This window comes from Terrabacter sp. 2RAF25 (assembly GCF_052115265.1).
Taxonomy (GTDB): Bacteria; Actinomycetota; Actinomycetes; order Actinomycetales; family Dermatophilaceae; genus Terrabacter.
On sequence record NZ_JBFRGJ010000005.1, the window covers coordinates 114,110 to 171,780 of the forward strand.

54 protein-coding genes (2 of these 54 running past the window's edge) are annotated in these 57,671 nt (G+C 71.1%); 21 read left to right on the top strand and 33 right to left on the bottom strand.

Annotated features, from left to right (window positions below):
* The 3 genes from AB4091_RS14250 to AB4091_RS14260 form a co-directional block, all read right to left on the bottom strand.
* A protein-coding gene (locus AB4091_RS14250) for an AAA family ATPase (RefSeq protein ID WP_442292570.1) crosses the window boundary here: on the bottom strand, window positions 1-86 show its start. 889 nt of this gene lie to the left of the window's left edge; the window shows 86 of its 975 coding nt (coding positions 1-86); it begins with the start codon at window positions 84-86; its stop codon lies beyond the left edge, outside the window.
* A 433-nt stretch (window positions 87-519) separates the two neighbouring features.
* A complete protein-coding gene (locus AB4091_RS14255) occupies window positions 520-2,034 on the bottom strand; it encodes an amino acid permease (RefSeq protein WP_442292407.1) in 1,515 nt (504 codons plus the stop codon).
* Between the two features lie 112 nt (window positions 2,035-2,146).
* Window positions 2,147-4,282 carry a DNA gyrase/topoisomerase IV subunit B gene (locus AB4091_RS14260; RefSeq protein ID WP_442292408.1) on the bottom strand — a complete coding sequence of 712 codons (2,136 nt, stop codon included), beginning with the start codon at window positions 4,280-4,282 and terminating at the stop codon, window positions 2,147-2,149.
* A 385-nt stretch (window positions 4,283-4,667) separates the two neighbouring features.
* On the opposite strand from AB4091_RS14260, the gene AB4091_RS14265 reads away from it, so the two are divergent.
* Window positions 4,668-4,892 carry a DUF7455 domain-containing protein gene (locus tag AB4091_RS14265; protein ID WP_442292409.1) on the top strand — a complete coding sequence of 75 codons (225 nt, stop codon included), beginning with the start codon at window positions 4,668-4,670 and terminating at the stop codon, window positions 4,890-4,892.
* 68 nt (window positions 4,893-4,960) lie between these two features.
* Window positions 4,961-5,449, top strand: a complete 489-nt coding sequence (locus AB4091_RS14270) for a DUF456 domain-containing protein (RefSeq protein ID WP_442292410.1) — start codon at window positions 4,961-4,963, stop codon at window positions 5,447-5,449.
* Between the two features lie 121 nt (window positions 5,450-5,570).
* On the opposite strand, the gene AB4091_RS14275 is transcribed toward AB4091_RS14270, so the two are convergent.
* From AB4091_RS14275 to AB4091_RS14300, 6 genes are all read right to left on the bottom strand, one after another.
* Window positions 5,571-5,969 carry a DUF3040 domain-containing protein gene (locus AB4091_RS14275; RefSeq protein WP_442292411.1) on the bottom strand — a complete coding sequence of 133 codons (399 nt, stop codon included), beginning with the start codon at window positions 5,967-5,969 and terminating at the stop codon, window positions 5,571-5,573.
* A 74-nt stretch (window positions 5,970-6,043) separates the two neighbouring features.
* Window positions 6,044-7,303: a DNA polymerase IV gene (gene dinB / locus AB4091_RS14280; protein ID WP_442292412.1), complete on the bottom strand. Its 1,260-nt coding sequence runs from the start codon at window positions 7,301-7,303 to the stop codon at window positions 6,044-6,046.
* A 45-nt stretch (window positions 7,304-7,348) separates the two neighbouring features.
* Window positions 7,349-8,113: a class I SAM-dependent methyltransferase gene (locus AB4091_RS14285; protein ID WP_442292413.1), complete on the bottom strand. Its 765-nt coding sequence runs from the start codon at window positions 8,111-8,113 to the stop codon at window positions 7,349-7,351.
* Between the two features lie 75 nt (window positions 8,114-8,188).
* The gene (locus tag AB4091_RS14290; protein WP_442292414.1) at window positions 8,189-12,298 is read right to left on the bottom strand and encodes a DNA polymerase III subunit alpha; all 4,110 of its coding nucleotides are present in this window, start codon (window positions 12,296-12,298) and stop codon (window positions 8,189-8,191) included.
* 5 nt (window positions 12,299-12,303) lie between these two features.
* A complete protein-coding gene (locus tag AB4091_RS14295) occupies window positions 12,304-12,771 on the bottom strand; it encodes an SAV_6107 family HEPN domain-containing protein (RefSeq protein WP_442292415.1) in 468 nt (155 codons plus the stop codon).
* Between the two features lie 34 nt (window positions 12,772-12,805).
* Window positions 12,806-13,255, bottom strand: coding sequence for a DUF6504 family protein (locus AB4091_RS14300; RefSeq protein ID WP_442292416.1), 450 nt, complete (start codon window positions 13,253-13,255; stop codon window positions 12,806-12,808).
* A gap of 510 nt (window positions 13,256-13,765) precedes the next feature.
* Here AB4091_RS14300 and AB4091_RS14305 point away from each other — a divergent pair.
* Both AB4091_RS14305 and AB4091_RS14310 read left to right on the top strand, forming a co-directional pair.
* The gene (locus AB4091_RS14305; protein ID WP_442292417.1) at window positions 13,766-14,506 is read left to right on the top strand and encodes a DUF4126 domain-containing protein; all 741 of its coding nucleotides are present in this window, start codon (window positions 13,766-13,768) and stop codon (window positions 14,504-14,506) included.
* A 151-nt stretch (window positions 14,507-14,657) separates the two neighbouring features.
* Window positions 14,658-15,167: a hypothetical protein gene (locus AB4091_RS14310; RefSeq protein WP_442292418.1), complete on the top strand. Its 510-nt coding sequence runs from the start codon at window positions 14,658-14,660 to the stop codon at window positions 15,165-15,167.
* A gap of 212 nt (window positions 15,168-15,379) precedes the next feature.
* On the opposite strand, the gene AB4091_RS14315 is transcribed toward AB4091_RS14310, so the two are convergent.
* Window positions 15,380-16,288, bottom strand: coding sequence for a methylenetetrahydrofolate reductase (locus AB4091_RS14315; RefSeq protein ID WP_442292419.1), 909 nt, complete (start codon window positions 16,286-16,288; stop codon window positions 15,380-15,382).
* 106 nt (window positions 16,289-16,394) lie between these two features.
* Between AB4091_RS14315 and AB4091_RS14320 the strand changes: the two genes are divergently transcribed.
* The gene (locus tag AB4091_RS14320) at window positions 16,395-17,489 is read left to right on the top strand and encodes a polyprenyl synthetase family protein (RefSeq protein ID WP_442292420.1); all 1,095 of its coding nucleotides are present in this window, start codon (window positions 16,395-16,397) and stop codon (window positions 17,487-17,489) included.
* A gap of 91 nt (window positions 17,490-17,580) precedes the next feature.
* Here the strand turns inward: AB4091_RS14320 and AB4091_RS14325 are convergent, their stop codons facing one another.
* Window positions 17,581-17,982, bottom strand: a complete 402-nt coding sequence (locus tag AB4091_RS14325) for an Rv2175c family DNA-binding protein (protein ID WP_442292421.1) — start codon at window positions 17,980-17,982, stop codon at window positions 17,581-17,583.
* Window positions 17,983-18,249: 267 nt separating this feature from the next.
* Between AB4091_RS14325 and AB4091_RS14330 the strand changes: the two genes are divergently transcribed.
* The 3 genes from AB4091_RS14330 to AB4091_RS14340 all read left to right on the top strand — a co-directional run bounded on the left by AB4091_RS14330 (window position 18,250) and on the right by AB4091_RS14340 (window position 22,283).
* Window positions 18,250-19,218, top strand: a complete 969-nt coding sequence (locus AB4091_RS14330) for a LysM peptidoglycan-binding domain-containing protein (RefSeq protein WP_442292422.1) — start codon at window positions 18,250-18,252, stop codon at window positions 19,216-19,218.
* A gap of 153 nt (window positions 19,219-19,371) precedes the next feature.
* Window positions 19,372-21,375: a Stk1 family PASTA domain-containing Ser/Thr kinase gene (pknB, locus tag AB4091_RS14335; protein WP_442292423.1), complete on the top strand. Its 2,004-nt coding sequence runs from the start codon at window positions 19,372-19,374 to the stop codon at window positions 21,373-21,375.
* Between the two features lie 8 nt (window positions 21,376-21,383).
* Window positions 21,384-22,283 (top strand): DMT family transporter, encoded by a 900-nt coding sequence (locus AB4091_RS14340; RefSeq protein ID WP_442292424.1) that lies wholly within the window; start codon window positions 21,384-21,386, stop codon window positions 22,281-22,283.
* A gap of 112 nt (window positions 22,284-22,395) precedes the next feature.
* On the opposite strand, the gene AB4091_RS14345 is transcribed toward AB4091_RS14340, so the two are convergent.
* From AB4091_RS14345 to AB4091_RS14365, 5 genes are all read right to left on the bottom strand, one after another.
* Window positions 22,396-23,460, bottom strand: coding sequence for a threonine aldolase family protein (locus AB4091_RS14345; RefSeq protein WP_442292425.1), 1,065 nt, complete (start codon window positions 23,458-23,460; stop codon window positions 22,396-22,398).
* 7 nt (window positions 23,461-23,467) lie between these two features.
* Entirely contained in the window at window positions 23,468-24,850 is a 1,383-nt protein-coding gene (locus AB4091_RS14350; RefSeq protein WP_442292571.1) for a class II 3-deoxy-7-phosphoheptulonate synthase, read from the bottom strand.
* 110 nt (window positions 24,851-24,960) lie between these two features.
* Window positions 24,961-25,659: a response regulator gene (locus AB4091_RS14355; protein ID WP_442292572.1), complete on the bottom strand. Its 699-nt coding sequence runs from the start codon at window positions 25,657-25,659 to the stop codon at window positions 24,961-24,963.
* Between the two features lie 17 nt (window positions 25,660-25,676).
* Entirely contained in the window at window positions 25,677-26,975 is a 1,299-nt protein-coding gene (gene macS, locus AB4091_RS14360; protein WP_442292426.1) for a MacS family sensor histidine kinase, read from the bottom strand.
* Window positions 26,976-26,979: 4 nt separating this feature from the next.
* Complete coding sequence (locus AB4091_RS14365; protein WP_442292427.1) at window positions 26,980-27,876, bottom strand: lysophospholipid acyltransferase family protein; 897 nt, start codon at window positions 27,874-27,876, stop codon at window positions 26,980-26,982.
* Window positions 27,877-28,061: 185 nt separating this feature from the next.
* On the opposite strand from AB4091_RS14365, the gene AB4091_RS14370 reads away from it, so the two are divergent.
* On the top strand, window positions 28,062-28,718 hold the full coding sequence (locus tag AB4091_RS14370) for a hypothetical protein (RefSeq protein WP_442292428.1): 657 nt from the start codon (window positions 28,062-28,064) through the stop codon (window positions 28,716-28,718).
* On the opposite strand, the gene AB4091_RS14375 is transcribed toward AB4091_RS14370, so the two are convergent.
* Genes AB4091_RS14375 through AB4091_RS14390 form a run of 4 tightly spaced genes read right to left on the bottom strand, consistent with a single transcriptional unit; the run spans window position 28,715 to window position 31,362 of the window.
* The gene (locus AB4091_RS14375; protein ID WP_442292429.1) at window positions 28,715-29,425 is read right to left on the bottom strand and encodes an endonuclease/exonuclease/phosphatase family protein; all 711 of its coding nucleotides are present in this window, start codon (window positions 29,423-29,425) and stop codon (window positions 28,715-28,717) included. The genes AB4091_RS14370 and AB4091_RS14375 overlap by 4 nt on opposite strands.
* 39 nt (window positions 29,426-29,464) lie before the next feature.
* Window positions 29,465-30,433, bottom strand: coding sequence for an ROK family glucokinase (locus tag AB4091_RS14380; RefSeq protein ID WP_442292430.1), 969 nt, complete (start codon window positions 30,431-30,433; stop codon window positions 29,465-29,467).
* Complete coding sequence (locus AB4091_RS14385; RefSeq protein ID WP_442292431.1) at window positions 30,430-30,912, bottom strand: hypothetical protein; 483 nt, start codon at window positions 30,910-30,912, stop codon at window positions 30,430-30,432. Before AB4091_RS14385 ends, AB4091_RS14380 begins: the two co-directional genes overlap by 4 nt.
* A 6-nt stretch (window positions 30,913-30,918) precedes the next feature.
* On the bottom strand, window positions 30,919-31,362 hold the full coding sequence (locus tag AB4091_RS14390) for an SRPBCC family protein (RefSeq protein WP_442292432.1): 444 nt from the start codon (window positions 31,360-31,362) through the stop codon (window positions 30,919-30,921).
* A 208-nt stretch (window positions 31,363-31,570) separates the two neighbouring features.
* Here AB4091_RS14390 and AB4091_RS14395 point away from each other — a divergent pair, with 208 nt between their 5' ends.
* Window positions 31,571-33,361, top strand: a complete 1,791-nt coding sequence (locus AB4091_RS14395) for an AMP-dependent synthetase/ligase (protein ID WP_442292433.1) — start codon at window positions 31,571-31,573, stop codon at window positions 33,359-33,361.
* A gap of 35 nt (window positions 33,362-33,396) precedes the next feature.
* On the opposite strand, the gene AB4091_RS14400 is transcribed toward AB4091_RS14395, so the two are convergent.
* Window positions 33,397-34,824: a hypothetical protein gene (locus tag AB4091_RS14400; RefSeq protein WP_442292434.1), complete on the bottom strand. Its 1,428-nt coding sequence runs from the start codon at window positions 34,822-34,824 to the stop codon at window positions 33,397-33,399.
* Between the two features lie 49 nt (window positions 34,825-34,873).
* The gene (locus AB4091_RS14405) at window positions 34,874-35,230 is read right to left on the bottom strand and encodes a hypothetical protein (protein WP_442292435.1); all 357 of its coding nucleotides are present in this window, start codon (window positions 35,228-35,230) and stop codon (window positions 34,874-34,876) included.
* 190 nt (window positions 35,231-35,420) lie between these two features.
* Between AB4091_RS14405 and AB4091_RS14410 the strand changes: the two genes are divergently transcribed.
* Window positions 35,421-37,232 carry a DEDD exonuclease domain-containing protein gene (locus tag AB4091_RS14410; RefSeq protein WP_442292436.1) on the top strand — a complete coding sequence of 604 codons (1,812 nt, stop codon included), beginning with the start codon at window positions 35,421-35,423 and terminating at the stop codon, window positions 37,230-37,232.
* Window positions 37,233-37,282: 50 nt separating this feature from the next.
* The gene (locus AB4091_RS14415; protein WP_442292437.1) at window positions 37,283-37,567 is read left to right on the top strand and encodes an Lrp/AsnC family transcriptional regulator; all 285 of its coding nucleotides are present in this window, start codon (window positions 37,283-37,285) and stop codon (window positions 37,565-37,567) included.
* Between the two features lie 350 nt (window positions 37,568-37,917).
* On the opposite strand, the gene trpD is transcribed toward AB4091_RS14415, so the two are convergent.
* Both trpD and AB4091_RS14425 read right to left on the bottom strand, forming a co-directional pair.
* Window positions 37,918-38,967: an anthranilate phosphoribosyltransferase gene (trpD, locus tag AB4091_RS14420; protein ID WP_442292438.1), complete on the bottom strand. Its 1,050-nt coding sequence runs from the start codon at window positions 38,965-38,967 to the stop codon at window positions 37,918-37,920.
* Between the two features lie 2 nt (window positions 38,968-38,969).
* Window positions 38,970-39,440, bottom strand: a complete 471-nt coding sequence (locus tag AB4091_RS14425; protein ID WP_442292439.1) for a response regulator transcription factor — start codon at window positions 39,438-39,440, stop codon at window positions 38,970-38,972.
* A 237-nt stretch (window positions 39,441-39,677) separates the two neighbouring features.
* Between AB4091_RS14425 and ctaE the strand changes: the two genes are divergently transcribed.
* From ctaE to AB4091_RS14455, 6 genes are all read left to right on the top strand, one after another.
* On the top strand, window positions 39,678-40,340 hold the full coding sequence (gene ctaE / locus AB4091_RS14430; protein ID WP_442292440.1) for an aa3-type cytochrome oxidase subunit III: 663 nt from the start codon (window positions 39,678-39,680) through the stop codon (window positions 40,338-40,340).
* 73 nt (window positions 40,341-40,413) lie between these two features.
* Entirely contained in the window at window positions 40,414-41,223 is an 810-nt protein-coding gene (gene qcrC / locus AB4091_RS14435; protein ID WP_442292441.1) for a cytochrome bc1 complex diheme cytochrome c subunit, read from the top strand.
* A 49-nt stretch (window positions 41,224-41,272) separates the two neighbouring features.
* On the top strand, window positions 41,273-42,382 hold the full coding sequence (qcrA, locus tag AB4091_RS14440; protein ID WP_442292442.1) for a cytochrome bc1 complex Rieske iron-sulfur subunit: 1,110 nt from the start codon (window positions 41,273-41,275) through the stop codon (window positions 42,380-42,382).
* Window positions 42,379-44,139, top strand: coding sequence for a cytochrome bc1 complex cytochrome b subunit (gene qcrB / locus AB4091_RS14445; RefSeq protein ID WP_442292443.1), 1,761 nt, complete (start codon window positions 42,379-42,381; stop codon window positions 44,137-44,139). Before qcrA ends, qcrB begins: the two co-directional genes overlap by 4 nt.
* Window positions 44,140-44,214: 75 nt before the next feature.
* Window positions 44,215-44,568, top strand: coding sequence for a metallopeptidase family protein (locus AB4091_RS14450; RefSeq protein WP_442292444.1), 354 nt, complete (start codon window positions 44,215-44,217; stop codon window positions 44,566-44,568).
* Between the two features lie 417 nt (window positions 44,569-44,985).
* Window positions 44,986-46,347 (top strand): ferredoxin reductase family protein, encoded by a 1,362-nt coding sequence (locus tag AB4091_RS14455; protein WP_442292445.1) that lies wholly within the window; start codon window positions 44,986-44,988, stop codon window positions 46,345-46,347.
* Window positions 46,348-46,431: 84 nt separating this feature from the next.
* Here the strand turns inward: AB4091_RS14455 and AB4091_RS14460 are convergent, their stop codons facing one another.
* From AB4091_RS14460 to ctaC, 3 genes are read right to left on the bottom strand one after another with little or no spacing between them, the layout of a single operon-like run.
* Entirely contained in the window at window positions 46,432-46,848 is a 417-nt protein-coding gene (locus AB4091_RS14460; protein WP_442292446.1) for a cytochrome c oxidase subunit 4, read from the bottom strand.
* A complete protein-coding gene (ctaD, locus tag AB4091_RS14465; RefSeq protein WP_442292447.1) occupies window positions 46,838-48,601 on the bottom strand; it encodes an aa3-type cytochrome oxidase subunit I in 1,764 nt (587 codons plus the stop codon). The genes AB4091_RS14460 and ctaD overlap by 11 nt, the downstream gene beginning before the upstream one ends.
* Window positions 48,601-49,584, bottom strand: a complete 984-nt coding sequence (gene ctaC / locus AB4091_RS14470) for an aa3-type cytochrome oxidase subunit II (protein ID WP_442292448.1) — start codon at window positions 49,582-49,584, stop codon at window positions 48,601-48,603. Before ctaC ends, ctaD begins: the two co-directional genes overlap by 1 nt.
* Window positions 49,585-49,799: 215 nt before the next feature.
* Between ctaC and AB4091_RS14475 the strand changes: the two genes are divergently transcribed.
* Both AB4091_RS14475 and AB4091_RS14480 read left to right on the top strand, forming a co-directional pair.
* A complete protein-coding gene (locus AB4091_RS14475) occupies window positions 49,800-50,912 on the top strand; it encodes a cysteine desulfurase family protein (protein WP_442292449.1) in 1,113 nt (370 codons plus the stop codon).
* Entirely contained in the window at window positions 50,909-51,208 is a 300-nt protein-coding gene (locus AB4091_RS14480; protein ID WP_442292450.1) for a sulfurtransferase TusA family protein, read from the top strand. Before AB4091_RS14475 ends, AB4091_RS14480 begins: the two co-directional genes overlap by 4 nt.
* Here AB4091_RS14480 and aat read toward each other — a convergent pair.
* The 6 genes from aat to AB4091_RS14510 form a co-directional block, all read right to left on the bottom strand.
* Window positions 51,177-51,851 (bottom strand): leucyl/phenylalanyl-tRNA--protein transferase, encoded by a 675-nt coding sequence (gene aat / locus AB4091_RS14485; RefSeq protein ID WP_442292451.1) that lies wholly within the window; start codon window positions 51,849-51,851, stop codon window positions 51,177-51,179. The two genes, AB4091_RS14480 and aat, sit on opposite strands and share 32 nt — an antisense overlap.
* A gap of 67 nt (window positions 51,852-51,918) precedes the next feature.
* Complete coding sequence (locus AB4091_RS14490; RefSeq protein WP_442292452.1) at window positions 51,919-52,908, bottom strand: carbohydrate kinase family protein; 990 nt, start codon at window positions 52,906-52,908, stop codon at window positions 51,919-51,921.
* A gap of 255 nt (window positions 52,909-53,163) precedes the next feature.
* The gene (gene erpA / locus AB4091_RS14495) at window positions 53,164-53,541 is read right to left on the bottom strand and encodes an iron-sulfur cluster insertion protein ErpA (RefSeq protein WP_442292453.1); all 378 of its coding nucleotides are present in this window, start codon (window positions 53,539-53,541) and stop codon (window positions 53,164-53,166) included.
* A gap of 138 nt (window positions 53,542-53,679) precedes the next feature.
* Window positions 53,680-54,846, bottom strand: coding sequence for a glycerate kinase family protein (locus AB4091_RS14500; protein WP_442292573.1), 1,167 nt, complete (start codon window positions 54,844-54,846; stop codon window positions 53,680-53,682).
* Between the two features lie 295 nt (window positions 54,847-55,141).
* A complete protein-coding gene (locus AB4091_RS14505; protein WP_442292454.1) occupies window positions 55,142-56,293 on the bottom strand; it encodes an S-adenosylmethionine:tRNA ribosyltransferase-isomerase in 1,152 nt (383 codons plus the stop codon).
* A complete protein-coding gene (locus AB4091_RS14510; protein WP_442292455.1) occupies window positions 56,290-57,015 on the bottom strand; it encodes an SDR family NAD(P)-dependent oxidoreductase in 726 nt (241 codons plus the stop codon). The genes AB4091_RS14505 and AB4091_RS14510 overlap by 4 nt, the downstream gene beginning before the upstream one ends.
* A gap of 131 nt (window positions 57,016-57,146) precedes the next feature.
* On the opposite strand from AB4091_RS14510, the gene nadA reads away from it, so the two are divergent.
* Window positions 57,147-57,671, top strand: partial view of a quinolinate synthase NadA gene (gene nadA, locus AB4091_RS14515; protein WP_442292456.1) — the start only. It continues 696 nt past the right edge of the window; 525 of the gene's 1,221 nt are visible here — the first part of the coding sequence; the start codon lies at window positions 57,147-57,149; the stop codon falls past the right edge of the window.

Genomic DNA, 57,671 nt, shown 5'->3' on the forward strand with positions numbered 1-57,671 from the left:
CGGGCCTGGCCCACGACCCTCGAGGCGAAGGCCGTCGAGATGGCCTCGACGGTCTCGCCGGCCCAGTGCAGCTCGTCGGCCGTCAGGTAACGGGGAGCTGCCGGCGCGGTGCGGTCGGGCGTGGTGTCGATGCCGGCGACCGCCACGTCGTGGTCCGGGGCCTCGGGCGTGCCGGCCAGCTGCTCGGGCTCCTCCGGAGCCACCACGTCGTCCTGCTGCTGGTCTGCCGTGGGCAGCGCGACGGTGAAGGTCTCACCGTGCCCGTCGTGCTCGAGGCCGCGCGCGTCAGCCACGCCGTCGCGGGGCCTGCCGTCCAGGCCGTCCTGGCCGTCCAGGCCGTCCGGGTCGCTCTCGGGCAAGCCCGACCGCTCGTCGGCGACCGACTCCTCGGCGTTGACGTTGCCCACCATCGATTCCCCTTCTCGACGTGTACCGGCGGAGGGAGTCGCGCCAGCAGGGACACATCGTACGCACGGCATGCTGTGCGGCGTCGTGACTCCCCACAACCCCGGACCGGTGTCAGCGATCGACCGGGGCCATGGGCCTGCTGTTGAGCCGCGCGTTCCGCCGCCCGTACGCGAAGTAGATCGTGAAGCCGAGCAGCATCCACGCGAGGAAGCGCAGCCACGTCTCGATGGAGAGGTTCGTCATGAGGTAGAGGCAGGCCAGGGCGGACAGGGCAGGGACCACGGGTGACAGAGGCACCCGGAACGGCCGGCGCAGCTCGGGCTTGGTGCGCCTCAGGATCGGCACGGCGATCGAGACGACGACGAACGCGAACAGGGTCCCGATGCTCACGAGGTCGGCCAGCACCTTGAGCGGCAGGAACCCGGCGAGCAGGGCGATGAGCACGACCGTGCCGATGGTGATCTTCCACGGGGTGCCCCACCGCGGGTGCACGGCCGCGACCGCTCGTGGGATGAGGCCGTCTCGACCCATCGAGAAGCCGATCCGGCCCATGGCGACGATGTCGACGAGGATGACCGACGTGACCCCGGCGACGGCCGCCACCGAGATGAGGGCAGCCGCCCAGCCCGCCCCGACCGACTCGAAGGCGTTCGCGATGGGTGCCCCCTCGCTGAGCTGCCCGTAGGGCACCATTCCGGTGATCACGAAGGAGACGCCGACGTAGAGCAACGTGCACACGCCAAGGGTGCCGAGCAGCCCGAGCGGCAGGTCGCGCGCCGGGTTGCGGGTCTCCTCGCCGAGGTTGGCCACCGCCTCGAAGCCGGTGTAGGCGAAGAAGACCACCGCGGCGGCAGTGAGCACGCCCGCGAGCCCGAAGGCGGTGGGCTCGATGCCGAAGAGTGCCTGGCTCAGCGGCTGCTTGAGGCCAGAGGTGTCTGCGGACACCGACTTTGCCGGAGGGATGAACGGGGTGAGGTTGGCGGCCTTGACGAAGAAGGCACCGACCACGACGACGAAGACGCACACGAGCACCTTGACCGCGACGAGGACGTTCGTCAGGCGCGCACTCTCTCGGATGCCGAGAATCGCGACGACCCCGAGCAGCACCACGATCGCCACGGCGCCGACGTTGACGGGGGCCGTCTCGCCGAAGAGCGTCGTGGGCAGGTCGAAGAGCTCCTGGAGGTACCCCGACCAGCCGCGGGCCACGACGGCCGCTCCCAGCGCGAACTCGAGGATGAGGTCCCAGCCGATGATCCAGGCGAACAGCTCGCCGATCGTGGCGTACGCGTACGTGTACGCCGAGCCGGCCGTGGGCACGGCGGACGCCAGCTCGGCGTAGCAAAGTGCCGCGAGCAGGCTCACGAGCCCGGCGACGGCGAACGAGATGACGACCCCGGGGCCGGCGTGGTTCTTGGCCTCGATGCCCGTCAGCGTGAAGATGCCGGTGCCGATGACGATCCCGATGCCGAAACCCATGAGGTCCCGGGCGCCGAGACGTCGTTTGAGGCGACCCTGGCCACTGCTGCCACCCGCACCGGCGTCGCCGTCCGGGCCCCCTGCCTGGGCCAGGACGTCCTCGACGGGCTTCGTGCGCAGGACGGACCGGTCTGAAGTCGTCGACATGTCGTGGGACATACCCGCGCCTGTCGGCGCTACGACGTCGGCGCTACGACGTCGGCGCTACGGCGTCTTCGCTGCGACGAAGCCGGTCAAGGCGCCCGTCGCAGGTGTGGGGTCAGGCGTCGATGCGCTCGCGGTCGATCTCGGCCGCGGACTCGATGATGAAGTCCTTGCGCGGGGCGACCTCGTTGCCCATGAGCAGCTCGAAGACGCGCTCAGCGGCCTCCAGGTCGCGCATCGTCACCTTGCGCAGCGTGCGGTGCCGCGGGTCCATCGTCGTGTCGGCGAGCTGGTCGGCGTCCATCTCGCCGAGGCCCTTGTAGCGCTGCATCGGCTGCTTGATCTTCTTGCCCGACTTCTCGATCCGTGCCACGGTGCGGCGCATCTCGTTCTCGTTGTAGGTGTAGATCAGCTCGTTCTTCTTGGCGCCGGCGTTGATCACCTCGAGACGGTGCAGCGGTGGCATGGCGGCATACACGCGTCCGGCGTCGACGAGCGGGCGCATGTAGCGGAAGAAGAGCGTGAGCAGCAGGGTGCGGATGTGGGCGCCGTCGACGTCGGCGTCGGTCATGATGATGACCTTGCCGTAGCGGGCGGCCGAGAGGTCGAAGCTGCGGCCCGAGCCGGCACCGATCACCTGGATGATCGAGGCGCACTCGGCGTTCTTGAGCATGTCGGAGACCGACGCCTTCTGGACGTTGAGGATCTTGCCGCGGATGGGCAGCAGCGCCTGGAACTCGGAGCTGCGGGCCTCCTTGGCGGTGCCCATGGCCGAGTCACCCTCGACGATGAACAGCTCGGAGCGCTCGACCTCGGTGGTGCGGCAGTCGCGCAGCTTGGAGGGCAGCGTCGAGCTCTCCAGGGCGTTCTTGCGGCGCTGCGTCTCCTTGTGCAGCCGCGCGCTGATGCGCGACTTCATCTCCGACACGACCTTCTCGAGCAGCAGCGCGGACTGCTGCTTGTCGCCGCGCTTGGTCGAGGTGAGCTGGGCGGTGAGCTCCTTCTCGACGACGCGGGCGACGATGGCGCGCACGGCGTTGGTGCCGAGGACCTCCTTGGTCTGGCCTTCGAACTGCGGCTCGGCCAGACGCACCGTGACGACGGCGGTCATGCCGGCGAGGATGTCGTCCTTCTCCGGCTTGTCGTTGCCGACCTTGAGCCGCCGGGCGTTGACCTCGAGCTGCTTGCGGAAGACCTTGAGCACCGACTGCTCGAACCCGGCGACGTGGGTGCCGCCCTTGGGGGTCGTGATGATGTTGACGAAGGACTGCAGCTTGATGTCGTAGCCCTGGCCCCAGCGCAGCGCCACCTCGACGGCGCACTCGCGCTCGAGCTCGGTGGGGGTCATGTGGCCGTTGACGTCGAGCACGGGGACCGTCTCGGTGAACGTGCCGGAGCCCTCGAGACGCCACACGTCGGTGATCGGGGTGTCGGGCGCGAGGAACTCGACGAAGTCGGTGATGCCGCCGTCGTGCTGGAAGACCTCCTCGATGGGGCCCTCCTCACCGGCCGTGCCCGCCAGCCGCCGCTCGTCGCGGATGACGAGCCTGAGCCCCGGCACGAGGAACGACGTCTGGCGCGCGCGACCGAGGATGGCGGCGTAGTCGAGCTCGGCGTCCTTGAGGAAGATCTGGCGGTCGGGCCAGAAGCGCACCCGGGAGCCCGTGACCCCACGCTTGGCCTTGCCGACGACCGGGAGCGCGCTCTTGCGCTCGTACGGCGTGAAGGCGGACTCCGGGGAGTGCGGCGAACCCTGGACGTCGGTGAACGTGCCGGGCTCGCCCCGTCGGAAGCTCATGCCGTACGTCTTGCCGGCCCGGTCGACCTCCACGTCGAGCCGCGCGGACAGCGCGTTGACGACGGAGGCGCCGACGCCGTGCAGGCCTCCGGTCGCGGCGTACGAGGCGCCGCCGAACTTGCCGCCTGCGTGCAGCTTGGTGAAGACGACCTCGACGCCGGACAGGCCCGTGCGCGGCTCGATGTCGACCGGGATGCCTCGGCCGTTGTCGCGCACCTCGATCGACCCGTCGGCGGCGAGGATCACCCGGATGTCGTCGCACACGCCGGTCAGGGCCTCGTCGACGGCGTTGTCGATGATCTCCCACAGACAGTGCATGAGGCCGCGCTGGTCGGTCGAGCCGATGTACATGCCGGGACGCTTGCGCACGGCCTCGAGGCCCTCGAGGACCTGGAGGTGGCGGGCGGTGTAGTCACCGTTGCCGGAGGGGGCGGGACGGGAGGCGGAGGCCACGGGTGTCGATCTCTTTCGGTCGGTGTGCGGCCAGCGGTCGGGCTGTGGAGAGGGCTGGCAGGGGCAGCCTAGTCACCGGCACTGACGGCCCTGTGGAGGCTCGCTGAGCCCTGACCGAGCGCCCGCGGTCGGGGCTCGCCGGGTATGGGGAAGAGTGACAGGCAATCCGTATCGCGGGCGCTCGGCGAATCTCTGACACGTAACGATGTTGGTCCGAAGGTGTCTCACTCACCGAGCCTCACCATCGGGAAGCATTCAGCGTGATTCACTGTTGGAACGTCCGCGAGGCGAGAGCAGTCCACCGACAGGACCACTCGAGCGTCGTACGTACATGGCAGGGTTGCCCTCCGGGGAACCCCCTGAGGGAGGAAAGAGGCGAATACAAATGACGACAGCACTGGCACCCGAACTGACTGCTGCTGACCGCTGCGACCGATGTGGGGCCCAGGCCTACATCCGCGCCCGCCTCGTTTCCGGCGGAGAGCTGCTCTTCTGCGCGCACCACGGACGGGAGCACCTCCCGGCCCTGAAGGACAAGGCGCTCGACATCCGCGACGAGACGGACCGGCTCAACGAGATCCCGGGTTCTGCTCCCGTCGACGAGCGCTGACCAGCAGAGACACCCGACCCGGCCCCTCCTGACCCCATCCTGACCCGAACGCCGCCGACGGCACACCCGTGATCACCGCGACGAACGTCATCGTTCTGCTCGCGATGCTCGTGGGCACCGTCGGCGTCGTCGTCCCTGTACTTCCGGGCCTGTTCGTGGTCTGGGGGGCGACGCTCGTGTGGGCGTTCGAGCGTCAGGACGGGCCGGGTTGGCTCGTCCTCGGCATCGCCACCGTCGCGTATGCCGCAGGCGTGGTCAGCCAGTACCTCCTCCCCGGTCGGCGGATGAAGTCGGCGGGCGTGGACGGCTGGATCGTGGCCGCGGCGCTGGCCGTGGCCGTGGTCGGGTTCTTCGTCGTGCCCCTGGTCGGAGCACCGTTGGGGTTCGTCGTCGCGATCTACCTGCTCGAGCGCGTCAAGCACCGTGAGCACGCCGCGGCCTGGCGTGCCACGAGGCAGGCGATCCGCGCGGTGGCGCTCAACGTCGGCATCGAGCTGGCCACCGCCTTCGCGATCATCACGACCTGGGCCGTCGCCGTCTTCCTGACCCGCCCCTAGCCAGCCGGCCCCAGCGGGCTGTTGACCGCGCGGGAAGCAAAGAGGACCCCGACACGTCGGGGTCCTCTACGGTCAGCGTGGTGACGGCCAGTGGTGACGACCACCGTGTCACCACTGGTCGTCACCACTGGTCGCGGCGACGCTTCTCCCAGCGCTCCTCGAGCCGCTCCATGAAGCTGGCCTGCTTGGCGGCGGCCGCCTTGCTCTTGCCGGGACGCGGCTTGGGCGTGCCGTCGGCAGCGACCGCGGCGAGCTTGGTCTTGGAGGGCGTGATGGCGTAGACGATGCCGGCGACCATGATCGCGAAGCCCACGGCACCGAGCCAGATGGCGCTGCTCATCGCCGAGAACACGACGAGACCCAGCCCGGCCACACCGGCGATGACACCGGCGATGACGCGACCCCGCCCGAGACCTCGAGACTTCGTCTTCTCGATGCGCGACGCAAAGCGCGGGTCTTCGGCGTAGAGGGCTTCCTCCATCTGCTGAAGGAGTGCTTCCTCGTGTTCCGAGAGTGCCACTCGGCACCTCCCTGGTGCGAAATCGACTGTGCCCGAATCGTATGTCGGAAACGGCCGACGCGGACTTCTTTACCTCAGGATAGGTCTCGCCGCTCGCGATTGGAACCCGAGGGTCGGTCAGGCATGAGGCTCGCCGGCCGCACGGATCCGGCACCGAAGCGCGCGCTCGCCCGGTCGACCGCGCGGTCGGCCTCGCGCCACCCGTGCTCCGGCTCGTCGAGGGTCGCCTGGATGGGCGCCACGGCGGACGGGACGAGGCCTTCGAGGCGCACCCCTACCAGCCGGATGCGGGCCCGCTGGAGGCCGAGCCGGTCGTAGAGCTCGCGCGCCGTCGCGAAGATGTCGCGCGAGACGTCGGTGTGGTGGCGCAGCGTCTTGGCGCGGGTGATCGTCGTGAAGTCGGCGAACCTGACCTTGATGCTGACCGTGCGTCCCGTCATGCCGGCCGACCTGGCCCGTGCAGCGGTGCGGTCGGACAGGCGCAGCAGTTCACGGTGGATGCGGACGGGGTCGTCGATGTCGTGGGCGAAGGTCTCGTCGGCACCGATCGACTTCTCGCGACGCTCGGGCACGACCGAACGGGGGTCGCGCCCCCAGGCGAGGTCGTGCAGGCTGCGGCCGGCGACGTCGCCGAGGGCCCGCTGCAGGGTCTCGACGGGCGTGTGCGCGAGGTCGGCGACCGAGCGCAGCCCCAGCCGGTGCAGGTGCTCCTCCGTCTTGTCACCGACGCCCCAGATGGCCCCGACCGGCAGCTGGTGCAGGAACGAGACCACCTCGTCGCGCGGCACGACGATGAGTCCGTCGGGCTTGGCGAGGTTGGAGGCGAGCTTGGCGACGAACTTCGTGGCAGCCACGCCCACCGAGCACGTGATGCCCTGCTCGTCGGCGATGGTGTCGCGCAGCTGCTCAGCGATCTGTGTGGGACGCCCGAGACGGCGTACGGCCCCGGACACGTCGAGGAAGGCCTCGTCGAGCGAGAGCGGCTCGACGCTGTCGGTGATCGTCGCGAACGTCGCCATGACGGCCTCGGAGATCGCGGCGTAGCGGCGGTGGTCGGGCTCGATGATGACGGCTTGTGGGCACAGCCGCTGGGCCCGGGCCATCGGCATGGCGGACGTCACCCCGAAGGCACGGGCCTCGTAGGTGGCCGAGAGCACGACCGAGCGGCCACTGGCGCCGCCGATGATGACCGGCTTTCCGCGCAGGTCAGGGCGCGAGATGAGCGACGCGGACGCGTAGAAGGCGTCCATGTCGACGTGCAGCACGGTGCAGCCGGTGTCGTCGGGGGGCTCGGAGCTGCCCCGGGTCGGCGCGGTGAACTGGCGACGGCTCATGCTGCACCTGCCTGCTGACCGGGCCGGACGAGCACGGTCGCCTGGTCAGTCGCGGCGGGCGACGACGTGCAGGGCATTGCCGAGGGTCCGGAGGAACTCGCGCCCGGGGCCGGAGACGAGCAGGTCGTCGAGCTCTGCGAGGGCGGCGCGGTCGGCTTCGGAGTCGATGAGCGAGGCCGGCACGAGGTGGCCGAGGATGTTGGTGCCACGCACCACCACGTCGGTGAAGCCGGCGTCGGCGAGCAGGGTCTCGAGCTGCTCGACGTCGAAGCGGCGCGGGAGCGGGTCGGTGCTGCCCCAGCGTCCGGACGGGTCGACGAGGGCTGCGCGCGCCTGGGCGAACTCGCCCGAGATGGCCTTGGCGAAGACGACGGCCAGGCGCCCGGAGACCAGGAGCGAGAGCACGCCGCCCTGGCCCAGGGCCTGGGCGATGGCGCGCAGCGTGGCCGCGGGGTCGTCGACGAACTCGAGCGTGCCGTGGCAGCAGGCGAGGTCGACGCGCCGACCGGCGAGGATGCCGTCGAGGGAGTCGCCGTCGCCCTGGACGCCGGTGACACGGCCTTCGATACCGGCCTCACGGGCCCGGCGGGCGAGTGAGGCGAGTGCGTCGGGGCTGGGATCGACGACGGTGACCCGGTGACCGGCCTCGGCGAGCGGGACGGCGACACCGCCGGTGCCGCCACCGAGGTCGAGCACCTCGAGCGGACGGCCGAGCAGGGTCCCGCACTCGTCGGCGATGCGGTCCACTGCCGAGACGACGGCCGACGGTCGGGCCGCTCCGCGTCGCTGGCGGGGCTGGTCGTCGGGCACGGGATCCTCCGTCGGGGAACGTGGTTCGCGCCGTGTCGCAGGTGGTGGCGCATGTGGTTCGTGTGCATGCTCACCCTAGTGCCCCGAGCTTCCCGGGCTGGCGTGCCACAGCTTGCGTGGCGGCCCTCCGACCGTGTCCGCAGGCACGAGACCGCTCGTGCCGCGGGCTCCCTTGACGTCGTCGCCGGCCGGCTTGATGTCGGCGTACGGCGACTGCTTGAACCCTGACGCGTGGACGAGCACGCGGCGACCGTCGGGCCCCTCCCCCACACCGGCGGGTGCACCGTCGCGGCCGGCCAGGGCTCCTGCCCGCTCCCAGGCTGTCCGGTCGGCGGCGTCGAGGGCGTCGCGCACCGCGGTGATGCCCCCGGCGGTCCAGGCGTCCTGGAGGCCAGAGAGCTCCCACGCGCCGGTGGCCCGGATCGAGACGCCCTTGGGACCGGTGCGCCGCACCAGTCCGCGGCAGAGCAGCAGCCACGAGTGGAAGACGGTGACGGCATATGGTCCCTGGACGTCCTCGAAGAAGGTGAGGTCGACAGGGCCGGTGGCGTCGTCGAGCGTGAGGAAGACGACGCGGCGACCGGTGCGGATGGGCGGGGTCTGGGTGGCGACCTTGACCCCGGCGACCCACACCTCACGGCCGCTGCGGCCGGTGAGCAGGTCACGCGCTCGCGTGACGCCGAGCGCGTCGAGCATCGGACCGTAGAAGTCGACGACGTGCCCGCTCGCGTCGAGGCCGAGCACCTCGAGCTCGGCGCGGACCCGCTCGGGACCGGTCATCTCGGGCAGCCCGCTCGTCGCGGTGAGGCGTGGCGCGTCGCCGAGGTCGAGCGTCAGCTGGGTGGCGACGTGCTCGGGCGCCCCCGCGGAGGCCTGCGACTGGGCGGCGGCCAGAGCCCGGATGTCGCCGGTGGCCGAGACCGACGTGACCCTGCCCCGTGACGGGCGGGAGCGGCTCGCAGCCGAGACCCTGGCCCGCGACGAGCGCTGCGAGCTCGACCAGCGGTCGAGCTCGGCGACGTGGAGCAGCAGGTCTCGCCTGGTGACCCGTCCCCGCCGGCCGAGCCCGCTGCGGGAGCGCCCCACCACCTCCGGACCGCTCTCGCCGCGACGGGGCGGACTGCCGAGGTCGATGTCGTGCAGGGAGTCGAAACCGCCTGCCAGCACGAGCTTCTCGGCGACGGGACGTGACACGTGGGCACGCTGCCAGAAGTCGGAGAGGCTGGAGTACGGCTGCCCGGCGACGATCTGGGCCACCTCGGCCTCGCTGATGCCGTGGACGTCGGCGAGCGAGAGCCGTATCGCCTCGCCGCCGTCGTCGATGCGCTCGAAGCGATAGCTGCCGGTGGAGACGTTGACGTCGAGCCCGAGGACCGCGATGCCGAAGGTGCGGGCGTCGTCGAGGATGAGCCGTTTGGGGTACATGCCGGGGTCGTGGGTCAGCACCCCGGCGAGGAAGGCGGCCGGGTGGTGCGTCTTGAGCCAGGCCGACTGGTAGGTCGGCAGCGCGAAGGCGGCCGCGTGCGCCTTGCAGAACCCGAACGACGCGAAGGCCTTGAGGACCTCCCAGATCTTGTCGGCGACCTCGGGCGGGTAGCCGCGGGCCAGGGCGGCCGGGCGCCACCACTGCTCGATCTGCCGCTGGCCGTCGGGGGTGCCGAGCGCGCGGCGCACCTCGTCGGCCTGGGCGAGGGTCACGCCGGTGGTTTCGGCGACGATCATGAGGACCTGCTCGTGGAAGACGACGACGCCCTCGGTCTCCTCGAGCGCGGGGATGAGCGTCGGGTGCAGGAAGGAGGGGTCCTTCCAGCCCTGCCTCGCGTTGAGGAACGGGATGATCATGTCGCTCTTGACCGGCCCGGGCCGGAACAGCGAGATGTCGATGATGAGGTCGTCGAAGGTCTGCGGCCCGAACTTGCCGATGAGTTCGCGCTGGCCGGGGCTCTCGATCTGGAAGCAGCCGAGGGTCTTGGTCGAGCGGACGAGCTCGAAGGTCGGCTCGTCGTCGAAGGGCACCTGGCTCTCGTCGTCGAGGTCGATGGCCGTGCCGTCGACCCGCTCGACCTCGTCGATGGCGTGAGCCATCGCCGACTGCATGCGGATGCCGAGGACGTCGAGCTTGAGCAGGCCCATCTCCTCGACGTCGTCCTTGTCGAACTGGCTCATCGGGAAGCCGAGCCAGCTCGCTTCGACAGGAGTGCGGTCGAGCAGGACCGAGTCGGAGAGCACGACCCCGCACGGGTGCAGCGCGATGTGCCGTGGCAGCCCGTCGAGACGCTCGACGATGTCGAACATCAGCTGCAGGCGCGGCACGTCGAGCCCGCTCGCCCGCAGCTCGGGCAGCTCGGCCAGGGCGTTGCGCACGTTGCGGGCGGCGATGTGCGGGAACGCCTTGGCCATCGCGTCGACCTCGGGCGGGGGCAGCCCGAGCGCGGCGCCGGCGTCGCGGATCGCGTGACGCACCCGGTAGGTGTCCATCATCGAGACGCAGGTGACCCGCTCGCCGCCGAAGTGGTCGAGGATGCGCTCGTAGATCTCGGTGCGGCGGGCCGACTCCACGTCGATGTCGATGTCGGGCAGCTCGGCTCGAAGCGGTGAGCAGAACCGCTCCATGAGAAGGCCGTGACGCATCGGGTCGACCCCGGAGATGCCGAGGAGGTAGTTGACGAGGGACCCCGCCCCCGAACCGCGCGCGGCGACCCGCACCCCCATCTCGCGGATGAGGTCGCAGACCTGGGCGACGGTGAGGAAGTAGGTCGCGTAGCCGAGCGTCTCGATGACGCCGAGCTCGTCCTCGAGCCGGTCGCTGACGGCACCCAGCTCGGTCGCGGAGCGACCCGGGTAGCGGGTCGCGATGGACTCACGGCACCGGCGCGCGAGGACGTGGTGCGGGTTGGTGCCGGGACGGATGCCGAGCACGCCGGGCTCGGGCAGGTGGACCGAGCCGATGCCGAGGTCGGCCCGGGGGTCCTGGACGCACTCGGTGGCGAGCGCCGTGGTGCGGGCCAGCAGCTCGCTCGCCTGCTCGCGGGCGAGCGAGCCGCCCCCGACGAGCCCGGGGCCCGAGACCTGCACGACGTCGAGGGCGAGTGCGTGCATGAGCGGCGTCGGGGACAGGTGCCCTGCCGTGGTGACGCGGTCGAGGTGGCGCGAGTCGAGGGCGACGAGCCGGCGGGCGGCGTCGAGGACGTCGACGATGGCAGCGTCCTGCGGGTCGGCATGACGCACCGCCGCCGTGATGACGCTCGGCACGCCCACCTCGCGGGCGAGGGCGAGCATCCGGCCGGCCTGGCCGAGGCTGACGGGCTGGTGCTCGGGACCGCCGTGGCAGACGACCTCGACGACGACGCCCCCGCGCGGCAGCAGCGCGACCCAGCGCTCCAGCGCCGCCCGGGCGCGGTCGCGTCGCTTGGCGAGCACCTCGCGGCCGACGTCGGAGTCGGGCCCCAGGAGCACGACGAGACGGGAGGGGCCGCCGGCCACCGCGGAGGTATGCCGTCCGCTGGGTCGGGCGGACCGGAGCCGATGGGTCCCGGCGAGGTCGGCACGTCCGGCAGAGTCGATCGGGTCGGTCGGGTCGGTCGGGTCGGTCGGGTCGGTCGGGCCAGGCGGGTCGGGCGGGCCAACCGGGCGAGACGGGCCGAGGTCCGGGTCGGGTCCCGGACGCGCGTGCTCGGCCACGAGGCTCGCGGTGGTGACCGGGTTGCCGCGCTCTCCGCGCAAGTGGGTCGCGGTGACGAGCCGGCAGAGGGCCGCCCAGCCCTGGCCCGGCGCGAGGCCGGTGGCGCTGCCGCGGGCCAGCACCGTGACGCGCGGCAGCCGGGGGTCGACGAGCGCCCCACCGCGGACCGGGGTGCGCACTGGTCGTCGCCGCTCGGGGTGCTCGGGCCCGAGGGCGAGGTCGACACCGAGGATCGGCGCCACGTCGTGCTCCATGCAGGAGCGGACGAACTTCACTGCGCCGTAGAGCCCGTCGCGGTCGGTCAGCGCGAGGGCCGGTTGCCCGAAGGCTGCGGCTCGCTCGACGAGCTGGTGCGGCTTGGCCGTGCCGTAGCGCATGGAGTAGCCGGACGCGACGTGCAGGTGCACGAAGCTCTCACCGCCACGGGTCGCGGGACGGCGACGCTCGGTGTGGGCACCGGTGCCGGTGCCGGTGGTACTGGAATCGGTAGTGGTGGTGGTCATGCTGCTCACGCGCTGTTCGCCCGGCTCCTCGGGACGGGAGCGGCCGAGACGGGGGTGATCGACTGCGGCAGCGGCATCGTCGCCGGGATGCCGAGAAGGTCCTGGACGATCTCGAGGAACATCTCGGCCTGGCGCAGCAGGTCGTCGGCCTCGCGGGCACTGATGTGACCGCCGCGGTCGATGATCGACCGGTGGGCCGAGCACGCGGAGAAGAAGGCTGCCCACTCCCCCAGCTCGGGGGCCACCCCGGGCAGCACCTGCCAGACGCTGCGCGGACGGGAGCGCGGCGACGGGACGGTGCGGGCGGCGACGAGGGCCGCCGCGGCCCGCAGGGCCCCCAGGTGGGAGTCGCGGTAGCGCTCGGACGCGTCACTCGTGCGGCACGCGGACTCGAGGGTCGCGCGGCCCCGTTCGAGCAGGTCGAGCACGGCAACCGAGATGGGCGGACGGCGCAGGTCGTGGGCGGCGGTCATGGTGGTTGTTCTCCTCTCTCGTCTCATGTCGGTCTCAGTCGGAGACCCGGACGAGCGACCACTGGTCGCCCCTCGGGGACTCGTCATGGGCGAGGTCGTAGACCCCGGGCGCGAAGGACCACCCCGGGCTCGCCTCGACCCGCCAGACGTGCTGCTCGGCCGCTGCTGCGACCAGCGTCTCGCCGGGGCGCACCTGTGCCTCGTCGGCCTCGAGCGCGTCGCGCCACCAGGCGCGGCGCTCGCGCCACTGGGAGAGGACTCCGCGCACGACGTAGAGGCGACCGCGCCAGATGAACGCCTCCGGAGGCGGCCCCGCCGACGACCCGGCCGACGACCCGGACGACGGCTCCGGAGACCCCGGAGACCCCGGCGACCCCGGCGACCCGGACGACCCGCCTTCTCGGGCCTTCGGCCGGCCGGTCTCCGGCTCCTGCTCTCTTCTGCGCACCCTCACCTGGACGGAGTCACTGAACCTACGCACCACGACACGTCTCCCTCGGACACGTCGGGCCGGACATCACGACCCGGGCCACTCGCGCCCCACACGAGCAGCCCGACAACCAACCGACGACTGACTGATGAAACCAACAAAGTTCGAACACTTGTTCGATGTGAAGAGCGTAACCCCCGGCGCCGACACCGTGTCAAGAACGGCCGGACAGGCCGCCACGCATCCGGCATATGGCACGAAACGGGCGAACCTGAGTAGTGGTGCTCAGGTTTCGCCTCAACCCCTGCGACAAGAGTTGGCACCGCGGGTTCGGTCCGCGAACGGAGAGGCGCAGGGGTCCTGTCCGCTCGCGGATCGCACCCGTTTCCGCTGCCCGCCGAGCCCTGCCGGGGCCCGGGCGGCGGCCACCCTCTCCCTGCGCGTCCCGTTGCGCGACCCCGGGGAATAGGGGAGCGTCAGGGGCGTTGGACCTGAGCTCGGCCGACCGGTCCGGGCATGGACGCACCGGCGCACCCGCGACCGGCGCACGACAGAAGGAGCGTCGTGGGCGCCGAGCTCATCCCCATGGCCTTCACCACCGGGTGGGGCAGCGGGGTCAACGCGTACGCCGTCGTGCTCGTCCTCGGGCTGGCCGACAAGATCTTCAACCTCAGCCAGATCCCCAACGCCCTGGCGCGCACCGACGTGCTCGTCGGTGCCGGGATCCTCTTCGCGGTCGAGATGCTCGCCGACAAGATCCCCTACGTCGACTCCGTCTGGGACTCGGTGCACACGGTCGTGCGACCGGCCGTGGGCGCGACCATCGGCTATCTCATCGGCCACGAGACCGCCGGGCTCGACGCAGCGATCGGCGCTGCCACAGGCGGCGTCACGGCGCTGATCTCGCACGGCATCAAGGCCGGACTGCGCGCCGCCGTCAACACCTCCCCCGAGCCCGCGAGCAACATCGTCGTCAGCACCACCGAGGACGTCACGGTCACGGGGGTCACCGCTCTCGCCATCGCACACCCGTGGTGGGCCGCCGCGATCGCGTTCCTCCTCCTCGCCCTCGGAGCCTTCCTCGTCTACAAGCTCGCCGGTCGCATCCGGCGCTACAAGCGGCGCTACGACGCCTGGGGCGAGAGGGTGGGCATCTCCGCCCCGGCGGCCGGAGCCGTCGACCCACGTCACGACCCTGGACGCCGACCCGGATGGGGCCTCGGCCGTGGCCGGGGGTCCGGGCCACCTCCCCCGGTGCCACCCGCCGAGGCCCGACCCGAGCGTCCCTTCGACCAGGAGACCTGACCGCCGCGCCACGGCGAGCACGGGCGAGCACCTCACAGGAAGGTGCACCGACTCACAGGACGTGCCCACGACGGCAAGGGCCCTGGCACAGGGCCGTCTCCGACGGTGGATCCAGCTGGCACGAGGCCAGCCCATCGAAGGAGTGGAACGCATGAAGAACAAGACCATCGCGCTGGCCGGCGCCGGCATCGTGGCCGCGTCGGCGCTCGCGCTCGGCGGGGCCGCCCTCGCAAGCGCGGACGAGAGCACGGGAACGACCAGCCTTGCCGCGAACGGCGCCGCCTACGGCCAGCTCGGCGAGGGGACGGGCGGCGGCGCCGGTAACGGCAACACCGACCCGAGCAAGCCGATGCGGTCCGACGAGACGCTGCTCACCGGCGACACGGCCGCCAAGGTGACGGCCGCCGCCAAGGCCAAGGAGCCGACCGCGACGATCGAGCGCGTCGAGACCGACTCGGACGGCGTCTACGAGGCACACATGGTGCGCACCGACGGCACGCATGTCACCGTCAAGGTCGATGCATCCTTCGCCGTGACGTCCGTCGACGAGGGCGGCCCGGGTGGCGGCCGCGGTGGGGACCACGACGGCGACGGTCCCCAGGGTCAGCAGGGCGGATCCACGACGCCGGGCAGCACCGCCACGCCGTCGGCCACGACCTGACCACACCGGATGCCGACTGATCCGCAGTCTGATGACCGAGACGATCACGCTGCGGATCAGTCGGCACCCACTGCTGCCGGGACGACACCGGCCGCAGACAGATCCGCAGTCTGATGACCGAGACGATCACGCTGCGGATCAGTCGGCACCCACTGCTGCCGGGACGACACCGGCCGCAGACAGATCCGCAGCGTGATGAGTGGCGCCGGCGCTCAGAGGTTGCCGAAGACCTCGAGCGTCGCCGACGAGCGGTTCATGGTGATGAAGTGGATGCCGGGGGCACCCTCGTCGAGCAGCCGCTGCGACGACTCGGTCGCGATGGCCATGCCCTCGGCCCGCACCGCGTCCGCATCGTCGCCGTGCCGGTCGAGCCGGTCGGTGACGGCGGTCGGCATGGGCTGACCCGCGAGCTGGGCCATGCGCACCACCTGGCGGGCGTTGGTGATCGGCATGATCGCGGGCACCACGGGCAGGGCCGATCCGCGCCGCACGAGCTCGTCGCGCAGCCGCAGGTAGTTGTCGACGTCGAAGACCATCTGGGTGATGGCGAACTGCGCGCCCGCCTGCTCCTTGCGGATGAGCGTCTGGGCGTCCTCCTCGATGGCGCTGGACTCGGGATGGCCGTCGGGGAAGGCCGCGACACCCACGGTGAAGTCGCCGAGGCCCTTGACGAGCGAGACGAGCTCGTCGGCGTGGTCGAGCCCCTCGGGGTGGGCGACCCACGGCTGGCCGAGGCCGCCCTGGGGGTCACCTCGGAGGGCCAGGATGTTGCGGACCCCGGCGGCGGCATACGCCCCGACGATGCCGCGCAGCTCGGTGACGGAGTGGCCGACGCACGTGAGGTGCGCCATCGGCGTCAGAGAGGTCGCCTCGAGCACCCGCTGGGTGAGGCGCACCGTGCGGTCGCGCGTGCCGCCGCCGGCGCCGTAGGTGATCGAGACGAAGCTCGGTGAGACCTTCTCGAGCCGGCGGATCGCGTCCCACAGCTGCGCCTCCGCCGCGTCGTCCTTGGGCGGGAAGAACTCGAAGCTGAAGGTCGGGGCGTCGGCCTCGATCATCGCCGGGATGGACCGGGTGAACCGTTCTGCCCGCGCCATGGAGGATGCCGTGCCGTGTGCCATGCCGCACACCTTAGGCCGAGCGTGCACGCGGTGCGTGGGCTGTTCACGCGGCGGCCGGCGCGCCGCGTAGGCTGACGACGATTCCCGCGACTCGATGGAGGACCTCGTGCAGACCCCCACCGACCTCGACGTGCTGCGCCGTCGGGTCCAGCAGGCGATCGACGCGCAGATCGCCGGGGCCACGCGGTCGCTCGCCGCGATCGGAGACGAGACGGCACCGCTCGTGTCTGCCGTGTCCGGGTTGCTCTCCGGGGGCAAGGGTCTTCGCGCGGGCTTCCTCTACTGGGGCTACCGTGCGGCCGGCGGCGACGACTCCGACGCCCTCGTCCGACTCGCCGCGAGCATGGAGTTCTTCCAGGGCGCAGCCCTGCTCCACGACGACGTCATGGACCGCAGCGACACCAGACGAGGTATGCCGTCCGCCCACCGGGCCGTGGCCGGCCTGCACCAGGTGCGTGGCTGGGCAGGCGACTCCGACCGCTTCGGCGAGGGCACCGCCATCCTGGCCGGAGACCTCTGCCTCACGTGGTGCGACGAGCTGTATGCCACCTGCGGGCTGCCCGGCGACGAGCTCGTCCGCGGGCGCCACCTCTTCGACCTGATGCGCACGCAGCTGATGGGCGGCCAGTTCCTCGACCTGCTCGAGTCGGCCCGTGGCTGGGAGGGTCTCGACCTGGAGGCCCGGGTGGCCTCGGCCCGCAAGGTGATCCGGTTCAAGAGCGCGAAGTACACCATCGAGCACCCCCTGCTCATCGGCGCGCTCGTGGGCGGCGCGCCCGAGGAGTCCCTGGCACCGCTCTCCGACTACGGCCTGGCCCTCGGCGAGGCCTTCCAGCTGCGCGACGACCTGCTCGGCGTCTTCGGCGACCCCGAGGCGACGGGCAAGCCCGCCGGCGACGACCTGCGCGAGGGCAAGCGAACGGTGCTTGTCGCGTACGCCCTCGACGCGGCCTCACCCACCGACCGCGACACCGTCGAGTCGCTGCTCGGCCGCGACGACCTCGAGCTCACCGGGGTCGAGGCGATCCGCCACGTGCTCGTCGGCACGGGCGCGGTCGACCGGGTCGAGGGCCTCATCACCAGCCTGGCCGACGATGCCCGCAAGGCGGTCGAGCGCGCCCGTGAGACCGGCCACTACGACTCGTCCGCCCTCGACGTGCTCGAAGCGCTGGTCGCGGTCTCGACGGCTCGCCACTCCTAGCGAGCTGCCGCTCGACCAGCGCGATCGACTCGACCAGCGCAACCGGCGAGGTCGGCGCAACCGGCGCGGTCGGTTCGGAGAGGCGGAAGGGTCAGAAGGCGAGCTCCTGCGCCCGCCGCCGGACCTCGGTCTTGTGCCCGGCGCGCAGGGCGTCGATGGGGGCACCGTCGACCGGCAGGGTCGCGTCCGGCGTGTAGAGCCACTCGATGATCTCGGCGTCGTCCATGCCACCGTCGGCGAGGACCGTGAACGTGCCCCGGAGCTCGGGCCTCGGGCCGGTCTCGTCGACGAACTTGGCGGGGATGGCGGTGACCCTGCGCTCGCCGATGCGCGCAGCGAGCACCTCGCGGTCGGCCACCATCTGACGCACGCGCGACAACGGCACACCGAGCCGCTCGGCGGCGTCGGGCACGGTCAGCCACTCCCCGACCAGCGTCTCGAGGTCGGTGGCGTCCGGTGTGGTCTGGTCGGGCTGTGCGGAGGTGTCGTTCACGGGCACGAGTCTGCCATCGTCGGCCGGGCCGCAGGACACCTGCCGCGTGAGCCGCGACCGACCGCACCCTCTGGTGAATTACACGGATGTACTTTTAGTTTAGTGCTCAAATGTGCGCTATCGTCACAGGCGCCACAGCATTCACAGGTGCAACATCCGCCCCTCAGGATCGACGGCCCACCCCTTCCGAACGCCCCTCCACGCCTTCTGCACGTCTTCTGCACCGTCTTCTGCACCAGCCCGGGCCCCAGGAAAGGACTCCACACCATGCCCTTCGCCGACGTCGCCGCCCTAGCCGCGCCCGCCCACACGGTCGTGGCTCCTGTGGCCGCCACGCCCTGGAAGACCGTCACCGTGCGCCCGGGCGACACGATCTGGCACCTCGCCATCGCAAACCACACCACCGTCCACGCGATCGCCCAGAAGAACAGGCTCGCGCTCGGTGGCTCGCTCATCCACCCCGGGCAGAAGCTTCTCGTCCCCGGCAGGGACGCCTCCGCCGCACCGGCACGCTCCGGCGCGGCCGCGTCGAGCGCGCGCGCAGCCACCCCCGCGCGGCAGTCGGCCCGCGACGTTGTCCACGTGGTGCGCACCGGCGACACCATGAGCGACATCGCGAAGAAGTACTCCGTCTCGCTCACCAAGCTGCTGGCCGCGAACAAGCTCCGCAGCAGCGCCGTCATCTTCGTCGGCCAGAAGGTCGTGGTCCCCGGCGCGGGATCGACGGCTGCCGCTGCCACCTCGGCACCCAAGCCCACCCCGGCGCCCCCGTCCGGCTACTCCGTGTCGGCCCAGACGGCGAAGGCCGTCGCCGCCAGCAAGGCCAAGCTGGCAGCGGCGAAGGTTCCGAGCCGCACCGAGACGGCGGCGATCATCCGCGCCACGGCAGCACGTCACGGGGTTGACCCCAAGCTCGCCCTGGCGATCGCCTGGCTCGAGTCGGGCTGGCACCAGCGGTCCGTCTCCTACACGAACGCCGTCGGGGTCATGCAGATCATGCCCGTCTCGCAGACGTGGGCCTCGGAGCTCGCAGGACGGTCGCTGGACCGCTTCGACACCCGCCAGAACATCACGTCGGGCGTGCTCATCATCCGGTCGCTCCAGGCCAGTGCCGACTCCCGTGAGCAGGCCATCGCCGGCTACTACCAGGGGCTCTACTCAGTCCGAACCAAGGGGCTCTACGAGGACACCAAGCGCTACGTGGCCAGCGTCCTGGCCATCTACGACCGCCTCTGACCGAGGTGCCGCTCCGCCGGACGGCGGAGCGGCGGCGGGTGGTCTCGCGGCGTCGTCGGCGCGCCTCAGGGGCGGGCAGCGCGCCCGCGCCGCGAGACCCCTCCCCGGCTGGCCTGCACGGGATGGGCACCTTCAGCCCGTAAACTCCGGTGCGTGACGTCCAGCGTGGCGGACGCCCTCGTCGGTCGGGTGATCGACGGCAGGTACCGCATCCTCTCCCACCTCGCAGACGGAGGCATGGCCTCTGTCTACGTGGCGCTGGACTCACGGCTCGACCGGGAGGTCGCGCTCAAGATCATGCGCCCCGGGCTCGCCGCCGACGACGTCTTCGTCGAACGCTTCCGTTCCGAGGCCCGTTCGGCGGCCCGTCTGAGCCATCCCAACGTCGTGGCCGTCTTCGACCAGGGCCAGGACGACGGCGAGGTGTTCCTCGCCATGGAGCTCGTCGCGGGCAAGACCCTGCGCGAGGTCATCCACGAGGAGGCCCCCCTCACCGCGCGTGAGTCCCTGGCCATCCTCGAGCCGATCCTGCTCGCGCTGCGGGCTGCCCATGCGGCGGGCATGATCCACCGCGACGTCAAGCCCGAGAACGTCATCGTGAGGCGCGACGGCGAGGTCAAGGTCGCCGACTTCGGGCTGGCGCGGGCCATCAACAACCAGACCGCGACGAGCCAGACCGGGGTGCTGCTCGGCACCGTCTCCTACCTGTCCCCCGAGCAGGTCGAGAGCGGTGTGGCCGACCCTCGCAGCGACGTGTACGCCGCCGGACTGCTGCTCTTCGAGATGCTGACGGGGCGCAAGGCGGTGACGGGCACCACGCCCATCCAGATCGCCTACAACCACGTCCACGGTTCCATCCCCTCCCCGTCATCGGTCGTGCCGGCCGTGCCGGCCGACCTCGACGCCCTCGTGGCCCGGGCCACCGCCGTCGAGCCCGACGACCGCTTCGACTCGTCCGCCTCGTTCGTGGCGGCTGTCCGGTCGGTGAGGCGCGGCCTGTCTGCCGGCGAGCTCGACCGGCGGGGTGAAGTCAGCGCCTCGGAGTCCCCCGGCACGGCCACCTCCACGCTGCCCGCCCTGTCGGCCACGAGCCGGTTGCCCGACGGCGTCAGCCGTCCCCCGGCCTCAGCTGTTCCCGAGCGCAGTCGCACCCGGCCCAACGACGTCCGCCGCCCAGGTGCCGTGGCCCTGGGCGGACTGCCCGTGCACGACGACCCACCCGGCCTCGAGCACACGGCCGCGATGCCCATCGACCGACGCCCGCACCGTCGCTCCCGTCGGTGGCCCGTGTGGACCGCGGTGGTCCTCCTCGTCGCCGGCATCGGTTTCGGTGGCTGGTGGTTCACCGCCGGCCCCGGGGGCACCACCCTCGTCCCGGGCGTGGTCGGACAGCAGGTCAGCAGCGCTGAGACCGCCATGGAGCAGGCGTCGCTGCGCATGGACACCGTCGAGCAGTTCTCCGAGACCAAGGCGAAGGGTGTCGTTCTCCTGGTCGAGCCGTCCCCGGGCAGCGCGCTGGGCAAGCAGTCGGTCGTGCGCGTCGTCGTCTCCAAGGGCAAGGAGCGCTACGCGGTCCCCCAGCTCGTCGGCACCCAGGTCGCCGCAGCAGGACCCGCCCTCACCCCCGTGAACCTGCGCCTCGGCGCCACCAGCAAGGACTGGAGCGAGACCGTCCCCGAGGGCGTCATCATCTCCCAGGATCCCGCTGCGGGGGCGTCGGTCCGGCGCAACGCCGAGGTCGCGGTCGTCGTGTCCAAGGGCCGTGAGCCGATCAAGGTCCCCGCCGTGACCGGGGCGGCCTTCGACGCGGCGTCCGCCGCGATCACCAAGGCCGGCCTGACCGTCGCGCGCGCCGAGGACGTCAACAGCGACACCGTCCCGGCCGGTCAGGTCGTGTCCCAGAGCCCCGCCAAGGGTTCGCTGCACCGGGGCGATGCCGTCACCGTCGTGGTGTCGAAGGGCCCCGTCATGGTGCCGGTGCCGAATGTCGTCGACCAGCAGGACACCGTCGCCGAGAAGACCCTCACCGACCTGGGTTTCAAGGTGCAGAAGCAGTACCCGTTCGGCGACCTCTTCGAGAAGAAGGTCCGTGCGCAGGACGTCCCGGCCGGCACCCCGGTGCCCAAGGGAAGCACGATCACCCTCACGATCGTCTGACGGCACTGATGACACCTGTGGCGCGCACGCGCCTGGCCACCCTGCTCCTCGTCGCCCTCACCGCGGTGTGGGGATCCACGTTCTTCCTCATCCGCGACCTCGTCGAGACCGTGCCTCCGGTCGACTTCCTCGCCCTGCGGTTCAGCCTCTCGGCGGTCATCATGGTCGTCGTCTTCTGGCGCCCTCTGCGTGCGCTCACCCGCCGGCAGGTGCTCGTCGGCGTCGGCCTCGGCGCGCTCTACGGGCTCGCACAGATCTTCCAGACCCAGGGGCTCGCGACGACGTCCGCCTCCGTCTCGGGTTTCATCACGGGCACCTACGTCGTGCTGACACCGGTCTTCACCGCGGTGCTGCTGCGCGAACGCGTCGCCGGATCCACCTGGGCAGCCGTCGGTCTCGCGACCGCAGGTCTGGCCCTGCTGTCGCTCAATGGCTTAGCGATCGGGGTCGGCGAGGCCATCACGTTACTGGCGGCCGCCCTCTACGCCCTGCACATCGTCGGGCTGGGCCGCTACAGCGCCTCCGAGATCGCGACCGGGCTCTCCGTGGTCCAGATGGTCGTCATCGCACTGCTCTGCGTCGTCGGCGCCGTGCCGGGTGGCATCGTGCTGCCGGCCTCGCCCGGGCAGTGGGCCTCGGTGCTCTACATGGTGGTCTTCGCGAGCATCCTCGCCCTGTGGGTGCAGACCTGGGCGCAGGCGCACATGCCCGCCACCCGGGCTGCCATCGTGATGACCCTCGAGCCGGTCTTCGCGGCCTTCTTCGCCGTCACCCTCGGCGACGAGACCGCGACTCTGCGGATGGTGGCCGGGGGCGCGCTCGTGCTGGCAGCGATGTATGCCGTCGAGCTCCTCGCGCGCCGCCGCCCCGGAGAGCTGCCGGCCGAGGCCCTCCACCACGAGGTCTGACACCCACCCGCCCTCCCCGCATCGCCACCGAACGCGGCGTTCGGTGGCGAACGCGCTGTTAGAACACGCAGTTCGACACCGAACGCCGCGTTCGGTGCCGGAAGGGCGGGGGTCAGGCGGCGGGGGCGGACCGCAGCAGGGCGGTGAGGACGTCGATCGCGACGTCGGTGCCTGCGTCGTCGACGTCGAGGTGCCACACGAGGCGCACCGCACCGGGCCCGACGGCATACGTCCGCACTCCGGCGGACAGGGCGGCATCGACGAAGGCGGCGGACGTCCAGCCCACACAGGCCACGTCGACGATGACGATGTTCGTCTCGACCGTCGCCAGGTCGACGGAGCCGGGTGCGGCCTCGGCCATCGCCTCGGCTGCACGCCGAGCACGGGCGTGGTCGTCGGCGAGACGCTCGACGTTGTGGTCGAGCGCGAAAAGCCCTGCGGCAGCGAGGATTCCGGCCTGCCGCATGCCGCCGCCGAAGCGCTTGCGCCAGATGCGCGACTCGGCCATGGCATCGGCCGAGCCGACGAGGACGCTTCCGACGGGTGCCCCGAGGCCCTTGCTGAGGCAGATCGAGACGGTGTCGAACTCGGCGCCGTAGTCGCCGACCGGCACGCCGGAGGCGACGTGGGCGTTGAAGAGCCGCGCCCCGTCGAGGTGCATCGCGACGCCACGCTCGCGGGTGATGGTGCGCGCCCTGCGGATCTCGTCGAGCGACTGCACGGTGCCGCCGCCGAAGTTGTGGGTGTTCTCGACGATCACGAGCGCCGTGCAGACCTGGTAGGGGCCGGCTCCGGTGATCATCAGACCCGCCGCGTCGTCGGCTCGGAAGCGGCCACGCTCGGAGACCCAGGTGCGCGAGGAGATGCCGGAGAGCACCGCGGCAGCGCCGAGCTCGGCCCGCACCACGTGGGCCAAGGAGTCGCCGATGAGCTCCTCCCCCTGCCTCACGTGCAGGCGCACGCCGAGCTGATTGGCCATCGAGCCCGACGGCGTGAAGAGCGCGTCCTCATGCCCGAGCATGCCGGCGACCCGCTCCTCGAGGGCCCGCAGCGTGGGGTCCTCGCCGAAAACGTCGTCGCCGACCTCCGCGCCGGCCATGGCCGCGCGCATCGCCTCGGTGGGCTTGGTCAGGGTGTCGCTGAGCAGGTCCGCCTTGAACGTCGGCACGGTCGTCACGCGCGGGTCACGCCTGGCCGAGCATCTCGGCGACGACGAACGCGAGCTCGAGCGACTGCTGGTGGTTCAGGCGCGGGTCGCACAGGGACTCGTAGCGCTTCTCGAGGTCGGAGTCGATGATCTTCTCCGCACCCCCGAGGCACTCGGTGACGTCGTTGCCGGTGAGCTCGACGTGGATGCCGCCGGGGATCGTGCCCAGGGACTGGTGCACCTCGAAGAAGCCACGCACCTCCTCGACGATGTCCTCGAAGTCGCGCGTCTTGTAGCCGGAGGGGCTCTCGAAGGTGTTGCCGTGCATGGGGTCGCAGATCCACGTCACGGTGGCACCGGACGCCGTCACCTTGTCGACGATCGCGGGCAACGCGTCGCGGATGGTGCCGGCCCCCATGCGGGTGATGAACGTCAGGCGGCCGGGCGTGCGCTTCGGGTCGACCTTGTCGATGAGGCGCAGCACCTCGTCGATGTCGGCCTTGGGCCCGAGCTTGACGCCGATCGGGTTGCTGATGCGGGAGACGAAGTCGACGTGGGCGCCGTCGAGCTGACGGGTCCGCTCGCCGACCCAGACGAAGTGGCCGGAGGTGTCGTAGAGCCGGCCCGAGCGGGAGTCGATGCGGGTCAGCGGACGCTCGTAGTCGAGCAGCAGCGCCTCGTGGGCGGCGAAGAACTCGACGGTGCGCATGGCGTCGAAGTCGGCACCGCAGGCCGCCATGAACTTCATGGCCTTGTCGATGTCCTTGGCGAGCTTCTCGTAGCGCGCGTTGGCGGAGTTGGCGACGAAGCCCCGGTTCCAGTCGTGCACGTGCCGCAGGTCGGCGAATCCGCCTGTGGTGAAGGCGCGCACGAGGTTCAGGGTCGCCGAGCTCGCGTGGTAGGCGCGGACGAGGCGCTGCGGGTCGGGGATGCGGGCCGCCTCGTGGAAGGCGAAGTCGTTGACCATGTCGCCGCGAAACGCCGGCAGCGTCACGCCCTCGCGGGTCTCGACCGTCGAGCTGCGCGGCTTGGCGTACTGCCCGGCCATGCGGCCGATCTTGACGACCGGCACGGACGCGCCGTAGGTCAGGACGGCCGCCATCTGCAGGATCGTCTTGATGCGGTCGCGGATGTTGTCGGCGGTCGCCGACGCGAACGTCTCGGCGCAGTCGCCGCCCTGCAGCACGAAGGCCTCGCCGACGGCGGCCTGGGCCATGCGGTCCGTGAGGATGTCGCACTCGCCGGCGAAGACGAGGGGAGGATACGAGGCGAGCGTCTCGATGACCTCGGACAGCGCGGCGGTGTCGGGCCAGGCCGGCTGCTGCTGGGCCTCGAGCTCGGTGGCCGCGGCCGTGAGGGCGGCGAGGGCCTCGGACCCGTCAACGGGCTCGAGACCGACATCGGCGGTGACGCTCCTCATGTTCACCCCGCAAGCGTAGACGCCACCACGTGCGCTCCCGCCACGGGTCCGCATCCCGAAACCTTCGCGACGCCCGGGAACGCCCAGGACCCACCCGAGCCGGTATGCCGTCAGGCGGGCGACGTGGGGTCCACGAGGTCGAGACCACGCTCCATGGCGAAGCGGGCGAGCTCGACGCGGTTGTGCATCTGCAGCTTGCCGAAGATGTTCTGCACGTGGTTCTGGACGGTGCGGTGCGACAGGAACAGGGTCCCCGCGATCTCCTTGTAGCCCATGCCGGTGGCGACGTACTTCAGGATCTCGGTCTCGCGGTCGGTCAGCTCGGGAACGGGCCGGTCGGGCATGCCCTCGCCGGCGGCCTTGACCCGTCTGAACTCGCCGAGGACGAGGCCGGCCAGCCCCGGCGTGAACACCGGCTCACCGGCGGCGGTCGCGCGCACGGCGGCGAGGAACTCCTCGCGCCCTGCGGACTTCACGAGGTAGCCCAGGGCCCCGGCCTTGACGGCTTCGAGGACGTCCTGGTGGTCGCCGCTCGCCGAGAGGATCAGGATGCGGGTGGGCACACGTGCCTCCGCGAGGGCGGCGCAGACCTCGGCGCCGGTCAGACCGGGCAGGTTCAGGTCCAGGACGAGCACGTCGGGCACGGTGGCTCGGGTGCGAGACACGGCCGAACGACCGTCGTCCGCCGTGGCGAGCACCTCGAAGCCGGCGTCGGCGAGATCGCGCGCCACGGCGTCGCGCCACATCGGGTGGTCGTCGGCGACGACGACGCGGATGTGCTCGGGCGGCGTGCTGCCGTCCTGGGGCATGGCGTCCTCCTGGTGCGTCACGGTGCTCCTCGGCGACCGATCCGGGTGTCCGGTTCGTCACCATGGTGACGGTTCGGACGTCGCTTCGTCCGCTGGTTCGGGATACGCAGCTCGACGGTCGTGCCGCCGGCGGCCCCGGAGGTAATGCTGGCGGTGCCGCCGAGGTCGGCGAGCCGCCCGCGGATGCTGGACGAGACCCCGAGCCGGCCCTGGCCCACTGCCTCGGCGAGCCGGCCGGCCGGGACGCCCCGGCCGGAGTCGCGGATCGTGACGGCGACGTCCTTCCCGTCGTCGTCGAGCAGCACCCAGGCTCGGGCGCTCTCGCCGGCGTGCTGGCGTACGTTGTCGAGGGCGGCCTCGACCGCGGCGACGACCTCGTCGGCGACGCGGCGCGGCAGCAGCACCGCGTCGGCAGGTGACACCAGCTGTACGCCGGTGCGCTCGATGTGGCGCAGCAGCACCCGCAGGTCGGCGTCACCGCTGATCGCGCGTCCGACCTCGGCCAGGTCGGTCTGGCTGACCAGGGTCCGCAGGATGCGCTCCTGCTCCCCCGCCATCGCTCCGAGGCGCGCGGCCTCCCCACCGAGGTCGGAGGCCCGGCGGTTGATGAACGACAGGGTCTGGAGCACTCCGTCGTGGACGGTGCGTGCGAGACGGTCTCGCTCGTTGCGCGCCGCGTCGAGCCGCATGGCCTCGGCCAGCACCTCGTGGCTGGCCCGGGCCAGGTCGACGCAGTAGCCGATGCAGCCGCCGAGCAGCAGGCCGAAGATCGAGTTCGAGATCGTGTTGGCCGTCGGCTGGACGACCTCGACGAACGAGGTCGCCGCCACGAGGGACGCGGCCGCCAGGCCACCTCGCCAGCCGCGCAGGACGGCGAACCCGACGACGGCGGCCGTGGGCCAGATGGACGGGATGGTCTTGGCGCCTCCCGTGATGACGTCCGGGTCGTCGACGAGGCGCGTGGCCAGGATCGCACCACAGCCGATCACGAGCTCGGTCGTGTAGGCACGGACCGTGCGCATGGGCCGCAGCGTCTGGACCAAGGTCCAGACGGTCAGGACCGCGAGGACCGCGACGGCGCCGACGAGGTGGGCGATCTGGCCGTGCCGCTCCCACACCGCCCAGGTCGCGTAGACGAGGGCGAGCCACCGGAACACGTCGATGCCTCGCCACAGGCCGCGAACGAGCACGTGCTCGTCGTCGAGGACGTGCGTCGCCCGCTCCGGTTCAGCTGGGATCGGCTGCTCCGACGCCCCCGGGACGACGGTCAATGACGGCTCGACGGGACCCGAGCCGGCGTCGTGGGGGGCGCTCATGGGATCAGGACGCCGCCACGACCGGGCCGTCGCCCTCGTCCCCCTCGTCGTCGACGTCGACGTCGGCGACGTCGGCGACGACAGAGGAGTCCGTCGGACCCCGGTCGGTGTCGACGACCGACCGGCCCTTGCCCTCCGCCGCATCGAGGGCCGCCTCGAGCTCGGGCGCGGCGCTGCCGGGCTTGGCAGCCTCCTGCAGCTCTCGCGCCTTGGCGCGCGCCGCGGACACGAGGCGGTCCTTCATCGACGTGGCGTACATGTCGACGTACTCCTGGCCCGAGAGCAGCATCAGCTCGTACATGATCTCGTCGGTGATCGATCGCAGGACGAAACGGTCGTCCTCCATGCCCTCGTAGCGCGAGAAGTCGAGGGGCTTCCCGACACGTACGCCGACCCTCATGATGCGTGGGATGACCTTGCCGGTGGGCTGCGCCTTGTCGGTGCCGATCATGGCTACCGGGATGACGCTCACCTTGCCCTCGAGCGCCATCCGTGCCACTCCGGTGCGGCCGCGGTAGAGCCGGCCGTCAGGCGACCGCGTGCCCTCGGGATAGATGCCCAGCATCTCGCCGCGGCGCAGCACCTTGAGGCCCGAACTGAGCGCCGCGTTGCTCGCCTTGCCGCCTGACCGGTCGACCGGCAGCTGGCCGACACCCTTGAAGAAGGCGGCCGTGAGGCGGCCCTTGATGCCGCGACCGGTGAAGTAGTCGCTCTTGGCCAGGAACGTCACCCGGCGCGGGACGACGAGCGGCAGGAAGATCGAGTCGGAGAAGGACAGGTGGTTGCTCGCGAAGATCGCGGCGCCCTCTTCGGGGATGTTGTCCTCCCCCTCGACCCACGGACGGAAGAGGAGCTTGATGATCGGCCCGATGACGATCGTCTTGAGGAACCAGTAGAACAACCGCGTCCGCCTTCCAACAGTGACGGCTCGAACTCTACGACACTCGCGCACTCACATCCGCGCATGCGAGGATCGACAGGTCCAGCCGCTTCGCCCGAGGAGCCCTTCCGTGACCCATGCGACGGTCGTCCCGACGCCCCGACTGGCGCTCGCGTGCTCACCGACTCCGTCCGCTGGGAGCCGTCGTGGCTGACCGCGACCTCGACGCCGAGTTCGAGCGCATCATCGCTGGTTGGGACGACGAGGCGCCCGACCCCCAGCGCACCCCGCCGTCGGTCTCGACGGAGACCCCGGGTGCCGACGGCACCACGCGCAGCGACCCGACGGGCACGCTGACCGACGGCGCCGACCCGGCCGCCCAGACCGTCGCGGTCGACCCGCTGGCCCCCGAGGCGCAGCCGTCCGAGAGGCCGGAGGCCACACCGCCCACCGCGCCGTCATCCACGCCTTCGACCCCTTCCACGCCTTCACCGTCGCCCACCGACGGGTCGGAGCGGCTGGAGCTGCCCATCGCCCCGACGACCTCACACGCCTGGCGCGGCAACAGCCCACGACGTGACGACGCAGACGCCCTGCTCGACGCGTCCGACCCCGACGACGACCACTTCGTGCCACCGTCCGAGATCGACCTCCCCTCCGCCGAGACCGACCCGATGTTCTGGGCCATCGTCGGCGGTCTCGTGGGCGGCCCGCTGCTCCTGCTCTACGTGCTGTTCTTCGACCGCGACGGCAGCGGTTGGTGGGTCGTCACCGCGCTCGCCATGGTCGTCGTCGGCTTCGTCCTGCTCGTCCTTCGTGGAGGCACCGAGCGCGACCCCTTCGACGACGGCACACGGGTCTAGGCCGACGCATCCTCCGTCGCAGGCCACCTGAGGTCGAGGTCGACCCACACCGGCCGGTGGTCCGAGCCGCGGGAGAGGTCGCGGTCGGCGACCGCGACGTGCGCACCCTCGACGACCGCGAGGTCGGGGCTCGCGAAGACGACGTCGAGGGCCGCCGTCGGTGCGTGCGCCGGGAAGGTGGCGCTCTCCCCCGCCACGCGACGTAGCCGGTCGGCCAGGACGGCGTAGGCACGACCGCCGATGCCTTCGTTGAGGTCGCCAGCGACGACGAGCGACGACGCCGGGTGCGGGAGTCCGCTGGAGGAGTACGTCTGGAGGACCGCCGACGTATGCCGCACGCGCTCGTCGGCCCGTAGGCCAAGGTGCACGCTCACGACCGTCACGAGATGACGGGCGCCGGCGGCGCCCGGGAGCGTCACCACGGCTGCGGCATACCCGCGGGTGCGGTCGGGAAAGCGCACGGGCAGCCGCCCGCGGCTGCGTCCGACGAGGACCACGCGTGGACTCACGAGCACCGCGGTGCCTCCGGTGCCGAGGCGGCCTCGTCCCCACGCCATGCCGCAGGCCCGGGCGAACCGCGGCAGGCGGATCTCGGTCGTGAGGCGGCGCGGCACCTCCTGGAGGCAGAGGACGTCAGGCGCGACGGTCCTGACCACCCGGGATGCGGCCACCGTGTCGTCGCGCAGATCGTGCACGTTGTAGCTCATGACCCGCAGGACGTGCCCGGGCCGTTCGGCGGACACCGGTCAGTGGCCGGCCCGGGCCAGCTCGGCCGCCCCGATGAGTCCCGCATCGCTGCCGAGCACGGCACGCACGATCTTCGCCTCGGGCCGGTAGCCGCGGCCGGGCAGCTGCCGCCGGAAGGCCTCTCGGGCCGGGCCGATGAGCATCTCGTCGGCGGCGCTGACGCCTCCACCGATGACGAACAGTCCGGGGTCGAAGGCCGAGGCGAGGTTGGCGAGGCCGATGCCGAGCCACCGACCGATGTCGGCGAGCAGCTCGCGGGCGGTCGGGTCGCCGTCGCGGGCGGCCTCGGTGATGAACGGCCCGGTGAGGGCCGTGGCGTCGCCGCCGAGCCGGGACAGCAGGTCCGCCACCACCGGTGACCCGGCCTCGATCATCGCCCGTGCCTCGCGCACGAGCGCGTTGCCGCTGGCGTACTGCTCCCAGCAGCCCCGGTTGCCGCACTCGCAGCGCACGCCACCGGGCATGATCTGCATGTGGCCGAACTCGCCGGCGATGCCGTGGCGGCCACGCTGCACGGTGCCGTCGATGATGAGTGCGCCACCGATGCCCGTGCCGAGGGTGATGACGACGACGTGCGACTCACCCCGGGCGGCCCCGAACGTCGCCTCGGCCCAGGCGGCCGCGTTGGCGTCGTTGTCGACGGTGATGGGCAGTGCGATTCGCTGGGCCAGTGAGTCGCGCAGTGGCTCGTTGCGCCACGACAGGTGCGGGGCGAAGACGACGGTCGCGCGGTCCTCGGCGACGAAACCGGCTGCACCGATGCCGACGGCGACGACGTCGTCCTCGTCCACCTGGCTGAGCAGCTCCTCGACCGACTCGACGATGGTGTTCTCGACCACCGCCGGCGAGGTCGAACGGTGCGGGGTGTCGCGGCGGGTGCGGTGCGTGATGACGCCCGCCTCGTCCACGACGCCGCCCGCCACCTTGGTGCCGCCGATGTCGATGCCGATCGCCAGGCGCCTGCTCATGAGGGCTCCTCCGGGTGCGTCGCCCCGGCCCGCTCGTCGCCGGGCGTGGGGCGACGGTCGCGCTGCGCCGTCGCGAGGTCGCGCAGGGCCGTGGCGGCGAACCCGACGAAGTCGGCGACCCGGTCGATGGTGTCGGGGTTGACCTGCTGCACGAAGGCGATCAGCTGGCAGACCGGGCAGACCCGGCAGGCCGCCGGGGTGGTGCCTCCGCACGTGCACTCCGACGCCGAGCCGCCCGAGCCGCCCGAGCCGCCCGAGCCGCCCGAGTCGCCCGAGTCGTCGGTCGCGGCGCCGGCCGGATGTCCGCTCGTTTCGTCGGCCGAGCCACCGGCGGAATGTCCGTGGCCCTCCGAGGGGGCTGACGGCATACGCGAGGAGCCTCCCCAGCCGCGCTGGGACAGCAGGTCGACGAGGAGCGCCGCCTCCTCGGACACGGTGCCCGGCCGGGACTCCGACCCGGGCGCGTCATGGGGTGTCACCGTCGCTCAGGCCTCGACGCGCTTCTTCAGCTCCTTGAGCGCCGTGTCGACGATGACCTTCTCCGCCTTGCGCTTGAGCAGCCCGATCATCGGGATCTTGACGTCGACCGCGAGGCGGTAGGTGACCTTGGTGCCGGTGCCGTCGCCGGCCAGCGTGTAGGAGCCGTTCATGGCCTTGAGCACCTGAGCCGACACGAGCGACCAGGAGATGACGCCGGTGCCGTCCTCGACGACGTCCCACTCGTAGTCGAGCACGTAGGTGTCCTTGATGGCGCCCGCGTCGAGCGTGAACTGCACCTGGTCGGCCCAGCCGTCGCCCTCCTCGGCGAGCACCGAGACGTCCTTCACCTCGCCCGCCCACTCCGGGTAGGCCTCGAAGTCCGCGATGACGTCGAGCACCTCACCAGGAGGTGCGTCGATGACGATGGAGGACTCCGTGCGATCGGCCATGCGCCGAAGGCTATCGCGTCACCCGCAGCACCACGGTGCATGACCGGACGCCTGTCACGGCGCGTCGGCCGCGTGCGAGGATGTGGTCGGCTGCCGCCTCAGGGGCCGGCCTATCCCCCGGATGCCGCTGTGACCTTCACGACGTGGCCCGGGCAGTTACCGCTCGGTAAGGTGCAGCACAGCTTTCCCCACGCGATCAGGAGTGACAGTGAAGGACAACGTCGTCGCAGCACTTGCCCCCGTCACGACGGAGGGCAGCCTCGCCGACCTCCCGGCACGCAACGCCAAGGAGTCCGGCGGCGAGACCGCGTTCTCGCGCAAGACCCCTTCAGGCGGCTGGACGCACGTCACGTGGTCGCAGTTCGCCGCCGACGTCGCGGCCGTCGCCAAGGGCCTCGTCGCCTCGGGCATCAACCCCGGCGACCGCGTGGCCCTCATGTCGCGCACCCGCTACGAGTGGACCCTGGTCGACTTCGCCGCGTGGAGCGCTGGAGCCGTCGTGGTCCCGATCTACGAGACCTCCTCGGCCGAGCAGGTGCAGTGGATCCTCTCGAACTCAGACTCCCACCTCGCTGTCGTCGAGACCGAGGCGCACCGCTCCGTCGTCGAGCAGGTCCGCAGCGACCTCCCGTCCCTGCGCGACATCGTCACCATCGACGGCGGTGGGCTCGATGCGCTGCGCGAGAAGGGCCGCGAGATCAGCGACGCCGCCCTCGACGAGCGCCGCGCCGGCCTCGCCCGCGGTTCGCTCGCGACGATCATCTACACCTCGGGCACCACCGGGCGCCCCAAGGGCTGCGAGCTGACCCACGGAAACTTCCTCGACCTCGCCGAGAACGCCATCGAGAAGCTCGGTCAGGTCGTCCTCACCGACAACGCGTCGACCTTGCTGTTCCTGCCGCTCGCCCACGTCTTCGCCCGGTTCATCGAGGTGCTGTGCGTGACCGGCAAGGCACGCATGGGCCACTCGGCCGACATCAAGACCCTCCTCGACGACTTCGCCGGCTTCCAGCCGACCTTCGTCCTGGCCGTGCCACGCGTGTTCGAGAAGATCTTCAACTCCGCGGAGGCCAAGGCGTCCGCCGACGGCAAGGGCAAGATCTTCCTCCGCGCCGCCACCGTCGCCATCGCCTACAGCGAGGCCCTCGACACCGGCGGTCCCGGTCTGGGTCTTCGCGTGCAGCACGCGATCTTCGACCGGCTCGTCTACGGCAAGCTACGGGCCGCCATGGGGGGCAAGGTCCGCTACGCGGTCTCCGGCGGCGCGCCCCTCGGCACCCGCCTGGGTCACTTCTACCGCGGCATCGGCGTCGTCATCCTCGAGGGCTACGGGCTCACCGAGACGACCGCCCCGGTGGCCGTCAACACGCCCGACCGCATCAAGATCGGCACGGTCGGGCCGCCGCTGCCGGGCACCGGCATCCGCATCGCCGATGACGGCGAGGTGCTGCTCAAGGGCGTCGGCGTCTTCAGCAGCTACCTCGACAACCCGACCGCCACGGCCGACGCCCTCGTCGACGGCTGGTTCCACACCGGCGACATCGGCGAGATGGACGACGACGGCTACCTCCGCATCACCGGGCGCAAGAAGGAGATCCTCGTGACGGCGGGCGGCAAGAACGTCGCCCCGGCCGTGCTGGAGGACCGCCTGCGCTCCCACCCGCTCGTGTCGCAGTGCATCGTCGTCGGCGACCAGAAGCCGTTCATCGGCGTGCTCCTGACCCTCGACGACGAGATGTGGCCGCTCTGGGCGAAGACGCACGGCCTCGAGGACGTCTCCCTCGAGCAGGCCCGCTCGAACCCCAAGGTCCTGGAGGCCCTGCAGGAGGCCGTCGACCGCGCCAACGAGGCCGTCTCGAAGGCGGAGTCCATCCGCAAGTTCGCCGTGCTGCCCGGCGACTTCACCGAGGCCAACGGCTACCTCACGCCGTCGCTCAAGCTCAAGCGCAACGTCGTCATGAAGGACTTCTCCGACGAGGTCGACGCGCTCTACTCCTGAGCAGACGCAACTGACCGCTCGGCGCAGCGGCTCGCTCAGCCCAGCAGACTGCGCAACCGCTCCTGCCAGTCCTTGACGAGACGGTCTCGCGTCGTGCCGATGGTGCTCCTCAGGGCGTCGTCGACGATGCCTTCGCGGTCGTCGATGCGGTCGGTCGGCACCGCCAACCCGCCGGCCGCCGCACGGTAGAGGTCGACGACGGCGCGGGTGCCGTGCGCGTCGGCCAAGGTGCGCACGGCCAGCAGAGAGAGGCCGTATGCCGCCTGGAGGGTCTGGGTGCCCGGCGCGAAGTCGTCGTCCCTGGGCAAGGCTGAGGGCATCCCCGTGGTTCGGACCAGCGTGACCGCCGGAGCGACCACCACCTTCTCGGGTAGGTCGATGGGCGTGTAGGCGACCAGCTCGGCGAAACCTTCCGAGAGCCACACCGGCACGCCGCGTGTGGTCGAGCCGCGGACGGTGACGTGGGTCAGCTCGTGGGTCATGACCACGTCACGCCCGTCCGGCCGGAGCGACGTCCAGGCCTTGGGCACGAGGATGATGCGGTCCGCGCCGGCCGGTTCGCCGGGCGTCAGCGGCCCGTCGGTTGCTGCGGCAACGCCACCGAGGCCGTCCGGCTCGGCGCTCCGTCCGAGCAGACGGCCGGCGTCGACGTCGCTGGCGGGAGCGATCCAGACCGCGGGACGAGCGGTGCCCCACACCGTGGCGACCCGTGCGGCCGCCGTGCGTGCGCGGCGGGTGATCTCGTCGACGCGCGACACGTCGCCGACGGCGAGCACGAGGGCGGTCGGTGACCGCCGGACCTTCAGGCCCTCGAGGTCCCAGGGCTGCGGGCGCCCTGACGGCGCGCTCGCGCTGATCTCCGGACGCTCCGGCGCCGCCGGGTCAGCCTTCAGGGTGAGGTCGAGGTCGAAGGCTCGGGACGCGGTGTCGAACCCGCGGATCCTGTAGGTGAGGCTGACCCTGACGTCCCACTCGACGGACGTGCCCGCGGGAGCCGGCACCGGAGCTGTCGTCTCGCGCACCGAGCCGAGTCGGAGGTCGTCGACCCCGATGGCGGTCATCCGCTGGAGCACGGCTGCCTGCGTGCGTCGCAGTGCCGCCCGCGACGAGCCGCCGAGCGGCGACAGCCACCCGACCTCGTCGCCGCGCTGCGCAGCCGCGAGCCGGCCCCGGACCAGCGCCGTGACGGACTGCTGCCTCGCGGATGCCCACTGCTCAGGAGCGATCCCCGTGTCGGGCGTGCCCTGCCGGGTGGTCGCGCCGACCGCCGCGGACGACTCGGACGACTCGGACGACGCCGACGACGCCGACGACGCCGACGACGCGACGTCAGGCGCACCGTCGAGCGTGGACGGGCCGGCCGTGCACGCTGTCAGCGCGAGACCGGCGAGTACCGCGACGACGGACGCCGAGAGGGCCGGCCGCCTCGTGGCTGCCGTCAGTCGGTGGGTCTGGCTCGGCACCGCGTCATCGTGCCACGCCAGCGCTCCGAGGAGGACGGCCCGGTCCCGGTCAGACGGCCCATCGTCGGCGGTGGAGCTGCGCGCGGGCCCCCACCTCCTGGTCGAGCTCGGCGCGAGCAGCGTTGGCGGTCGTGGTGGTGACCAGCCCGGCGGCGAGGAAGGCCGACACGGCGCGGCGCTCGGCGCGGTCGAGCGGCGCTGTGCCGGGTGCCGGGGGTGCCAGGGGCGTCGTGGACATGGTGGGCGCGGTGGGCGCGGTGGCGGCGAGGTCGAGGCGTTCGGGGCCGGTCGGTCGAACAGTCGGTCGGAACGGGGTCGCGTGCAGCGCCGTCACCATGCAGTCAGCGCAGTGGACGTCCCGCACCGGGCAGGTCTGGCAGTCGACGAGCATCATCTCTGTTTCCACCCTTTGTCTCTCGTTGCGATCTGTCGTGGTAGACGCTAAGGGCCCCCACCGACAGCACGCGGCCACGACCGAGCCGGGCACCCTCCGAACGCGGGTGCGGCCCCAGCGCGAGCCGACCGGACCAGGTCTTTCGAGGGGCGGACGCCGCGCCTCCGAGTCGATGTCGGCGGCCCCGCCTACCGTCAGGGACATGCAGGCGATCCAGGCGACGTTCGACGACCTCGGCACCTCACTTGCCGGCGTCACCTTCGTCGTCGTCGACCTCGAGACCACCGGCGGCACCCCCGCGCAGTGCGGCATCACCGAGATCGGGGCCGTCAAGGTGCGCGGCGGCGAGGTGCTCGGCGAGTTCCAGACGCTGGTCAACCCGGCGGAGCCCATCCCGGCGTTCATCTCGGTGCTCACCGGCATCACCGACACGATGGTGCGCGACGCCCCCCGCATCGAGAGCGCGCTCCCCGCCTTCCTCGAGTTCGCCGCCGGCAGTGTCCTCGTGGCGCACAACGCCGGCTTCGACATCGGCTTCCTCAAAGCCGCCGCTGCCCGCGTCGGCTCGCCCTGGCCGGGATTCGCCGTGCTCGACACCCTCCAGCTGGCCCGGCAGCTCGTCGTGCGCGACGAGTCGCCCAACCACCGGCTCGCCTCCCTGGCCCAGGTGTTCGGATCCCCCACCACCCCCGACCACCGCGCACTGCACGACGCCCGGGCCACCGTGGACGTCCTCCACGGCCTCATGGAGCGTGTCGGCAACCTCGGCGTCCACACGCTCGAGGAGCTCTCCAGCTACAGCTCTCGCGTCACCCCGTCGCAGCGGCGCAAGCGCTTCCTGGCCGACCCACTGCCCAGCTCCCCGGGGGTCTACCTCTTCAAGGACGGCACCGACCGCGTCCTCTACGTCGGCACGAGCCGCGACATCCGCACCCGCGTGCGCACCTACTTCACCGCCTCGGAGCAGCGCAGCCGGATGGCCGAGATGGTGCGGCTGGCACACGTCGTCCACCCGATCGTCTGCCAGACCCCGCTCGAGGCCCAGGTGCGCGAGCTGCGCCTCATCGACGAGCACAAGCCGCGCTTCAACCGGCGGTCCAAGGACGGCCGCAAGGTGGTGTGGGTCAAGCTCACCCAAGAACGGTTTCCCCGACTGTCCATCGTCAAGCAGGTCCGCGACGACGACGCCCACTACATCGGCCCGTTCCGTTCCAGGGCCACCGCCCAGGCCGCGGTCGACGCGGTCCACGAGGTGGTCCCGCTGCGCCAGTGCACCGGCCGGCTCACCGGTCGTGGCACGGCTTGCGCGCTCGCCGACATGGGCCGCTGCGGCGCCCCCTGCACCGGCGCCCAGTCCGAGGGCGACTACGCCGTCGTCGTCGCCGACTGCCGCGCGATCTTCACCGGCAACGCCAGGCCTGGCGCCGAGCTGCTTCGCGCCCGACTGGAGGAGCTCGCCTCGCAGGAGCGCTTCGAGGACGCCGCCCGCGTGCGCGACCGGTTCCTGCAGCTGGTCCGCGGTGCCGCCCGGGCCCAGCGGCTCGCTCCCCTGACGCGATCCCCCGAGATCGTCGCGGCCCGGCGCAGTGACGCCGGAGGCTGGGAGCTCGTCACGATCCGCCACGGACGCCTCGCCGGCACCGCCGTCAGCCCCCGCGGCGCCGACCCGATGCCCTTCGTGGCCTCCATGCAGGCAACGGCTGAGGTCGTGCCGCCACCGACGTCCGACCGGCCGTCCGCGTTGACCGAGGAGACCGAGATCCTGCTGCGCTGGCTCGAGGCGCCAGGCGTGCGCATCGTCGAGCTCGACGGTCTCTGGACCTGCCCGGTGGGCGGCGCGGGGTCCGTGCGCAGCGAGCTCGAGCCCGCCGTCGCCTCCGCACGCGACGTCGTCGGCTTCGACGACGACGTGGCCGCGGCCCTGCCCTCGGGGCGCGCCGTCGGTGGGCACTCCAGTCGTGGTGGCCGCGGCGCGGGCGGCGGTCGGCGCGCCGGCCTGCGCCGCGCCGGCTAGGTACAGCTAGGCGCCCGATCGCCTGCGGGCGCTACGGCTAGGGTGTCCTCGTGATCACCGCCATCGTCATGATCAGCTGCGAGGTCGACCGGATCCCCGAGGTGGCCGAGGCCATCGCCGAGATCCCCGCCGTGTCCGAGGTCTACTCCGTGACCGGCGATGCCGACCTCATTGCCATGGTGCGGGTCAAGGCGCACGAGGAGTTCGCCGACGTCATCGCCGACCAGCTCAACAAGGTCCAGGGCATCGTCGGCACCTCGACGCACATCGCCTTCAGGACCTACTCCTCGCACGACCTCGAGGCGGCCTTCAGCCTCGGCCTCGAAGGCGAGTAGCCGAGCGAACGGCCCAGCGCCTGGTCGAGCGGATGGTCGAGCCGGTGGTCGAGCGGGCGGTCGAAGCCTCGAGCGCGGGGCCGACCCTGCTCAGCCGGTCACCCTGAGGTGCCCGACCACCTTGTACTCGGAGTCGGAGAGCTCGTGCTCGGTGCCGGGCTCCAGCTCCATCTGCTTGAGCGCGCCGGCCCAGAAGCGCAGGATCCGACCGACCTCCTGCTAGGGAGCTCCGGTGACGGCGTCCAGGTCGATGTCGATGAGGAAGCGCATGACCACGACGCTAGACCCCACGGGGCGTCACCTGGTCGATGCCGGGACGACCCGCTGCGTGGGCCCTGCCGGGCCCTGAGTCAGCGGGAGGTCGCCGCCACCCAGCGCTCGACGAGAGCCGCCGCGGCGCCGGTGTCGATGGCCTCGGCCGCGAGTGCCATGCCTGCGCGGAGGTCTGCGTCGAAGTCGGAGGACGACGTGCCCGAGTCGGGTCGGGTCAGGGCAAGGGCGATGCCCGCGTTGAGCAGCACGGCGTCGCGCACCGCACCGGCGGCCCCGGCGAACGTCTCGCGCACGACCCCGGCGTTGTGAGCGGCGTCGCCGCCGCGCAGGGCTTCGATGGGGTGCAGCTCGAGCCCGAGCCGGGTGGGGTCCACGGAGCGCTCGGTCACGGCGCCCGCGCGAACCCACCACACGTGTGTCGTGGTGGAGACGGTGACCTCGTCGAGACCGTCGTCGCCGCGGAACACGGCGGCGTCCTTGCCGCGGTCGGCGAAGACCCCCGCCAGCAGCGGCGCCATGCGGGCGTCGGCGCAGCCCACGGCGGCATACGTCGGCTGTGCCGGGTTGGTGAGCGGCCCGAGGAAGTTGAACGCGGTGCCGACGCCGAGGTCGCGTCGCGGCACGGCCGTGTGACGGAACGAAGGGTGGAAGGTCTGGGCGAAGCAGAAGGTGATGCCCGCCTCGTCGGCGACCTCGACGACCCGTTCGGGCGGGAGGGACAGGTCGATGCCGAGCGCCTCGAGCACGTCGGCCGAACCGGACGACGAGGAGGCGGCCCGGTTGCCGTGCTTGACGAGGCGCACGCCGGCGGCGGCGGCCACCATCGAGGACATCGTCGAGATGTTCACGGTGTGGGCGCGGTCGCCCCCGGTGCCGACGATGTCGAGGCTCGGGCCGGGCACCTCGATGCGCCGCGCGTGGGCGAGCATCTGCTCGGCCAGGCCACGCATCTCGTCGATGCTCTCGCCCTTGGCCCGCAGGCCGACGAGGAAGCCCGCGACCTGCGACGGCGTCGCCTCACCCTCCATGATCTGGTTCATGGCCCACTCGGCCGTGGGGCGGTCGAGGTCCCGACCTGCGATCAGGTCGGTCAACAGGCCTGACCAGGTGGTGTCGTCCTGACCCACGATCAGGCCGTGGGCACGCCCGCGCGGGCGAGCGTGGCGATGGCCGACGTCAGCGCGATCGGGTCGAGCGGGTGCGGGACGGCCAGGTCGGCCTGAGACCACGCCGCGAGCCAGCTGTCCTGAGGGCGGCCGGTGAGCACGATGATCGGCGGGCACTCGAAGATCTCGTTCTTCAGCTGGCGGGCGAGACCGAGGCCCCCGACCTTCGCCGCCTCGCCGTCGAGCACGAGGATGTCGAAGCGCTCGGAGTCGACCGTCGAGACCACGGCGTCGGCAGTGGCGCACTCGTGCCAGCGGATCACCTCGACGTCCTTGGCAGGTCGGCGGCCCACGGCCGCGCGGACGGCGTCACGCGTGGTGAAGTCGTCGCTGTAGAGCAGCACGCTCACCTTCGCCACCCGGCTGGTCGACTCGGCGGTCGTCGCGATCTCGGTGGACGTTCCCTGCGCTGCGCTGTCGTTCGAGGCGGTCATGCGCCTGATGCTACCGGGCAGGTCGCGCCGCACCGCAGGGACCTCCCGGCCCTCGGGACGGGGTCGCGGGACCCCGGCGAGGGCGGCGCCTGACGGCGTGGGAGGGTGGCTCCCGGACGGCCCAGAGCACGGCTGTTCAGGGTTCGTGTCGGAATGGTCACGAATCCTCTACACCCGCGCGAGAAACGGCCCCGTAGCGGGGGGTCCCTCGCACAGCCGGACAGGAATGTGGGAATAATGTCCAACGTGGCGACAGCATCAGCAGTTCCTTCAAGCGCAGTAGCGACTTCGGCCCACCACGGACCGGCGACCCGCCCCAACATGGTTGCCGTCGGCACCATCGTGTGGCTCTCCTCGGAGCTCATGTTCTTCGCGGGTCTGTTCGCCGTGTACTTCCAGCTCCGTTCGGTGCGTGGCGACCTCTGGGCCGTGCAGACCGAGAAGCTGAACCTGCCGTTCGCGAGCGTCAACTGCCTCGTGCTCGTCATCTCCTCCGTGTGGTGCCAGCTCGGTGTCTGGAAGGCCGAGCGCGGCCAGAAGGCCCGCACCGGAAGGCTTTTCGACCTCAAGGGATGGGGCATGCGGGAGTGGTACGTCCTCACGTACCTCTTCGGTGCCTTCTTCATCGCCGGCCAGGTGATGGAGTACTCCGAGCTCGTCCACGAGAACGTGACGTTGAGCTCCGACGCGTACGGCTCGGTGTTCTACATGGCCACCGGCTTCCACGGCCTGCACGTCACGGGCGGCCTCATCGCCTTCCTGCTCATCATCGCCCGCACGTTCACCACCCGGCGTTACACGCACGCCAACGCCACCGGCGCCGTCGTGACGTCGTACTACTGGCACTTCGTCGACGTCGTGTGGATCGCCCTCTTCGCGACCATCTACATCCTGCGCTGATCCGCGAGCCGGCATCACGCATGAGCGCCCCGCTGCACCCGACCACCACCACCATGGACGACAGGACCCCACAGTGAACGCCTTGGCCGCCCGACGTCGACACCCCGCCGCGATCGCGGTGCTGCTGCTGATCGGCCTTCTCGTGACCGGTGGCGCCTACTCCTTCCTGGCGCCCAGGGATGCCAACGCCGCAGCGCCCACGGCTGCCGCCGACGCCGTCTCCGAGGGCAAGGACCTCTTCGTGGCCAACTGCGCCACCTGCCACGGCCTCAACGCCCAGGGCACCAAGTCGGGCCCGTCCCTCGTGGGCGTCGGTGCCGCGTCGGTCGACTTCCAGGTCGGCACCGGCCGTATGCCGCTCGCCGGGCCCAACGTCCAGGCCCCCGTCAACAAGGTGAAGTTCGACGACACGCAGATCGGCGCCCTCGCCGCCTACGTCGCCTCCCTCGGCCCCGGCCCGGCCGTCCCCGAGAACAAGTGGACGACCGTCATCGAGCCCGGCACCGCCGAGAACAACAAGGCGATCGCCGAGGGCGGCGAGATCTTCCGCGTCAACTGCGCCATGTGCCACAACTTCGCCGGCGCCGGCGGCGCCCTGACCCGCGGCAAGTACGCCCCGGCCCTCGACGAGACGACGCCCAAGCACATCTACGAGGCGATGGTCAGCGGCCCCCAGTCGATGCCCGTCTTCAACGACACGAACCTGACGCCCGAGGCGAAGCAGAAGGTCATCTCCTACCTCAAGGCCCAGGAGTCGCAGACGAACGTCGGTGGCCTCACGCTCGGCAACCTCGGCCCCGTCTCCGAGGGCCTGTTCGCCTGGGTCTTCGCCCTCGGCATCCTCATCGGCTGTGCCGTCTGGCTGGGCAAGAAGGCCGCATGACCACGCGCTGCATCGTCCAGATCACGAACGACGACAGGACCACGACCCGATGAACGACCACGAGACCACGGAACACGGGACGAGCACCGCGCTCGTGCCCGTCGCCGGCGACGGGCACGAGCTGCTGCCCGCGTCGATGATCCGCGACGCCGACCAGTTCGAGAACCCCGGTCTGCCGCCGCACGTGCACCGTCTCGCCGACGACCACCCCGACGCCGCACAGCGCGCCGAGCGCCAGGTCGCGACGATGTTCGGTCTGTCGATGCTCGCGACGCTGGTGTTCCTGGTCAGCTACTTCGCGATCCCCGACGAGGCGACCTTCTTCTTCCCGGGCATCGGCGTGGCGAAGACGCAGAACGTCGTGCTCGGCCTCTCGCTCGGTTTCGCCATCTTCCTCATCGGCATCGGCGCCGTGCACTGGGCCAAGACGCTGATGTCCGACGAGGAGATCGTCGAGGAGCGACACCTGCAGGCCTCCACCGGAGAGCAGCGGGCCAAGGCCGTCGCGACGGTCACCGCGGGCGTCGAGTCCACGCAGCTGACCCGTCGTCCCATCCTCAAGTACTCCCTCGGTGGTGCGCTCGGACTGTTCGCGCTCCCCCTCGGCCTCCAGGTGGCCGGATCCCTCGGCCCGGTCACGGTCGAAGAGCTCAAGCACACCATCTGGGACCTCTCGGAGAACGGCGGCAAGCCGATCCGCCTCATGCGCGACCCGGAGATGACGCCGATCCGTTTCGACGAGGTCACCGCCGGCTCCGTCTTCCACGTCATGCCCGAGACGCTCCAGAAGCGCATCGACGAGGGCAAGCACGTCCTCGAGGCCAAGGCCAAGGCCGCGGTCATCCTCATCCGTCTCGACCCCGACCTGATCAAGGTGCAGAAGGCGAAGGACTGGGGCGTCGACGGCGTCGTCGCCTACTCCAAGATCTGCACCCACGTCGGCTGCGCGGTCGGCCTGTACGAGCAGCAGACGCACCACCTCCTCTGCCCGTGCCACCAGTCGACCTTCGACCTCACCGAGGACTGCGCAGTCATCTTCGGCCCGGCCAAGCGGCCGCTGCCGCAACTCAAGATCACCGTCGACGACGCGGGCTACCTCGTCGCCCCCGAGGGCTTCCACGAGCCCGTCGGACCGAGCTTCTGGGAGCGTGCGCGATGAGCACCGCAGAGACCCGCCCCGCTGACGCCCTCCGCGCCGGCGACCGTCAGGCAGACGAACGCGCTTCTGCCGCCAAGCCGCTCGGCGGCATCGCCGGCTGGGTCGACGACCGCGTCGGCGCCGCCAAGGGCGTCTCCTTCCTCGCGAAGAAGGTCTTCCCGGACCACTGGTCGTTCATGCTCGGCGAGATCGCGATGTACTCGATGATCGTCTGCCTGCTCACCGGTGCGTTCCTCACCTTCTGGTTCGTCCCGAGCGCCAGCCAGGTCGTCTACGACGGCAGCTACGTGCCGCTGCAGGGCGTGACGATGTCCGACGCCTACCGCTCCACGCTCGGCATCTCCTTCGACATCCGCGGCGGCCTGCTCATTCGGCAGATCCACCACTGGGCCGCGCTGATCTTCGTCGTGTCGGTCTTCGTGCACATGGCGCGCGTCTTCTTCACGGGCGCCTTCCGCAAGCCGCGTGAGATCAACTGGGTCTTCGGCACGATCCTGTCGATGCTCGCCTGCATCGAGGGTTTCGCCGGCTACTCCCTGCCCGACGACCTGCTCTCCGGCACCGGCATCCGGGCCATGAACGGCTTCGTGCAGTCGGTGCCCGTCATCGGCTCGTACATGTCCTACTTCATCTTCGGTGGGGCGTTCCCGGGCGAGGCGATCATCCCCCGCCTCTACTCGGCGCACGTGCTGCTCATCCCGGCCATCCTGGTCGGCCTCTTCACGGCGCACATCCTGCTCGTGTTCGTGCACAAGCACACCCAGTTCCCCGGCCCGGGCCGCACCAACAACAACGTCGTCGGCTACCCGCTCCTGCCGGTGTACATCGCCAAGGCCGGTGGCTTCTTCTTCATCGTCTTCGGCGTCATCACGCTGATCTCGGCGGTCGTGAGCATCAACCCGATCTGGGCCTACGGCCCCTACGACCCGTCGCCCATCACGGCCGGCTCCCAGCCCGACTGGTACATGGGCTTCGCCGACGGTGCGCTGCGACTGCTGCCCGGCTTCCTCGAGTTCCAGACGTTCGGCTTCACCTGGAGCATGAACATCTTCCCGGGCTCGATCCTGCTCCTGCCGATCATGTGGGGCATCATCGGGGCCTACCCGTTCGTCGAGGCGTGGGTCACCGGCGACAAGCGCGAGCACCACCTGCTCGACCGGCCGCGCAACGCCCCGACTCGCACCGCGATCGGTGTCGCGGGCATCACGATGTACGTCGTGCTCTTCCTCGCGGCGGGCAACGACCTCATGGCGATCAAGCTGCACCTGTCGATCAACGACATCACGCAGACCCTGCGCGTGCTCTTCTTCATCGGCCCGCCGATCGCCTTCTGGATCACCAAGCGCATCTGCCTCAGCCTCCAGCGGGCCGACCGCCAGAAGGTGCTCCACGGTCGCGAGACGGGCACCATCTGGCGCCACGCCGACGGCAAGTTCGAGGAGATCCACGCTCCGCTCACCCCGCAGGAGCGCTGGGTCCTGGTCCAGCACGAGTCGCACGAGCCGCTCCAGCTCACGGCCGGAACCGACGTCAACGGCGTCGACAGCCCGATCGCCCGCAAGGAGCGCCTGCGCGCGAAGTTCTCGAACTTCTACTTCAAGGACCGCGTCGCACCGGCCACGCCGAGCGAGCTGGAGGCCGCCCACCACGAGCACGACGACCACGACGCCGCCGCCCCCGCGGGCGAGCACGAGGCCATCGAGTCACGCGGTGCAGGCCAGGAGCGCGAGACCATCAAGGCTCGCCAGCACGACTGAGCCGCAACGCTTCTCGTCCGGAAGGGGCGCGACCCGCATGGGTCGCGCCCCTTCCGCTCGTGCGAGACTGCACCTGTGGTCCACCTCTCCGAAGCCGAGTTCGACGGCGCCGTCGGCGATGCCCTCGACTCCATTCCCACGGGGCTGGCACGAGCCATGGACAACGTGGTCGTGCTCGTCGAGGACGAGCCCCCGGCTGATGACCCTGACCTGCTAGGCGTCTACGACGGCACACCCCTCACCGAGCGCGACGGCTGGTGGGCCGCCGGCGCCCTCCCCGACCGCATCACCATCTTCCGGGGGCCGCTGCAGCGCATGTGCGAGACGCGCGAGGAGCTGCGTCACGAGATCGCCGTCACGGTGGTGCACGAGGTCGCGCACCACTTCGGCATCGACGACGACCAGCTGCACCAGCTCGGGTGGGGCTGACACGAGCCGAGAGCACGCCCCCGGTGCCGCCCTGAGGGGATGCACGAGGGGTGGACAGAACCCTTTACGGGGGCACCGAGGGGGTCTACCGTCGAGGGACACAACCGATCGGACGGAGGTGCCCTGGATGTTCACTCCCATACGATCGCACTGCGAGCCCGAAGGGCCGTGAAGAGCAGTGACGACTGAAGGGGAAGGCGCGCGCCTTCCCCTTCGTCATGTCCGGGGACGCTCGGTCGGAGGCCGAGATCACCCGATGCGCAGCTGAACCGCGAAACAGATCGCCCGACTCGCCACCGTTTGCGATGAATCGTCCACTCCGGGCAGGAGTTCGAGGCATGGACGCTGTCCGCCGAGACCGGCAGACTGGGTCTCCGTAGGGGGAATGGTCACTCGGGGATCGTGAAGGATTTCGCCGTGTCCCAGAAGGCTACGACCTCGCTCAACCGACGACTGCTGCCACGTCGACGCATGGCCTCCCTCGGCTGGGCCGTCGTCGTCCTGCTGGCCCTCGCCATCCCCGTCCTGCTGCTCGCGCGCACCGGGGTCCTCTCCGGCCTGCCGCTGCTGCACGTGCTCTCACTCGCCACCGGGCTCATCGCGCTGTCCCTGCTCGTGGCGGCCTTCCTGCTGCCGTCCCGGGTGCGCACGCTCACCAGCCAGCTCGGCATCGAGCGCGTGCTGAGGGCGCACCGGGCGCTGGCGATCGGCACCGGAACGATCGTGCTCGCGCACCTCGTCTTCGCCGTCGCCCACTCCCCCAAGGGCCTCGGCCTGCTCGACCTGCGCGACGCGCCACCCAGGGTGTGGTTCGCGCTCACCGCCACGGTCTGCCTCGTGGCCATCGTCGTGCTCGCGTGGACCCGGCGGCGACGCCGCCCGCGCTACGAGGGGTGGCGCCTCTCCCACGTCATCCTGGCCAACGTCGTCGTGCTGGCAACCGCCATGCACGTCTGGCTGCTCGACGACCTGGTCAACAATGCCGTCGTGCTCGTGTGGTTCACCCTGCTCGCCGTGGTCGTCGTCGGGTTGTGGGTCTACCGGTGGTGGTGGCGTCCTCGCCGGCAGCGCCGGAACGCGTACCTCATCGACGAGATACGACAGCATGCCGACAGCTCGGCCACCCTCGTCCTGCACGCCGACGGGCACGAGGGAGTTCCGTTCCGCCCGGGCCAGTTCGCCTTCCTGAAGATCGGCGCCTCGCCGCACGTCTTCGAGGAGCACCCGTTCACCATCGCGTCCGCCGCGACCGAGCCGTGGCGCAAGGAGTTCACGATCAAGGCCCTCGGTGACTTCAGCGAGCTCGTCGCCGGCATGAAGGCCGGTCGGCGCGTCTACCTCGACGGCCCCCACGGCTCGTTCACGGTCGACGGACTCGCGTCCGAGGCCATCGTCCTGATCGCGGGCGGGGTCGGCATCACGCCCATGTTGAGCATGGTCCGCACCCTCGCCGAGCGCCGTGACCAGCGCCCGATCGTGCTCTTCGTCGCGGGACGCACCGCTGATGACCTGCTGCACCGGGAACGCCTGGACGGCCTGGTGCACGACCTCGACCTGCACATCGTGGAGATCCTGGAGGAGCCCCCGCACAGCTGGGACGGCGAGGTCGGCTGGCTCACCCGGCCCATGCTCAAACGGCATCTGCCGCTGCGGCGCAGGCTCCGCATCGACTACTTCATCTGTGGGCCCGGCCCCATGGTGGCTGCCGTGACCCGCACCCTGGAAGGGCTCGGGGTCCGCAACAGCCGGATCCACACGGAGCTGTTCGACGTCGTCTGACGACGGCACCCCCCGCAACCGAGAAGGACCCGGTCGCCGAGGCGACCGGGTCCTTTCACGACTCCCCGACGGGGAGCGAGTGTCTCAGATCGAGTACTCGCCCGAGAACGACTCGAACACCCAGAGGCAGACAGCGACGACGCCGAGGAACGCGCCGATGATGAACAGCCACCACCCGACCGCGAGGCCGGCGAACATGATGGCGCCCGAGCCGGCGAGCCAGAGCGGGGTCCACGAGCTGGCGACGAAGTAGCCGTAGTTGCCCTCGGCGTCCTCGATCTCACCCGACGCGTTGTCCTCGGGGCGCAGCGGCAGCTTCTTGCCGGTCATCCAGAGGTAGAAGCCGGTGAGGGCGAAGAGCAGGGCGGTGAGCAGCAGGGCCACCACGCCGATCGGCTCGGACCACTTGGACCAGAAACCGTAGATCAGGGTGACCGGAACGAAGAAGACGACCAGGTAGAGGAACAGCTTGGTCTCGACGCGCATGGTGTCAGTCCTCACGCTTCTCGGTGTGGGTGGCCTTCTCGGGGGCGGCCACGTCGGCCGGCCCCATCACCTGCACCAGGGTGTTGCGGTCAGCGATCGGCGTGCCGCCCGCCACCGACTCGGGGTGGTGCAGGTCGAACGCCGGGCGCTCGGACCGGATGCGCGGCAGCGACGTGAAGTTGTGCCGCGGCGGCGGGCAGGAAGTCGCCCACTCGAGTGAGGCGCCGTAGCCCCACGGGTCGTCGGACTTGACCAGGGGCGCGTGACGCCAGGTCTTCCACACGTTGTAGACGAACGGGATCATCGAGGCGCCGAGCAGGAAGGCACCGACGCTCGAGACGATGTTGGCCGCCTGGAAGCCCTCCTCCGGCAGGTAGTCGGCGTAGCGGCGGGCCATGCCCTCGACACCGAGCCAGTGCTGGATGAGGAACGTCATGTGGAAGCCGATGAAGAGCATCCAGAAGTGGATCTTGCCGAGCTTCTCGTCGAGCATGCGGCCGGTCAGCTTGGGCCACCAGAAGTAGTAGCCGGAGAACATCGCGAAGACCACGGTGCCGAAGACGGTGTAGTGGAAGTGCGCGACGATGAAATAGCTGTCGGACAGGTGGAAGTCGAGGGCCGGGCTCGCGAGGATGACGCCGGTCAGGCCGCCGAAGAGGAAGGTGACGAGGAAGCCCATCGCCCAGAGCATCGGCGTGGCCATGACGACCTTGCCGCCCCACATCGTGCCGATCCAGTTGAAGAACTTCACACCGGTCGGCACGGCGATGAGCATCGTCATCACCGAGAAGAAGGGCAGGAGCACTTGCCCGGTGACGTACATGTGGTGCGCCCAGACGCTCGCCGACAGTGCAGCGATGGCGATCGTGGCGAAGACGAGGGTCTTGTAGCCGAAGATCGGCTTGCGCGAGAAGACCGGCAGGACCTCGCTGATGATGCCGAAGAAGGGCAACGCGATGATGTAGACCTCGGGGTGGCCGAAGAACCAGAACAGGTGCTGCCACAGCATGGCGCCGTTGTTCTCGGCGTCGAAGATGTGCATCCCGAACCGGCGGTCGCCACCGAGGGCGAAGAGCGCCGCGGCCAGGATCGGGAAGACGAGGATCGCGAGCAGCGAGGTGACCAGCACCGTCCAGGTGAAGATCGGCATGCGGAACATCGTCATGCCGGGCGCGCGCAGGCAGATGATCGTCGTGATGAAGTTGACGGCACCCAGGATCGTGCCGAAGCCGGCCATGGCCAGGCCGAAGACCCAGAGGTCGCCACCGAGGCCGGGACTGTAGCTGACGTCGGACAGCGGGGCGTAGGCGAACCAGCCGAACGCCGCCGCACCCTGCGGCGTCAGGAAGCCGACGGACGCGATGAGGCCACCGAAGAGGTAGAGCCAGTAGGCGAACATGTTGAGGCGCGGGAAGGCGACGTCGGGCGCCCCGATCTGCAGCGGCATCACGGCGTTCGCGAAGCCGGCGAAGAGCGGCGTCGCGAAGAGCAGCAGCATGATCGTGCCGTGCATCGTGAAGAGCTGGTTGTACTGCTCGGGGTTGTCGACGATCTGCAGGCCCGGCGCGACGAGCTCGGCGCGGATCAGCAGCGCCATCAGGCCGCCGAGCAGGAAGAACACGAACGAGGTGATGAAGTAGAGGTTGCCGATGACCTTGTGGTCGGTCGTCGTCACCCACTTCACGAACGTCTGGCCCTTGGCCGGCCGTGGCCTGGACGTGGTGAGGGGCGTGGACTGCGCCTCACGGTTGAGGGTTGCGGACGTCATCAGTTGCTCCCAGTGCGGGCGGGTGCGGGGATCTTGTCGATGTCGGACTGGACCATCTTCTCGCGGCTGACGTCGACGGGGATGAGGCCCTCCTGCCCGATGGACTTGAGGCGGGCCATCTCCTGGTCGTACTCGGCCTGCGGCACGACCTTGACCATGAACAGCATCTGCGAGTGGTAGGCGCCGCAGAGCTCGGCGCACTTGCCCTGGAAGGTGCCGGTCTGGGTGGGCGTCAGCTGGAACTTGTTCGTCTTGCCGGGGAGCATGTCCATCTTCATCATGAACGCCGGCACCCAGAAGCTGTGGATCACGTCGCGGGCGTTGAGCACGAACTCCACGCGCTTGTTGACCGGCAGGTAGAGCACGGGCATCTGCGCCCGCTTGCCCTCGCTGCCGTCGAGCTCGGTGTGGACACCACTCTCGTGGACGTTCGAGTCGACGTAGTTGAAGTCCCAGCTCCACTGCTTGGCGACGACGCTGACCGTGAGGTCCTGCTTCGTGCTCGTGTCGACGAGGGCGGCCTCGTCGCGGGCGGTGTAGTAGAAGAAGACGGCCACCATGAACACCGGGATGACGGTGTAGAGAAGCTCCATCGGCACGTTGTAGCGCAGCTGCACGGGGAGGGTCTCGTCACCCTTGCGCTTGCGGAACCGGATGGCGGCGTAGAGCATCAGGCCCCACGTGATGGCACCCACCCCGAGCACGGCGATCCAGCTGCCGATCCAGAGGTCGGTGACCCGCTGCCCGCTGTCGGAAACCACTGGAGGCAGATAACCGTTGGACACCTGACCCTGGCAACCAGCCAGGGCGAGACTCGCGAGGGCCGCGAGCCCAACGATGCGGACCGGCGTGCGTCGCCGCCTGGTCTCCCCTACCACTGGCGTCACCACCGGTGTCGCCACTGGGGTGTCTTCGTGCTCAGGCACCAGGTGCACCTTTCGTTCCGTACGTGGGCGCGCAGGGCGCGCGTCGAACGTGTTCACGTCAAACCGTCAGGGCAGCCAAGGCCCACGTCGGCAACCCTACCGCCCCTCTCGTCACGCTGTCCGCAGGGGGCGGCTAACGTTGCGGCGTGGTCAGTCACGATCCGGGAACAACCCCTGGACAGGGTGTCGCAGGCCCGTCAACGCCCTCCGGAGGGGCCCCTCCGAAGCCGCGCAGACGCCTGCTCGACGCCGCCGCGGGACCACTCCACCCGGTGGCTCGCGACACGCTGCTGGCCGCCCTCGAGGTGGGTTGGGCCGACCCCGCCCGGCTCCACGCAGAGGGTCGACGGGCCGCTGCGCTGCTCGACCGTGCGCGCGAGGTCGTGGCAGCGGGCCTCGGGGTCCGACCCGCCGAGGTGAGCTTCCTGCCGGGCGGCCCCACGGCGCTCTCCAAGGCGGTCGAGGGGGTCGCGTATGCCGCCCGGCGGCGTGGGGCACGCACCGTGGCCTCCGCGGTGGAGCACTCCGCGGTGCTCGTCCCGGCCCGCGCGCGGGCGGCCGCGGCCGACGACGCACGGCTGCTCGCCGAGGTGGCCGTGGACGCGGCGGGGCGGCTCGACCTGGGCGCCTGGCGCGAGGCTCTGGCGGTGCCCGGCACGGTCGTCGCCGCGCTGCAGAGCGCCAACGGCGAGGTCGGCACGCGACAGCCGCTCGGCCCCGCTCACGAGGCAGCCTCGGCGCAAGGCATACCCCTCGTCGTCGACGCGATGGCGTCGCTCGGGCGTGACGCCGTGCCGACCGAATGGGACGTCCTGGTCGGCGACGCCCGCTCGTGGGGCGGGCCTCCGCTCGGCCTCCTCGTCGTCCGCGAGGGCGTGCGCTGGCAGTGGTCCGGGTCGCGGGCCGACGTCGAGCACGGCCGCTGGGACGTCTCCCCGTGGGTGCCGCTCGCCCTGGCCGCCGCCGAGGCCTGGCAGCAGACGTCGGCCACGCGCGCGTCCGACTCCGAGCTGACCAGGGCCCTCGTCGACGACGTGCGCTCCGCCGCCTCGGCCGTGCCCGACACCCAGGTCGTCGGCGACCCCGAGGACCGACTTCCCCACGTGGTGACGTTCTCGAGCCTCTACGTCGACGGCGAGGCTGTGGTCAACGCCCTCGACGCCGCCGGCATCTCCGTTGCCAGCGGGTCGGCCTGCACGTCGAGCACCCTCGAGCCCAGCCACGTCCTCGTCGCGATGGGCGTGCTCACCCACGGCAACGTCCGGGTGACCCTTCCCCTGCCGGCGGTCTCACCCACACTGTCCGAGGACGTCGCCGCCTTCACCACCGCGCTGGCCCCGACGATCCGGTCGGTGCGCGACCAGCTGGGGGTGGGTGACCTGTGAGCCCACAGGCCGGTGACGACCCCGGCACTCCCGAGCAGGGGGGCGAGGTCGACCGAGTCGTCGACGCCCGCGGCGAACGCTGCCCGCTGCCGGTCATCCGGCTGGCGCGGCTCGTGCGCGACGAGCCGCACGTGCGCCGGGTGACGGTGCTGGCCACGGACCCGGCCGCGGCCCACGACATCCCGGCCTGGTGCCGCATGCGCGGCCAGCGCTTCGTCGAGACACGTGCGGAGGACGACCACACGGCATACGTCGTCGAGGTCGTCAGGCCCAGCACGCCGGAAGCGGCGCGCTGAGCACCGTCGGCAGGGTCGCGAGGTACTCGTCGCGGGGCACCTCAAGCACCCCGAGCGTGGCCAGGTGCGGCGTCTGCCACTGGACGTCGACCAGCCGCCGTGGGTCGTCGTCGGCGCGCAGCAGGGCGCACAGGCCGACGAGAGCGACCTTCGAGGCGTCACGCACGTGGTGGAACATCGACTCCCCGGCGAAGAGACCGCCGATCGCCACCCCGTAGAGGCCACCGACGAGCACGCCGTCCTGCCACGTCTCCACCGAGTGGGCCCACCCCGCGTCGTGCAGCTCGACGTAGGCGTCGACGATGTCGTCGGTGATCCAGCGGCCCTCGCGGTCGGGCGCGGCGCACGCCTCGACGACCGAGCGGAACTCCGTGTCGACCCGGACCTCGAAGTGGGCCATGGCCTTGCGCAGGGAGCGGCTCACGACCAGCTCGCGCGGGCGCAGGACCCCGCGGGGATCGGGTGACCACCAGCCGATCGGTTCGGCGCCTTGGTCGCCGATCCCCATCGGGAACACCCCGATGGAGTACGCCTCGAAGAGGGTTGCGACGTCGAGGTCGGCACCGATGCCGATGAGGTCCTCCCCCTGAGGTACGCGGTCCAGCGCGAAGTCCCAGGAGGTGGGCGGCGGAGGCGTGGGCACGGGGCTTCCTGCGGTCGAGGGGTGCGCTGCTCGTGGGGTGGGGGTCAGTGTTCGAGCGTCGGCGTCGTCACGGGCGCGGGCAGGTGATGTGCGGGCCGATCTCGTCGGCCGACTCGCTGCCGTACGCGTCGGCGAGGCGCTCGAGGAAGCGCTCCTTGCCGAGGACGTACTCCTGCGTGCCGACGGTCTCGATGACGTAGGTCGCCAGCATCGACCCGAGCTCGGCGCACCGCTGGACGGGCAGGCCGGCCGCGAGACCGGTCAGGTAGCCGGCGCGGAACGCGTCGCCGACCCCCGTGGGGTCGGCCTTGCGCACCTCGCGGGCGATGCCCACCTCGACGGCCTCGCTCTCGCCCCGCACCCGGACGGTGACGCCGTCCTTGCCGCGGGTCTTGACCTGCACCCGGACCCGGTCGGCGAGCTCGTCCTCGCTCCAGCCCGTCTTCTGGCAGGCCAGGTGGCTCTCGTACTCGTTGGTGAAGAGGTAGTCGGCGCCGTCGATGAGCCGTGCGATCGTGGGGCCGTCGCAGAAGGCGAGCTGCTGCGACGGGTCGGCGGCGAAGGGGATGTCGCGGGACCGGCACTCGTCGGAGTGCCGCAGCATCGCCTCGGGGTCGTTGGCGCCCACGACGACGAGGTCGAGGCCGCCGGCGCGCTTGGCGACGGGGGCCAGCTCGATGTCGCGGGCCTCGGTCATGGCGCCGGCGTAGAAGGTGGCGATCTGGGCCATGTCGCGGTCGGTCGTGCAGATGAAGCGGGCGGTGTGCTGCGACTCGGAGTAGTGCACGCCGCCGCAGTCGACGCCGTGGCGCTCGAGCCAGCTGCGGTAGTCGGTGAAGTCCTCCCCCACCGCGCCGACGAGCAGCGGCCGCTGGCCGAGGTTGGCCATGCCGAAGGCGATGTTCGCCGCCACCCCACCTCGACGCACCTGGAGGTCCTGGGTCAGGAACGAGAGGGAGATCTTGTCGAGCTGCTCAACGACGAGCGAGTCGGCGAAGAGTCCGTCGAAGGTCATCAGGTGGTCGGTGGCGATGGAACCGGTGATTGCGATCTGCACGGCACGAACCTACCCGCCAGGGTGGGCCCACCGGTCAGGGCCGCACCGGACGCCTCGGCCGCACGGGGCGCTCAGGGCGCTCGGGGCGCTCAGGGCGCTCGGGGCGCTCGGGGCGCTCAGGGCGCTCGGGGCGCTCGGGGCGCTCGGGGGCAGCGAGCGCGCGGCGGAAAGACCCGGGAACGGCGAAGGGCCCGACCGTGACGGTCGGGCCCTTCGGGTGCTGCGTCGTGTGGTGGTGCGCCGACGCCGCGCGACTCAGCTGAACGAGTCGCCGCAGGCGCAGCTGCTGCCCGCGTTGGGGTTGTCGATCGTGAAGCCCTGCTTCTCGATCGTGTCGGCGAAGTCGATCGTGGCGCCCTCGAGGTACGGGGAGCTCATGCGGTCGACGACGACCTCGACACCGTCGAAGTCGCGGACGAGGTCACCGTCGAGGGAGCGCTCGTCGAAGTAGAGCTGGTAGATGAGGCCGGAGCAACCGCCCGGCTGGACACCCACGCGCAGGCGGAGGTCGTCGCGCCCCTCCTGCTCGAGCAGGTTCTTCACCTTCGTGGCCGCGACGTCCGTCAGGACGACACCGTGGGCGGGAGCCTCGGTCTGAACCTCGGCGGGAGATGCGTTCGTCTCGACACTCATGTGTTGGTCCTTCACGTCGTGGAGCATGGGTCAGGAGTGACAACCCACGCCGTATCGGATGTGTTCCCGACTCCCCACAGGATACGTCGGCCCACCGACGATCCGTGCATCGTCCCCGGCGTCGGGGGGTCCGGGCGTTCAGGATGTGGACGGTGACCAGGTGCGAGCCACGCGGGCCGCACGGTCGGCGAGGCGTTCGGCCGGCTCGGCGAGGGCGGCGGCGACCTGGTCGTGACGCTCCGCCACCGGATATACGCCAGACAGCCCAGCAGCCATGGCCTCGCGGCGCCCCACCAGGGTCTGGCCGGGAACCGCGATGACGGGGACACCGACGCGTGCTGCCGCCTCGGCGACCCCCACGACGACCTTGCCGCGCAGGGACTGCCAGTCGAAGCTGCCCTCCCCCGTGACCACGAGGTCGGCACCGGCGACGAGGTCGGCGAATCCGACGGCGTCGAGCACCGCCTCGACCCCGGAGACGCGGCGGGCGCCGAGCAGGTGGAGGGCGTAGCCGAGCCCTCCGGCGGCGCCGGCGCCCGGCTCGCGTTCGGGCTTGAGCAGGGCGCCGGTCAGCAGGTCCCTGGCCGGCGGCCGGACGCGTGCGACGACGCTGGCGAAGTGGCCGAGCGCGTTCTCGAGCCGTTGGGCGTCCTCCTCGGTGGCACCCTTCTGCGGACCGAAGACGGCGCTCGCCCCCTTCAGGCCGAGCAGGGGTGAGTCGACGTCGCTCGCGATGACGAGGTCGACGCCCCGCAGCCGGTCGCGTGCGGCGTCGAGCCCGGCAAGGTCGTCGGCGGTCGTAGCCTCGAGGGCCAGACCGCCCCGGCCGAGACGCGCGACGTGGCCCGCACCCAGAGCCGCGAGCAGGCCGGCTCCGGCGTCGTTGGTGCCCGACCCGCCGAGCCCGATGACGATGCGGCGCGCGCCGGCATCGAGCGCGGCGAGCACGAGGGAGCCCACCCCGACCGTCGACGTACGCGTGGGGTCGCGCTCGTCGGGCGCGAGCAGGTGGAGCCCCGCCGCCTGGGCCGACTCGATGTAGGCCGTGCGACCCCCGGCGCCCGAGGTCAGCAGGATCGTGGCCGGGACCTCGCGCCCGAGCGGGTCGGTCGTGACGACGGCGTGCACCTCGCCGTCGAGGTTCTCGGCCAGTACGTCGACGAAGCCGGGGCCGCCGTCGGAGAGGGGCACGAGGGTGAGCCGGTCGTTCGGTGCGGTGCGGGCCCAGCCCTCGGCCATCGCGTCCGCTGCCTGGAGCGCCGTGAGGGTGCCGGTGTAGCAGTCCGGGGCAATGATGACGTGCACGAGCGGCATCCTCCCACCGATCGAGAGAACGCTTGGTCACCCCTGAACACCTACGGAGCGTTCTCTCGATTGCGCCCCCCTCTGATCGAGAGAACGCTGAGTCACCGCCGAACACCTACGGAGCGTTCTCTCGATTGGGGCCGCCTCTGATCGAGAGAACGCTTGGTCACCCTGGACAGCTACGGAGCGTTCTCTCGATTGCGCCCCCCTCTGATCGAGAGAACGCTTGGTCACCCCTGGACGGCTACGGAGCGTTCTCTCGATTGGGGCCGCCTCTGATCGAGAGAACGCTTGGTCAGCCCTGAACAGTTACGGAGCGTTCTCTCGATCGGTCAGGCAGGAAGAGGCCGGCGTCGCCGAACTCGTGCCAGGCGTAGCGGTGCGCGACGGCCTCGTCGTAGGCGAGCTGCGTCAGGGCCTCGCCTGCCACGGACTCGACGAGCAGAAGGTGCGAGGCGTCCGGGTTGTGCCAGCCGGTGATGAGGCCGTCGACGACCCGGGCCGGCCGCTCGGGTGAGATGACGAGGTCCGTCCAGCCCGCCGCTGCGTGCACCACGCCGACGTCGTCCGCCGCGGACTCGATCGCGCGCGTCGCCGTCGTGCCCACCGCGACCACGCGGCCGCCGGTGGCGCGCACGTGGTTGACGAGTGCGGCCGTGGAGCCGGAGACCGCGAAGCGCTCGGGCTGGGGCGCCTCCCCCGCCTCCTGCGACGAGAGCCCGGTGTGCAGGGTGATCGGGGCGACCAGCACACCGGCGCTCACGAGCCCGGTGGCGAGCCGCGTCGTGAACGGCCTCGCCGCGCTCGCCATCTCGGCGCTGCCGGGCACCGTCGCGAAGACCGTCTGGTACGCCTCCACCGGGAAGCGCTCGCGCAGGTAGCCGTACGCGACGGGCCGGCCGTGCGTCTCCAGGTGCCGAGCCAGCGTGCACTCGTCGAGCTCCACAGCCCTCCATAGCCGGTTGCCCCCGGCGGTCGGCGAGGACCCTGATCGCGGGTACGGCGCGACGAGGCGGAGCCGGGGTCCGTCGGCCGCCCCGGCGCGGGGCTCCCGCCGCGCCCCGAGCTCGACGACGTCGCCCTCGGCCGCGTCGAGGACCGGGTGGGCGGCGTCGGGCGCAGTGCGCAGCTCGACGACCCACGTGCAGTCGTCGAGCTCGGTCGCGACGTGCACGACCACCGCACCGCGTCCGGCGATCCGTCCGTCGACCTCTGCGGCGATTGTTGCCGAGTTGTTGACGAGGAGCAGGTCGCCGGGGCGCAGGTGGTCCCCGAGGTGCGTGAAGGTCGTGTGCTCGATGGAGGTCGACCCGTCCGTCGCCTCGGTCGCGACGAGCAACCGCACCCCGTCCCGACTCAGCCCCCTGGCCTCCGGAGGGGCGGCGGCCGTGAGGTCGTCGGGGCTCCGGAAGACCGTGTGCGGGACGTGCGCGAGCGTCGTCCTCACGAGACCACCCCCGTGCTCGCCGCAGCGATCAGCTCCGCCGCCCGGTAGCGACCGCTGAAGGGGCGTGCGTCGAGGAGCGCCAGCAGGGCCGGCACCGCGACGTCGTCCGGCATCGGCCGGTCGGAGATGTCCTCGCCGCTGAACGCCGCCTGGTGCATGGCCGTGCGCATGTCGCCGGGGTCGACGGCATACGCCCTGATGCCCGGCTCCTCGGCCGCGAGCGTCAGGGTGAGGTGGTCGAGGGCGGCCTTGGAGGCGCCGTAGGCGCCCCACGTCTCGTAGTGCTCGACGCCCGCGTCGGAGGACACGTCGACGACCGCACCGGACGCCTTGACGACCAGTGCCAGCAGCTCGCGCAGGAGCGCGTGCGGCGCGACGACGTTGACGGCGAGCACCCCAGCCAGGTCGTCGGTCGTCAGCTCGCGCAGCGGCCGCAGCGGGACGGGGCCGAGCGCGCTGGCGTTGTTGACGAGCAGGTCGAGCCCGTTCGGGCCGGCCAGCTCGCGGACGACGTCGACGACCTCGCTGCGGTGGCCGGCGTCGCTGACGTCGCCGGCGACCCCGACGGCCCGATGCCCGTGCCGGCGCAGGGATCCGACGGTCTCGGCCACGTCGGCCGCGGACCGGGCGGTGACGACGAGGTCCCAGCCCCGAGCGGCCAGGGCATCGGCGAGCGCTCGGCCGAGGCCGCGAGTGGCGCCCGAGATGAGAGCGGTGGGCATGTGGACTCCTTGGTTCGTGAGGTCGATGGCCACAGCGTCAGACATCAAGCCGACTTGAAGTCAAGGGCGTATGCCGGAAGGTACGTCGGGCGGGGACGGCGCCACCTCAGCGGGCGGCATACGATCTGGGCATGACGACGGCACCGGCCCCGCTCCCCCTCCTCGTGCTCGGGCAGGGCACCGACCTGCACACCGAGCGTGGGGTCGAGTGTCCCGGCGACCTGCCGGCCCCCTCGGACCCCGACCTGGTGTCGCGGGCGCGGGCCGCGAAGGCAGCCCTGGGCGACCAGGTCTTCGTGCTCGGGCACCACTACCAGCGCGACGAGGTCATCGAGTTCGCCGACGTCACCGGCGACTCCTTCAAGCTCGCCCGCGACGCCGCGGCCCGGCCCGACGCGCCCTACATCGTCTTCTGCGGTGTGCACTTCATGGCCGAGTCGGCCGACATCCTCACCAGCGAAGAGCAGACGGTGATCCTGCCCGACCTCGCCGCCGGGTGCTCGATGGCCGACATGGCCGCGATCGCCCAGGTCGAGGACTGCTGGGACCAGCTGGCGGCGGCCGGCGTGGCCGACCAGACGATCCCCGTCACCTACATGAACAGCGCGGCGGCCATCAAGGCCTTCACGGGTCGGCACGGCGGCACGATCTGCACC

Bases quoted from the DNA above. Each gene is read 5' to 3' on its own strand.
- AB4091_RS14255 (WP_442292407.1), bottom strand. From the start codon at position 2,034: ATGTCGACGACTTCAGACCGGTCCGTCCTGCGCACGAAGCCCGTCGAG.
- AB4091_RS14265 (WP_442292409.1), top strand. From the start codon at position 4,668: ATGACGACAGCACTGGCACCCGAACTGACTGCTGCTGACCGCTGCGAC.
- dinB (WP_442292412.1), bottom strand. From the start codon at position 7,303: ATGAGCCGTCGCCAGTTCACCGCGCCGACCCGGGGCAGCTCCGAGCCC.
- AB4091_RS14290 (WP_442292414.1), bottom strand. From the start codon at position 12,298: ATGACCACCACCACTACCGATTCCAGTACCACCGGCACCGGCACCGGT.
- AB4091_RS14295 (WP_442292415.1), bottom strand. From the start codon at position 12,771: ATGACCGCCGCCCACGACCTGCGCCGTCCGCCCATCTCGGTTGCCGTG.
- AB4091_RS14310 (WP_442292418.1), top strand. From the start codon at position 14,658: ATGAAGAACAAGACCATCGCGCTGGCCGGCGCCGGCATCGTGGCCGCG.
- AB4091_RS14315 (WP_442292419.1), bottom strand. From the start codon at position 16,288: ATGGCACACGGCACGGCATCCTCCATGGCGCGGGCAGAACGGTTCACC.
- AB4091_RS14330 (WP_442292422.1), top strand. From the start codon at position 18,250: ATGCCCTTCGCCGACGTCGCCGCCCTAGCCGCGCCCGCCCACACGGTC.
- AB4091_RS14340 (WP_442292424.1), top strand. From the start codon at position 21,384: ATGACACCTGTGGCGCGCACGCGCCTGGCCACCCTGCTCCTCGTCGCC.
- AB4091_RS14350 (WP_442292571.1), bottom strand. From the start codon at position 24,850: ATGAGGAGCGTCACCGCCGATGTCGGTCTCGAGCCCGTTGACGGGTCC.
- AB4091_RS14355 (WP_442292572.1), bottom strand. From the start codon at position 25,659: ATGCCCCAGGACGGCAGCACGCCGCCCGAGCACATCCGCGTCGTCGTC.
- macS (WP_442292426.1), bottom strand. From the start codon at position 26,975: ATGAGCGCCCCCCACGACGCCGGCTCGGGTCCCGTCGAGCCGTCATTG.
- AB4091_RS14375 (WP_442292429.1), bottom strand. From the start codon at position 29,425: ATGAGCTACAACGTGCACGATCTGCGCGACGACACGGTGGCCGCATCC.
- AB4091_RS14380 (WP_442292430.1), bottom strand. From the start codon at position 30,433: ATGAGCAGGCGCCTGGCGATCGGCATCGACATCGGCGGCACCAAGGTG.
- AB4091_RS14390 (WP_442292432.1), bottom strand. From the start codon at position 31,362: ATGGCCGATCGCACGGAGTCCTCCATCGTCATCGACGCACCTCCTGGT.
- AB4091_RS14410 (WP_442292436.1), top strand. From the start codon at position 35,421: ATGCAGGCGATCCAGGCGACGTTCGACGACCTCGGCACCTCACTTGCC.
- AB4091_RS14425 (WP_442292439.1), bottom strand. From the start codon at position 39,440: ATGACCGCCTCGAACGACAGCGCAGCGCAGGGAACGTCCACCGAGATC.
- ctaE (WP_442292440.1), top strand. From the start codon at position 39,678: ATGTCCAACGTGGCGACAGCATCAGCAGTTCCTTCAAGCGCAGTAGCG.
- qcrA (WP_442292442.1), top strand. From the start codon at position 41,273: ATGAACGACCACGAGACCACGGAACACGGGACGAGCACCGCGCTCGTG.
- qcrB (WP_442292443.1), top strand. From the start codon at position 42,379: ATGAGCACCGCAGAGACCCGCCCCGCTGACGCCCTCCGCGCCGGCGAC.
- ctaD (WP_442292447.1), bottom strand. From the start codon at position 48,601: ATGACGTCCGCAACCCTCAACCGTGAGGCGCAGTCCACGCCCCTCACC.
- erpA (WP_442292453.1), bottom strand. From the start codon at position 53,541: ATGAGTGTCGAGACGAACGCATCTCCCGCCGAGGTTCAGACCGAGGCT.
- AB4091_RS14510 (WP_442292455.1), bottom strand. From the start codon at position 57,015: ATGCCCACCGCTCTCATCTCGGGCGCCACTCGCGGCCTCGGCCGAGCG.